65 protein-coding genes (1 of these 65 running past the window's edge) are annotated in these 52,439 nt (G+C 68.6%); 42 read left to right on the top strand and 23 right to left on the bottom strand.

The window, feature by feature from the left end; genetic code table 11:
• Positions 1-419: sigma factor-like helix-turn-helix DNA-binding protein (locus BGP17_RS07765; protein ID WP_286711582.1), on the top strand; the 419-nt coding region annotated here is incomplete at its 5' end.
• 4 nt (positions 420-423) lie between these two features.
• Here the strand turns inward: BGP17_RS07765 and BGP17_RS07770 are convergent.
• From BGP17_RS07770 to BGP17_RS07780, 3 genes are read right to left on the bottom strand one after another with little or no spacing between them, the layout of a single operon-like run.
• On the bottom strand, positions 424-879 hold the full coding sequence (locus BGP17_RS07770) for a GNAT family N-acetyltransferase (protein ID WP_286711583.1): 456 nt from the start codon (positions 877-879) through the stop codon (positions 424-426).
• A gap of 32 nt (positions 880-911) precedes the next feature.
• Positions 912-2,030, bottom strand: coding sequence for a M14 family metallopeptidase (locus BGP17_RS07775; protein WP_286711584.1), 1,119 nt, complete (start codon positions 2,028-2,030; stop codon positions 912-914).
• Positions 2,027-2,626, bottom strand: coding sequence for a DUF4136 domain-containing protein (locus BGP17_RS07780; RefSeq protein WP_167301207.1), 600 nt, complete (start codon positions 2,624-2,626; stop codon positions 2,027-2,029). Before BGP17_RS07780 ends, BGP17_RS07775 begins: the two co-directional genes overlap by 4 nt.
• A gap of 172 nt (positions 2,627-2,798) precedes the next feature.
• On the opposite strand from BGP17_RS07780, the gene ykgO reads away from it, so the two are divergent.
• Positions 2,799-2,924, top strand: a complete 126-nt coding sequence (ykgO, locus tag BGP17_RS07785; RefSeq protein WP_086130464.1) for a type B 50S ribosomal protein L36 — start codon at positions 2,799-2,801, stop codon at positions 2,922-2,924.
• Positions 2,925-2,929: 5 nt separating this feature from the next.
• Positions 2,930-3,541: an HAD family hydrolase gene (locus tag BGP17_RS07790; protein WP_167301208.1), complete on the top strand. Its 612-nt coding sequence runs from the start codon at positions 2,930-2,932 to the stop codon at positions 3,539-3,541.
• Between the two features lie 36 nt (positions 3,542-3,577).
• On the opposite strand, the gene pyk is transcribed toward BGP17_RS07790, so the two are convergent.
• The gene (gene pyk, locus BGP17_RS07795; protein WP_167301209.1) at positions 3,578-5,056 is read right to left on the bottom strand and encodes a pyruvate kinase; all 1,479 of its coding nucleotides are present in this window, start codon (positions 5,054-5,056) and stop codon (positions 3,578-3,580) included.
• A 75-nt stretch (positions 5,057-5,131) separates the two neighbouring features.
• Here pyk and BGP17_RS07800 point away from each other — a divergent pair, with 75 nt between their 5' ends.
• Positions 5,132-5,494: a DUF1244 domain-containing protein gene (locus tag BGP17_RS07800; RefSeq protein ID WP_167301210.1), complete on the top strand. Its 363-nt coding sequence runs from the start codon at positions 5,132-5,134 to the stop codon at positions 5,492-5,494.
• Here the strand turns inward: BGP17_RS07800 and BGP17_RS07805 are convergent.
• Positions 5,457-6,266 (bottom strand): SGNH/GDSL hydrolase family protein, encoded by an 810-nt coding sequence (locus BGP17_RS07805; RefSeq protein ID WP_286711585.1) that lies wholly within the window; start codon positions 6,264-6,266, stop codon positions 5,457-5,459. The genes BGP17_RS07800 and BGP17_RS07805 overlap by 38 nt on opposite strands.
• A 158-nt stretch (positions 6,267-6,424) precedes the next feature.
• Between BGP17_RS07805 and BGP17_RS07810 the strand changes: the two genes are divergently transcribed.
• The 6 genes from BGP17_RS07810 (at position 6,425) to BGP17_RS07835 (ending at position 11,244) form a co-directional block, all read left to right on the top strand.
• A complete protein-coding gene (locus tag BGP17_RS07810; protein ID WP_286711586.1) occupies positions 6,425-8,101 on the top strand; it encodes a serine hydrolase domain-containing protein in 1,677 nt (558 codons plus the stop codon).
• A 64-nt stretch (positions 8,102-8,165) separates the two neighbouring features.
• Complete coding sequence (locus BGP17_RS07815; RefSeq protein WP_167301213.1) at positions 8,166-8,402, top strand: DUF2312 domain-containing protein; 237 nt, start codon at positions 8,166-8,168, stop codon at positions 8,400-8,402.
• Positions 8,403-8,527: 125 nt separating this feature from the next.
• Positions 8,528-9,271 carry a YebC/PmpR family DNA-binding transcriptional regulator gene (locus BGP17_RS07820; protein ID WP_167301214.1) on the top strand — a complete coding sequence of 248 codons (744 nt, stop codon included), beginning with the start codon at positions 8,528-8,530 and terminating at the stop codon, positions 9,269-9,271.
• 247 nt (positions 9,272-9,518) lie between these two features.
• A complete protein-coding gene (gene ruvC / locus BGP17_RS07825) occupies positions 9,519-10,007 on the top strand; it encodes a crossover junction endodeoxyribonuclease RuvC (RefSeq protein ID WP_167301215.1) in 489 nt (162 codons plus the stop codon).
• A 242-nt stretch (positions 10,008-10,249) separates the two neighbouring features.
• Positions 10,250-10,849 (top strand): Holliday junction branch migration protein RuvA, encoded by a 600-nt coding sequence (gene ruvA / locus BGP17_RS07830; protein ID WP_167301216.1) that lies wholly within the window; start codon positions 10,250-10,252, stop codon positions 10,847-10,849.
• A complete protein-coding gene (locus BGP17_RS07835; RefSeq protein WP_286711587.1) occupies positions 10,846-11,244 on the top strand; it encodes a GFA family protein in 399 nt (132 codons plus the stop codon). The genes ruvA and BGP17_RS07835 overlap by 4 nt, the downstream gene beginning before the upstream one ends.
• Here the strand turns inward: BGP17_RS07835 and BGP17_RS07840 are convergent.
• Positions 11,216-12,145, bottom strand: coding sequence for a 2-hydroxyacid dehydrogenase (locus BGP17_RS07840; RefSeq protein ID WP_167301218.1), 930 nt, complete (start codon positions 12,143-12,145; stop codon positions 11,216-11,218). The genes BGP17_RS07835 and BGP17_RS07840 overlap by 29 nt on opposite strands.
• A 46-nt stretch (positions 12,146-12,191) precedes the next feature.
• Here BGP17_RS07840 and BGP17_RS07845 point away from each other — a divergent pair, with 46 nt between their 5' ends.
• The 9 genes from BGP17_RS07845 to pal all read left to right on the top strand — a co-directional run bounded on the left by BGP17_RS07845 (position 12,192) and on the right by pal (position 18,551).
• Positions 12,192-12,746, top strand: a complete 555-nt coding sequence (locus tag BGP17_RS07845; protein WP_286711588.1) for a DUF4337 domain-containing protein — start codon at positions 12,192-12,194, stop codon at positions 12,744-12,746.
• A complete protein-coding gene (locus BGP17_RS07850; RefSeq protein WP_286711589.1) occupies positions 12,743-13,147 on the top strand; it encodes a hypothetical protein in 405 nt (134 codons plus the stop codon). Before BGP17_RS07845 ends, BGP17_RS07850 begins: the two co-directional genes overlap by 4 nt.
• Positions 13,144-14,166 (top strand): Holliday junction branch migration DNA helicase RuvB, encoded by a 1,023-nt coding sequence (gene ruvB / locus BGP17_RS07855; protein ID WP_167301221.1) that lies wholly within the window; start codon positions 13,144-13,146, stop codon positions 14,164-14,166. Before BGP17_RS07850 ends, ruvB begins: the two co-directional genes overlap by 4 nt.
• A gap of 45 nt (positions 14,167-14,211) precedes the next feature.
• Positions 14,212-14,658 (top strand): YbgC/FadM family acyl-CoA thioesterase, encoded by a 447-nt coding sequence (locus BGP17_RS07860; protein WP_286711590.1) that lies wholly within the window; start codon positions 14,212-14,214, stop codon positions 14,656-14,658.
• Between the two features lie 7 nt (positions 14,659-14,665).
• Positions 14,666-15,355, top strand: a complete 690-nt coding sequence (gene tolQ, locus BGP17_RS07865) for a protein TolQ (RefSeq protein WP_167301223.1) — start codon at positions 14,666-14,668, stop codon at positions 15,353-15,355.
• Positions 15,356-15,359: 4 nt separating this feature from the next.
• Entirely contained in the window at positions 15,360-15,803 is a 444-nt protein-coding gene (gene tolR, locus BGP17_RS07870; RefSeq protein WP_167301224.1) for a protein TolR, read from the top strand.
• Positions 15,803-16,594, top strand: a complete 792-nt coding sequence (tolA, locus tag BGP17_RS07875) for a cell envelope integrity protein TolA (RefSeq protein WP_286711591.1) — start codon at positions 15,803-15,805, stop codon at positions 16,592-16,594. The genes tolR and tolA overlap by 1 nt, the downstream gene beginning before the upstream one ends.
• Positions 16,595-16,596: 2 nt before the next feature.
• Positions 16,597-17,970, top strand: coding sequence for a Tol-Pal system beta propeller repeat protein TolB (gene tolB / locus BGP17_RS07880; protein ID WP_167301226.1), 1,374 nt, complete (start codon positions 16,597-16,599; stop codon positions 17,968-17,970).
• A 68-nt stretch (positions 17,971-18,038) separates the two neighbouring features.
• Positions 18,039-18,551, top strand: coding sequence for a peptidoglycan-associated lipoprotein Pal (gene pal / locus BGP17_RS07885; protein WP_167301227.1), 513 nt, complete (start codon positions 18,039-18,041; stop codon positions 18,549-18,551).
• A gap of 63 nt (positions 18,552-18,614) precedes the next feature.
• Here pal and BGP17_RS07890 read toward each other — a convergent pair whose 3' ends face one another.
• A complete protein-coding gene (locus BGP17_RS07890; RefSeq protein WP_286711592.1) occupies positions 18,615-19,982 on the bottom strand; it encodes a serine hydrolase domain-containing protein in 1,368 nt (455 codons plus the stop codon).
• A 131-nt stretch (positions 19,983-20,113) separates the two neighbouring features.
• Here BGP17_RS07890 and BGP17_RS07895 point away from each other — a divergent pair, with 131 nt between their 5' ends.
• The 4 genes from BGP17_RS07895 (at position 20,114) to BGP17_RS07910 (ending at position 22,710) form a co-directional block, all read left to right on the top strand.
• On the top strand, positions 20,114-21,019 hold the full coding sequence (locus BGP17_RS07895; protein ID WP_167301229.1) for an SPFH domain-containing protein: 906 nt from the start codon (positions 20,114-20,116) through the stop codon (positions 21,017-21,019).
• 17 nt (positions 21,020-21,036) lie between these two features.
• Complete coding sequence (locus BGP17_RS07900; protein ID WP_167301230.1) at positions 21,037-21,252, top strand: type II toxin-antitoxin system antitoxin; 216 nt, start codon at positions 21,037-21,039, stop codon at positions 21,250-21,252.
• A 223-nt stretch (positions 21,253-21,475) separates the two neighbouring features.
• Positions 21,476-21,748, top strand: a complete 273-nt coding sequence (locus tag BGP17_RS07905) for a hypothetical protein (RefSeq protein WP_286711593.1) — start codon at positions 21,476-21,478, stop codon at positions 21,746-21,748.
• Positions 21,748-22,710: an alpha/beta hydrolase gene (locus BGP17_RS07910; protein WP_286711594.1), complete on the top strand. Its 963-nt coding sequence runs from the start codon at positions 21,748-21,750 to the stop codon at positions 22,708-22,710. The genes BGP17_RS07905 and BGP17_RS07910 overlap by 1 nt, the downstream gene beginning before the upstream one ends.
• Here the strand turns inward: BGP17_RS07910 and BGP17_RS07915 are convergent.
• Positions 22,707-23,543: a S1/P1 nuclease gene (locus BGP17_RS07915; protein WP_167301232.1), complete on the bottom strand. Its 837-nt coding sequence runs from the start codon at positions 23,541-23,543 to the stop codon at positions 22,707-22,709. The genes BGP17_RS07910 and BGP17_RS07915 overlap by 4 nt on opposite strands.
• Positions 23,543-24,763, bottom strand: coding sequence for an acyltransferase family protein (locus BGP17_RS07920; protein WP_286711595.1), 1,221 nt, complete (start codon positions 24,761-24,763; stop codon positions 23,543-23,545). Before BGP17_RS07920 ends, BGP17_RS07915 begins: the two co-directional genes overlap by 1 nt.
• 112 nt (positions 24,764-24,875) lie before the next feature.
• On the opposite strand from BGP17_RS07920, the gene ispG reads away from it, so the two are divergent.
• Genes ispG through BGP17_RS07950 form a run of 6 tightly spaced genes read left to right on the top strand, consistent with a single transcriptional unit; the run spans position 24,876 to position 28,445 of the window.
• Positions 24,876-26,000, top strand: a complete 1,125-nt coding sequence (gene ispG, locus BGP17_RS07925) for a flavodoxin-dependent (E)-4-hydroxy-3-methylbut-2-enyl-diphosphate synthase (RefSeq protein ID WP_167301234.1) — start codon at positions 24,876-24,878, stop codon at positions 25,998-26,000.
• Positions 26,001-26,036: 36 nt separating this feature from the next.
• Positions 26,037-26,282, top strand: a complete 246-nt coding sequence (locus BGP17_RS07930; protein ID WP_286711596.1) for an AbrB/MazE/SpoVT family DNA-binding domain-containing protein — start codon at positions 26,037-26,039, stop codon at positions 26,280-26,282.
• Entirely contained in the window at positions 26,282-26,659 is a 378-nt protein-coding gene (locus BGP17_RS07935) for a type II toxin-antitoxin system VapC family toxin (protein ID WP_286711597.1), read from the top strand. Before BGP17_RS07930 ends, BGP17_RS07935 begins: the two co-directional genes overlap by 1 nt.
• A gap of 2 nt (positions 26,660-26,661) precedes the next feature.
• A complete protein-coding gene (locus BGP17_RS07940) occupies positions 26,662-27,564 on the top strand; it encodes a DMT family transporter (protein WP_167301236.1) in 903 nt (300 codons plus the stop codon).
• A complete protein-coding gene (locus BGP17_RS07945) occupies positions 27,561-28,034 on the top strand; it encodes a GNAT family N-acetyltransferase (protein WP_167301237.1) in 474 nt (157 codons plus the stop codon). The genes BGP17_RS07940 and BGP17_RS07945 overlap by 4 nt, the downstream gene beginning before the upstream one ends.
• Before the next feature lie 54 nt (positions 28,035-28,088).
• Positions 28,089-28,445 carry a TfoX/Sxy family protein gene (locus BGP17_RS07950; protein WP_167301238.1) on the top strand — a complete coding sequence of 119 codons (357 nt, stop codon included), beginning with the start codon at positions 28,089-28,091 and terminating at the stop codon, positions 28,443-28,445.
• A 60-nt stretch (positions 28,446-28,505) separates the two neighbouring features.
• Here BGP17_RS07950 and BGP17_RS07955 read toward each other — a convergent pair whose 3' ends face one another.
• From BGP17_RS07955 to BGP17_RS07975, 5 genes are all read right to left on the bottom strand, one after another.
• The gene (locus tag BGP17_RS07955; RefSeq protein WP_167301239.1) at positions 28,506-29,057 is read right to left on the bottom strand and encodes a hypothetical protein; all 552 of its coding nucleotides are present in this window, start codon (positions 29,055-29,057) and stop codon (positions 28,506-28,508) included.
• 168 nt (positions 29,058-29,225) lie between these two features.
• Positions 29,226-29,879 carry a DUF1345 domain-containing protein gene (locus BGP17_RS07960; protein ID WP_208413770.1) on the bottom strand — a complete coding sequence of 218 codons (654 nt, stop codon included), beginning with the start codon at positions 29,877-29,879 and terminating at the stop codon, positions 29,226-29,228.
• The gene (locus BGP17_RS07965; RefSeq protein WP_286711598.1) at positions 29,876-30,517 is read right to left on the bottom strand and encodes a hypothetical protein; all 642 of its coding nucleotides are present in this window, start codon (positions 30,515-30,517) and stop codon (positions 29,876-29,878) included. Before BGP17_RS07965 ends, BGP17_RS07960 begins: the two co-directional genes overlap by 4 nt.
• A 29-nt stretch (positions 30,518-30,546) precedes the next feature.
• Positions 30,547-31,095 carry an inorganic diphosphatase gene (gene ppa, locus BGP17_RS07970; protein ID WP_167301241.1) on the bottom strand — a complete coding sequence of 183 codons (549 nt, stop codon included), beginning with the start codon at positions 31,093-31,095 and terminating at the stop codon, positions 30,547-30,549.
• A gap of 42 nt (positions 31,096-31,137) precedes the next feature.
• Positions 31,138-33,045: a M61 family metallopeptidase gene (locus tag BGP17_RS07975; RefSeq protein WP_286711599.1), complete on the bottom strand. Its 1,908-nt coding sequence runs from the start codon at positions 33,043-33,045 to the stop codon at positions 31,138-31,140.
• 208 nt (positions 33,046-33,253) lie between these two features.
• Here BGP17_RS07975 and BGP17_RS07980 point away from each other — a divergent pair, with 208 nt between their 5' ends.
• Positions 33,254-34,555: a methyltransferase family protein gene (locus BGP17_RS07980; RefSeq protein ID WP_167301243.1), complete on the top strand. Its 1,302-nt coding sequence runs from the start codon at positions 33,254-33,256 to the stop codon at positions 34,553-34,555.
• A gap of 12 nt (positions 34,556-34,567) precedes the next feature.
• Here BGP17_RS07980 and BGP17_RS07985 read toward each other — a convergent pair whose 3' ends face one another.
• Both BGP17_RS07985 and BGP17_RS07990 read right to left on the bottom strand, forming a co-directional pair.
• Positions 34,568-35,308 (bottom strand): 16S rRNA (uracil(1498)-N(3))-methyltransferase, encoded by a 741-nt coding sequence (locus tag BGP17_RS07985; protein ID WP_286711600.1) that lies wholly within the window; start codon positions 35,306-35,308, stop codon positions 34,568-34,570.
• Positions 35,309-35,340: 32 nt separating this feature from the next.
• Positions 35,341-36,033 (bottom strand): EF-hand domain-containing protein, encoded by a 693-nt coding sequence (locus BGP17_RS07990; RefSeq protein WP_286711601.1) that lies wholly within the window; start codon positions 36,031-36,033, stop codon positions 35,341-35,343.
• A 113-nt stretch (positions 36,034-36,146) separates the two neighbouring features.
• Between BGP17_RS07990 and ubiA the strand changes: the two genes are divergently transcribed.
• From ubiA to BGP17_RS08005, 3 genes are read left to right on the top strand one after another with little or no spacing between them, the layout of a single operon-like run.
• Positions 36,147-37,064, top strand: a complete 918-nt coding sequence (gene ubiA / locus BGP17_RS07995) for a 4-hydroxybenzoate octaprenyltransferase (protein ID WP_286711602.1) — start codon at positions 36,147-36,149, stop codon at positions 37,062-37,064.
• Positions 37,065-37,095: 31 nt separating this feature from the next.
• Positions 37,096-38,442, top strand: a complete 1,347-nt coding sequence (locus tag BGP17_RS08000) for a TldD/PmbA family protein (RefSeq protein ID WP_286711603.1) — start codon at positions 37,096-37,098, stop codon at positions 38,440-38,442.
• Positions 38,435-39,217, top strand: coding sequence for a 3'(2'),5'-bisphosphate nucleotidase CysQ (locus tag BGP17_RS08005; RefSeq protein WP_286711604.1), 783 nt, complete (start codon positions 38,435-38,437; stop codon positions 39,215-39,217). The genes BGP17_RS08000 and BGP17_RS08005 overlap by 8 nt, the downstream gene beginning before the upstream one ends.
• Here BGP17_RS08005 and BGP17_RS08010 read toward each other — a convergent pair.
• Entirely contained in the window at positions 39,214-40,002 is a 789-nt protein-coding gene (locus tag BGP17_RS08010; protein ID WP_286711605.1) for a class I SAM-dependent methyltransferase, read from the bottom strand. The two genes, BGP17_RS08005 and BGP17_RS08010, sit on opposite strands and share 4 nt — an antisense overlap.
• A gap of 87 nt (positions 40,003-40,089) precedes the next feature.
• On the opposite strand from BGP17_RS08010, the gene BGP17_RS08015 reads away from it, so the two are divergent.
• Positions 40,090-40,560: an Rrf2 family transcriptional regulator gene (locus tag BGP17_RS08015; protein WP_286711606.1), complete on the top strand. Its 471-nt coding sequence runs from the start codon at positions 40,090-40,092 to the stop codon at positions 40,558-40,560.
• Between the two features lie 85 nt (positions 40,561-40,645).
• On the opposite strand, the gene BGP17_RS08020 is transcribed toward BGP17_RS08015, so the two are convergent.
• The 3 genes from BGP17_RS08020 to BGP17_RS08030 all read right to left on the bottom strand — a co-directional run bounded on the left by BGP17_RS08020 (position 40,646) and on the right by BGP17_RS08030 (position 43,019).
• Entirely contained in the window at positions 40,646-41,356 is a 711-nt protein-coding gene (locus BGP17_RS08020; RefSeq protein WP_286711607.1) for a hypothetical protein, read from the bottom strand.
• 3 nt (positions 41,357-41,359) lie between these two features.
• Positions 41,360-42,559, bottom strand: a complete 1,200-nt coding sequence (locus tag BGP17_RS08025; RefSeq protein WP_167301251.1) for a toxic anion resistance protein — start codon at positions 42,557-42,559, stop codon at positions 41,360-41,362.
• A gap of 112 nt (positions 42,560-42,671) precedes the next feature.
• Complete coding sequence (locus BGP17_RS08030; RefSeq protein WP_144034393.1) at positions 42,672-43,019, bottom strand: hypothetical protein; 348 nt, start codon at positions 43,017-43,019, stop codon at positions 42,672-42,674.
• A 139-nt stretch (positions 43,020-43,158) separates the two neighbouring features.
• Between BGP17_RS08030 and BGP17_RS08035 the strand changes: the two genes are divergently transcribed.
• The gene (locus tag BGP17_RS08035) at positions 43,159-44,874 is read left to right on the top strand and encodes a M61 family metallopeptidase (RefSeq protein ID WP_286711608.1); all 1,716 of its coding nucleotides are present in this window, start codon (positions 43,159-43,161) and stop codon (positions 44,872-44,874) included.
• 13 nt (positions 44,875-44,887) lie between these two features.
• On the opposite strand, the gene BGP17_RS08040 is transcribed toward BGP17_RS08035, so the two are convergent.
• A complete protein-coding gene (locus BGP17_RS08040; protein WP_286711609.1) occupies positions 44,888-45,274 on the bottom strand; it encodes a VOC family protein in 387 nt (128 codons plus the stop codon).
• An 81-nt stretch (positions 45,275-45,355) separates the two neighbouring features.
• Here BGP17_RS08040 and BGP17_RS08045 point away from each other — a divergent pair, with 81 nt between their 5' ends.
• A complete protein-coding gene (locus BGP17_RS08045) occupies positions 45,356-46,129 on the top strand; it encodes an AraC family transcriptional regulator (protein ID WP_286711610.1) in 774 nt (257 codons plus the stop codon).
• On the opposite strand, the gene BGP17_RS08050 is transcribed toward BGP17_RS08045, so the two are convergent.
• Entirely contained in the window at positions 46,104-46,679 is a 576-nt protein-coding gene (locus tag BGP17_RS08050; protein WP_286711611.1) for an NADPH-dependent FMN reductase, read from the bottom strand. The two genes, BGP17_RS08045 and BGP17_RS08050, sit on opposite strands and share 26 nt — an antisense overlap.
• Before the next feature lie 312 nt (positions 46,680-46,991).
• On the opposite strand from BGP17_RS08050, the gene typA reads away from it, so the two are divergent.
• From typA to BGP17_RS08070, 4 genes are all read left to right on the top strand, one after another.
• Positions 46,992-48,833: a translational GTPase TypA gene (gene typA / locus BGP17_RS08055; protein ID WP_167301255.1), complete on the top strand. Its 1,842-nt coding sequence runs from the start codon at positions 46,992-46,994 to the stop codon at positions 48,831-48,833.
• A 111-nt stretch (positions 48,834-48,944) separates the two neighbouring features.
• On the top strand, positions 48,945-49,367 hold the full coding sequence (locus BGP17_RS08060; RefSeq protein ID WP_286711612.1) for a DUF805 domain-containing protein: 423 nt from the start codon (positions 48,945-48,947) through the stop codon (positions 49,365-49,367).
• Between the two features lie 79 nt (positions 49,368-49,446).
• Positions 49,447-50,010 carry a hypothetical protein gene (locus tag BGP17_RS08065; RefSeq protein WP_286711613.1) on the top strand — a complete coding sequence of 188 codons (564 nt, stop codon included), beginning with the start codon at positions 49,447-49,449 and terminating at the stop codon, positions 50,008-50,010.
• Between the two features lie 57 nt (positions 50,011-50,067).
• Complete coding sequence (locus BGP17_RS08070) at positions 50,068-50,925, top strand: rhamnogalacturonan acetylesterase (RefSeq protein WP_286711614.1); 858 nt, start codon at positions 50,068-50,070, stop codon at positions 50,923-50,925.
• 19 nt (positions 50,926-50,944) lie between these two features.
• On the opposite strand, the gene BGP17_RS08075 is transcribed toward BGP17_RS08070, so the two are convergent.
• A complete protein-coding gene (locus tag BGP17_RS08075; protein WP_167301259.1) occupies positions 50,945-51,346 on the bottom strand; it encodes an EVE domain-containing protein in 402 nt (133 codons plus the stop codon).
• Positions 51,347-51,489: 143 nt separating this feature from the next.
• Between BGP17_RS08075 and BGP17_RS08080 the strand changes: the two genes are divergently transcribed.
• A complete protein-coding gene (locus tag BGP17_RS08080) occupies positions 51,490-51,861 on the top strand; it encodes a hypothetical protein (RefSeq protein ID WP_167301260.1) in 372 nt (123 codons plus the stop codon).
• A 50-nt stretch (positions 51,862-51,911) separates the two neighbouring features.
• Positions 51,912-52,439: the start of an FAD-dependent oxidoreductase gene (locus BGP17_RS08085; RefSeq protein ID WP_286711615.1), read on the top strand. 1,134 nt of this gene lie beyond the right edge of the window; 528 of the gene's 1,662 nt are visible here — the first part of the coding sequence; it begins with the start codon at positions 51,912-51,914; its stop codon lies beyond the right edge, outside the window.

A 52,439-nucleotide genomic window follows, 5' to 3' on the forward strand; every position in this document is an offset into this window, starting at 1 on the left:
AGGGGCCGCGCCTGCGCTCGGCCACCCATGGCATCGACCCCGCCGAGCTGGAGAAGCTCGAAGCCAAGCTGAGCCGCGACCGCGAGATCGTCGCGCGCCGCGTCTTCGACGGCGCCACGCTCGACGAGGTCTCGCGCGCAACCGGCGTGACCAGGGAACGCATCCGCCAGATTGGCAGGCAGGCGACCAGGCTGCTGACCGAGATCGCTGCCGAAGCGCCGCGCTTCACCCCGATGGCCGAAGACGCCCGCCGCGCGATGCCGCCGGCCCGCCCGCGCCGCGGCGGCGCTGCGAAAGTGCCGCTGCTCCCCGATCCGGGTGCGCTCCACAATCGCCTCGCCCATGTCGAGGCGATCGAGGCGGAGCGGACGGCCTATGTCACGCCGGCCCTGCCGGTCGCCCGGCTGGTGCTGCACTGATCCTTCAGACCACCCGCGACAGGAAGCGGCTGAACGGATCCTCGCGATAGTCGCCGAACGGCCCGCATTCGGTGAAGCCGAACTGGCGGTAGAGCGCATGGGCGGCATCGAAGGAATCGCCCGATCCCGTTTCCAGGCTCACGCGCCGATAGCCCCGCGAGCGGGCGGTGCTCAGGATATGCCCGACCAGCTTGGCGCCGGTGCCGCGGCGCAGATGCTCCGACGCGGTGCGCATCGACTTGATCTCGCCATGCTCCGGATCGAGCTCGCGCAGCGCGCCGCAGCCCAGCAGGTCCTCGCCGTCCCACACGGTCCAGAAGGTCACGTCGGGCGCGGCGAGGCCGGAGAAGTCGAGGAAATGGGTGCTGTCCTTCGGCGAATTGGCCAGCATCCCGGCGAAATGCTGCTCCAGCAGCCCGCGGACCCGCGCATCGTCGAGCCCGCCCTCGCGGATTTCCATGTTCGACCCCTCTTTGTCGTTTTCGTTCCCGGTCAGATCTCGTCGATAAATCCTGCCAAAGTCTCAAGGCAGGCATGCGCCAGCGTCTTGCAGCGCGCGGGCGACCAGGCGAATTCCGGATCGGCGTTGGCCTCGTGATCCTTGAACGGCATTTCCAGCGTCATCGAGACCGCGCCGAAACGCTCGGCGAGCTGGTTGGTCGACATCGAGAGATTGGCCTGGCCCGGCGCCGATTTCTCATAGCCCAGGTCGAGCTGGAAATCGGGCGTCGTCCGGGCGAGGCGGCGGGCATATTCGTAGAATTTCTCGCCATGCGCATCCGTCCAGGAGGCGATGCCTTCGAAGCCGGCGAGGAAATTGGCGGGGATCGCCTCGTCGCCATGCACGTCGATCGCGAAGTCGACGCCGGTCTCGTCCATCGCCGCGCGGACCAGGAACACCTCGGGGCTCTTCTCCATCGTCGGAGCATGCCATTCGCGGTTGAGGTTGATGCCGGCGGCGTTGGTGCGCAGATGCCCGCGGCGCGAACCGTCCGGATTCATGTTGGGCACGATGTGGAACACGGCCTTCTCGCGCAGGTCCCGCGCCGTCGCGTTGGTCGGGTCGGTCAGGAATTCGAGGGCGCCTTCCATCCACCATTCGGCCATGGTCTCGCCCGGATGCTGGCGCGCATAGAGCCACACCGTCTTCGGCCCGGTGCCGAGCGTCAGCAGGTCCATCGGCTGGCCGTCGAGCGTCTTGCCCAGCTCGCGGTGCGACACGCCCGGCATCAGCGCGATGCGGCTGACCAGGTCGTGGTGCCGCTCCATCGAATAGGGCGCGAAATAGGCGAACCAGACCAGGTCGGTGTCGATCGCCTTGGTGAAGCTCAGCACGCCGTCGGCATAGCTCGATTCGGCCGTGCGCCACGCTTCGCGGTCGGTCGACCAGCGGGCCTTGTAGCCCGGCCAGCCGAACGCATAGGCGGCTCCGCCCGCGTTCAGCAGGCGGAAGGTGAGGGTGCGTCCCTTCGCTCCGGCCACGCGGAAGTGAAACCACTGGTAGAAGTCCGAGAGGTGATCGGTGACGATCTCGAGGTCGACGCGGTCGCCCTCGATCCCCACGAGGCGGATGTTGCCGGAATCGAAGCCGGAATTGATCTGGATGGTCATTTCACCGTGATAGTGATGCCGGACTCGCCGGGGAAGTCCTTGAAGAGTGCCTTGGCCATGCGCGCGGCCGCGGCGCCGGGCTGGTCCGGATCGGTGCCGCTCACGCTGCCGCTCTGCGCCCGGCCTTCCCAAACGGTGGTGTTGTCGCTGCGGCGGCGCAGCTGCACCCACAGCTCGGTCTGATACAGCTCGCGCGTCTTGCCGCCGATGCCGAAGCCGACATCGCCGCCGACGCCCACGCCGCCGCGGCGCCCGCCGCTGAAGCTGCCGGCGCCCAGGCCGATGCTGACCGGCGGCGGTTCCTTGAATGCCCCCTTGCTCGTGCGGCGGAAGCCGACCGCCGCGATATAGCCCGAAGGCGTGCTGCTCACCGACTGGACATAGCCCAGCCGCTCCAGCTCGGCGCGCACCGCATCGGCATAGGTCTGATATTCGGGGCCGAACGAATCGGTGTTGGCCATCGGCTCGACCGCGACGGTGGTGCGCTCGATCGGCGCGCCCAGATGATAGCGGGTGACGTCGATCGGCTGGGGGCGATAGCTGGGGGCGCAGGCTCCCAGCGCGGCGAGCAGGGCGATGCTGAGCGGCTTCTTCACGCGAGGAACTCCTGTTTCGCGGACGGAACGTCTCGGTTTTGCCCTCCAACACGAATCAGGTCGAGTCGGTTCCGCAGCGTTGCGGGGCGACTCCTGCCTTGACTTGGCGGGCGTCGGCCACTAGGCGAGCCCCTCTTTCCGGCATTCCTATAGTTTGAGAAGCGAATCGGTCATGAAGATCGTGAATTCATTGAAGTCGCTCAAGGATCGGCATCGCGACAACCGCGTGATCCGCCGTCGTGGGCGCATCTACGTCATCAACAAGACCCAGAAGCGTTTCAAGGCCCGCCAGGGCTGATTCGCGTGGTCCAGCCCCATGCCGTCATCTTCGATGTCGGGAAGGTGCTGTTCGACTGGGAACCTCGGTTCCTCTACGAGCGCCTGATCGAGGACGATCGGGCGCTCGAAGCGTTTCTGGCGAACGTCGTCACCAGGGAATGGCATTTCCAGCACGATGCGGGGCGTCCGTTCGCGGAAACCTCGGCGGAGTTGCGTGCCCGCTTTCCCGAACATGCGGCGCTGATCGCCGCCTGGGCGCCGCGCTTCAACGAAACGCTGGGGCCGGCGATTCCCGGCATGACCGCGCTCGTCGAGGCGCTCGATGCCGCCGGCGTGCCGCTCTTCGCGATCACCAATTTCTCCGGCGAGTTCTGGCCGCCGTTCCGCGCGCGCGAAGCCGCGCTGTTCGATCGCTTCCGCGACATCGTCGTCTCGGGCGACGAGAAGCTGGTGAAGCCCGATCCCGCGATCTACGCGCTCGCGCTGCGCCGATTCGGCCTGGAGGGGCCGGACGCGGTGTTCATCGACGACAGCCTGCCCAATGTCGTCGCGGCGGCGGACGCCGGAATCCACGCCTTGCACTTCACCGGGGCGGCGAAGCTGCGGGCGGATCTCGAAGGCCTGGGGCTGCTCTAGACTCCCCTCCCGCGACGGGAGGGGAATCGGTCTGGATCAGATCGCGTCCGGCCCTTCGCGGCCCGGATGGTTCTTCAACTCGTCGCCGACCAGCGTCACCACGTGCAGCACGTTGGTCGAGCCGGGCGTCCGGAAGGGTACGCCGGCGCACAGCACGACGCGGTCGCCCGCCGCGGCGATGTGGTGGCGCAGCGCCATCCGCTTCGACTTGGCGACCATCTCCTCGAACGAATCGACGTCGCGGGTGTGGACCGCGTGCGTGCCCCAGAGCAGGCCGAGCCGGCGCGCCGTCTCGATCTTGGGGGTGAGCACCAGGATCGGCACCGAGGGGCGCTCGCGCGCGATTCGCCGCGCGGTCGAGCCCGAGCTGGTGAAGCAGGTGATGCCGGAGGCGGAGACGGTGCGCGCGATGTTCTTCGCGGCCTCGGCCAGCGCGTCGGCGGTAGTGGGGTCGGGGCGCGTCACGGTGAAGTGGACGCGGTCGCCATGCGCGGGGTCGCGCTCCACGGCGTCGGCGATCGAGTTCATCATCGAAACCGATTCGACCGGCCATTTGCCGGCGGCGCTCTCGGCCGAGAGCATGATCGCATCGGCACCGTCATAGACTGCCGTGGCGACGTCCGAGACTTCGGCGCGCGTCGGCGACGGGCTCTCGATCATCGATTCGAGCATCTGGGTGGCGACGATCACCGGGCGGCCCAGGCGGCGCGCGGTCTCGACGATGCGCTTCTGGAGCGGCGGCACGGTCTGCGGCGGCAGCTCGACGCCCAGGTCGCCGCGCGCGACCATCACGCCGTCGCACTGCTCCACGATCTCGTCGAGCCGCGCGATGGCCGAAGGCTTCTCGATCTTGGCGAGCAGCGCCGCCTTGCCGCCGATCAGGCGGCGGGCCTCCATCAGGTCCTCGGGGCGCTGGACGAAGCTGAGCGCGATCCAGTCGGCGCCCTGCTCGACGGCGAAGGCGAGGTCGCTGCGGTCCTTCTCGGTGAGCGCGGCGAGCGGCAGCACCATGTCGGGCACGTTCAGGCCCTTGTTGTTCGACAGCGGACCGCCCACCTCGACGATCGTGGTCAGCCGGTCGGGCGCGACCGAGACGACGCGCAGCACCAGCTTGCCGTCGTCGAGCAGCAGGCGGGCATTCTCGTGCGCCGCCTCGAAGATCTCGCGGTGCGGCAGCTCGACGCGGGTGGCGTCGCCGGGCGTCTTGTCGCGATCGAGGATGAACTCGTGGCCGGTGACCAGCTGCACCTTGCCGTCGGCGAACTTGCCGACGCGCAGCTTCGGGCCCTGAAGGTCGGCCAGGATCGTGGTCGGGCGGCCATATTTCTGCTCGAGCCCGCGAATCGCCTCGAACAGCGGCACCTTCGATGCCTGGTCGCCATGGCTCATGTTGATCCGGAACGCGTCGGCGCCGGCTTCGAACAGCTTGGCGATCATCTCGGGCGTCGCGCTGGCGGGGCCGAGCGTGGCGAGGATGCGAACCTTGCGCGTGCGGGGGCTGATTGCCTTTGTCATCGTTGTCATATCCTCGGCTTGTGCCTCGGTGCCTCTAGCCTCATATCCCGGAGGATCAACCGTGGAGGTGTGATAATGGACGAACTCGACCAGCTGGATGACGCTACCGCCGCCAAGGCGTTCCGCAGCCTGGTCCGCCATCTCCGCCATCGCACCGACGTGCAGAACATCGATCTGATGGGCCTGGCGGGCTTTTGCCGCAACTGCCTGGCCGACTGGATCGTCGAGGCCGATCCGTCGATCGCCAGGGACGAGGCGCGCCATATCGTCTACGGCATGCCGTTCCCGGAATGGAAGGCGCGCCACCAGGGCGAAGCCACGCCCGAGCAGATCGCGCGGATGGAAGCGAGCGTGAAGCGGAACGAAGCGCTGGACGAAGCGCTCGACGAGAGCTTCCCGGCTAGCGATCCGCCCGCGATGACCGAGCCGGGGCGCTGACCGCCGGCCGGGCCGGATTCGCGGCCGGGGCCGGAGAGAGCTTCCACTTCATCGCCTTCGCTACCGCCGCGCGCCAGATGTCGTAGCCGGCGCGAGTCATGTGCAGGCCGTCCTCGCGATAGAGTTCGGGGCGCGGCTTGCCGTCCGGTCCCAGCATCGCGGGGAAGATGTCGACATAGCCGAGCCGCCGGTCGGTCGCGACATAGTCGCGCACCAGCGTGTTGGCCTCGCGGATTCCGTCGATCAGCCGCCAGCGCGACGGGCTGGGCTTGATCGCGATGAACAGGATGCGGGTGCCGGGCAGCCTGAAATGCACCTTGGTCACCAGTGCCTGGAAATCGGAGAGAACTTCCTCGGGCGTGTGCCCGGCCTCCAGGTCGTTGTCGCCGGCATAGAAGACGATCGTCTTCGGTGCGTGGGGCGTCACGATCCGATCGGCATAGCGGACGCTGTCGGGAATCGTGGAGCCGCCGAAGCCGCGATTGACCACATTGTGGCCGGGGAACTCGCGCGCGAGGTCGGGCCACATCCGGATGCTCGAGCTGCCGAGGAACAGCACCCCGCCCTTTGCCGGCCTGGTGATGGCGTCGCGCGCCTCGAACGCGGCGATCTCGGCGGCGAAGGGCGCCTTGTCCGCCGGGATCGGCGCGGGGCGGAGATGGGCCGGCACCCGCATGGCGGGCGGAAGCTGGACCGGCGCGGCGGGCTTTGCCGGAACTGGGGCCGGCGGCCGGTTCTGCGCGGGCGCGGTGGCCGGCAGGAGAGCGAGCATGGCGGCGGCGAAAAGCGCGATTCGGCGGGAAAGGGGCATGGCCGGCAGATAACCGCACCGGCCGCCAGGGGCAATTCGCGGGTAATCGACGGAAGCGGACCGTGTCGCGACGGAGCCGGGGCGGGTCGATTGCGAGATCGCGATTACACTTGTAGTCGATGGGTATGCGACGTCTCGCTCGGCTCCTTGCCTGCTCGCTCCTCCTGGTCCCCGGCATCGTATCGGCGCGCGCCGCCGATCCCGCGGGCGAGGTCGACAAGCTGCTCGCTCCGTGGAGCAAGCCGGACGCGCCGGGATGCGCCGTGTCGGTCGCACGCGACGGACTGCTGCTCCATGCCCGCGGCTATGGCGCCGCCAATGTCGAGGCGGGCATCGCCAACACGCCCGACACGGCCTTCCACATCGCCTCGCTCTCCAAGCAGTTCACTGCCTTCGCGGTGCTGCTCCTCCAGGCGGAGGGCAGGCTCGCGCTCGACGACGACGTGCGCAAATATGTCCCCGAGCTGCACCGCTTCGCGCGGCCGATCACGCTCGCCCATCTCATGCACCACAGCAGCGGGCTGCGCGACCAGCTGAGCCTGTTCTGGCTGCAGGGCCGGCGCGGCGAGGACAGCATTGCCCAGCAGGACGCATTGCGGGTGATCTTCGGCCAGCGCGAGCTCAACTTCGCGCCCGGCACCGCCTTCGGCTATTCCAACTCGAACTACACGCTGCTCGCGCTGGTGGTCGAGCGCGTCTCCGGCAAGTCCTTTGCCGACTTCCTCGCGGAGCGCGTGTTCCGGCCGCTCGGCATGGACCATAGCTATGTCGTCGACGACTATCACCGCATGCGCGCCGGCCAGGCGATGCCCTATGCGCCCGGCGGGAAGGAAGGCGCGCCGGAGCGCCGCTTCCTCCCCTATGCCACCTATGGCTCGACCGGTATCCGCTCCACCGCGGCCGACCTCGCCCGCTGGGCGCGCAACTTCGCCGAGCCGGTCGTGGGCACGAAGGCGGTGATCGCGGAGATGCTGAAGGCCGATCCCGTCACCGGCTATGGCGGCGGGCTCCATATCGGGCGCCATCGCGGCGCGCCGATCGTCGGGCACAGCGGCATCGATCCCGGATTCGTCGGCCATTTCCTGATGCTGCCGGAGCGGCGCCTGTCGGTCGCGCTGATCTGCAATGTCGAGGGGGAGGATCCGGCGCCGCTCGCACGCGGGATCGCCGATCTCTATCTGGGCGAGGCTCCCGCCGATCCCGCCCCGCGCCCCGAAGTCGCGCTGGCCCCTGCCGAACTGCTGCGCCTTGCCGGCAATTATCGCGATCGGCTCGGCACCGGCTTCCTGATCGAGGCGCGCGAAGGCAGGCTCTGGATGCAGGGCTTCGACCCGATGATCCCTCACGGCGCGGGCGCCTTCGGCATGAAGGGCGCGCCGGTCGCCATCCGCTTTTCGGGCGAGGTGCCGGCGCGGACGCTGACGATCGACGGCCCCGGCGGCCTCCTGGTGGCGACGCGCTATGTCCGGCAGCCGGCGACGGCACTCACGCCCGCGCGCATGACCGACTATCTCGGCACCTATTACAGCCCCGAGCTCGCCGTTCTGGTGACGGTCGCGCGGCGCAACGGCGCGCTCTGGATCCTGGGGCCGGGCTGGGAGAGCCGGATCAGCCAGCCGCCCGAAAAATATCGCGAGCGCGATTCCTTCGATACCGACACGGTCACCGGCACGGTCCGCTTCCGCCGCGATGCGCGGGGCAGGGTGACGGAGCTGCGCAGCACCAATGGCCGCATCGTCGACCTGCGCTTTCTGCGCGTGACGGGCCTGCCTCGGCTCGGCGCGGTTGGGGGTTGAGCGGAGCCGCCCGCTCCGATAATCGCGCCCCTTTCCGAACCAGATTCTTCCAGGAGCTTCCACCTTGTCCGATTCGATTTCCGCCGAGCAACTGCGCCTTCTCATCGAGCGGATCGAGCGGCTCGAGGAAGAGAAGAAGGGCATCGCCGACGATATCAAGGACGTCTATGCCGAAGCCAAGGCGACCGGCTTCGACGTGAAGACGATGCGCTCGATCGTCCGCCTGCGGAAGATGGAAAAGCATCACCGCGACGAGGCGGAGATGCTGCTCGAAACCTACAAGCAGGCGCTCGGTATCTAGGGTTGTCGTCGTCCCCGGCGTCCCGGCCCGGATCCGGGGCCGCCGGGTGACGATGTTCGGGCAAGCATTGCCCATGGCCCCGCGCCTGGCCTAAAGCCGCGCGATCAGTTTCATACGAGAGCGCAATGGCAGGCCATTCCAAGTTCAAGAACATCATGCACCGCAAGGGCGCGCAGGATAAGAAGCGCTCGAGCATGTTCTCCAAGCTCAGCCGCGAAATCACTGTCGCCGCCAAGATGGGCTTGCCCGATCCCGACATGAACCCGCGCCTGCGCGCCGCGATCGCCGCGGCCAAGGCGCAGTCGATGCCCAAGGACAATATCCAGCGCTCGATCGACAAGGCGAGCAAGGGCGACGGCGAGAATTACGAAGAGATCCGCTACGAGGGCTTCGGTCCGGGCGGCGTCTCGCTGATCATCGAGGCGCTGACCGACAATCGCAACCGCACCGCCACCAATGTGCGCACCGCGGTCTCCAAGAATGGCGGCAATCTCGGCACCGCCGGCTCGGTAAGCCATGGCTTCGACCGGATGGGCCTGATCAACTATCCGGCCAAGGCCGGCGACGCCGAGAAGGTGTTCGAGGCCGCGCTCGAGGCGGGGGCAGAGGACGTGGCCAGCTCCGAGGACGGCCATGAGATCTGGACCGCGCAGGACGCGCTTCACGAAGTCGCCAAGGCGCTGGAGCCGGTGCTGGGCGAGGCCGAGGGCGCCAAGCTCGCCTGGCGGCCCCAGACCATGGTCGATGTCGGCGAGGAGGACGCGGCCAAGCTGTTCAAGCTGATCGATGCGCTCGACGACGACGACGACGTCCAGACGGTGTGGGGGAATTACGAAGTCTCGGACGACGTGATGGAGAAGCTGGGCTGATTCGGGATCGCGCAACGACGCGACGAGGCGACGAGCGAAGCATGTCGTTTGCGCAAGGGCACGAAGGCGCGGGGATTTCGGTCGTTGCGCGCGGCGCGGGAACGCTCTCGCGCAGGCGGCGAATGGCACCGGCTGGCAGATTGCCGCCGTCGCGGCCGGGGAGTCCCTCCGCGCCTCCGCGCCTCTGCGCGAACCGATCTCCTTCCTTCCCCACCGTCGCGCCGGCGCGCCGTTGCGCGCGCCGGAAATGATCATCCTCGGCCTCGACCCCGGCCTCGGCACCACCGGCTGGGGGCTGATCCGTGCGGAGGGTAATCGCCTGTCGCACCTCGCCAACGGGCGGCTGAAGACCGATACCCAGGCGCCGCTCCCGCGCCGCCTCGCGCATCTCGACGCCATGCTGGCCGCGCTGATCGCCGATCACGGCCCCGAGGCGGCGGCGGTGGAAGAGGTATTCGTCAATTCCAACGCCCAGTCGACGCTCAAGCTCGGCCAGGCCCGCGGTGTGGTGCTGTGTGCGGCGGCGCGGACCGGCATCGATGTCGGCGAGTACAAGCCGAGCACGGTCAAGAAGTCGGTGGTCGGCATGGGCAATGCCGAGAAGGCGCAGGTGCACGCGATGGTGCAGGTGCTGCTGCCTGGCGTGAAGATCGCCGGGCCCGACGCCGCCGATGCGCTGGCGGTCGCCATCTGCCACGCCCACCATCTGGCAAGCGCCCGCTTCGGGTTGCGCTAGGCGGCCAGCGCGACGATCATTTCTGCCCCCGTTTCCCCGCTCGAATTGGGGAACCGCGCGGCAACGTGCCAGCGGGGCGGGTGATTTCGCTTTCCTAGGCCTGCTTGTTCTGCTTATGTACCGGGCATGCGCGCGCGCCTCCGCTCCTGTTCCGCCTGGCTGCCATTCGCCCGATGCCGTGCGCGGCGCGGGGAATGGGGAGGGGGCCTCGACGCCATATGCTTCCGCGCGGAGGACCGGGCATGATCGCGCACCTGAAGGGCCGGCTGGAGGCGACGGGGCTCGACCATGTCGTGATCGACGTGAACGGCGTCGGCTATCTCGCCGGCGCGTCGGGCAGGACGATCACCGCACTCGGCGCCACCGGCGGATTGGTCACGCTCCACACCGAGATGCTGGTGAGCGAGGATTCGATCCGGCTGATGGGTTTCGCCACCGCGAGCGAGCGCGACTGGTTCCGCCTGCTCACCAGCGTGCAGGGCGTCGGTGCCAAGGTGGCGCTCGCGATCCTCTCGATCCTGTCGCCCGAGGAAGTGCAGACTGCCGTGGCGCGTGCCGATTCGGCGATGATCGCGCGGGCGAATGGGGTGGGGCCCAAGCTTGCCCAGCGCATCGTCAACGAACTCAAGGACAAGGCCGGCGGCGTGGCGCTCGGCAGCGGCGGCGCCCCGGGCGTGGCAGCGGCGGGTGGCGCTGCGCAGGATGCGATCTCGGCGATGCTCAACCTGGGGTTCAAGCCGGCCGAGGCGAGCGCCGCGGTCAATGCCGCCGCCGACGAACTGGGCGCCGGTGCGACGCTGGATGCGCTGGTGCGGCTGGCGCTGCGCAAGGCGGCGAAATGACGAGCCGAACCGCTGCCTGCCGCTGCGGCCAGCTCCGCGCCGAATGCGTGGGCGAGCCGGTGCGCATCTCGGTCTGCCATTGCCTGAACTGCAAGCGGCGCAGCGGATCGGCCTTCGCGGTGCAGGCGCGCTTTCCGGTGGGGCAGGTGGCGATCACCGGCCGGTCGACCGAATGGATCGCAGCGTCGGAGAGTGGCGGGCTGCCGGCCAGCTTTCACTTCTGCCCGATCTGCGGCGGCAATGTCTGGTATAGCGGCGGCGGCATTCCCGACACGATCGCGATCCCCGTCGGCCATTTCGCGGACCCCGGCTTCCCGGCGCCGACCGTGTCGGTGTGGGAGGAGCGGCAATGCACCTGGCTGGAGATCACCGGCCCGGTCGAGCGTCATGGCTGACCGGTCGGATCAGGGGCGTCGGCAGGGGGCGCCCCGCGAAATGCGCATCGAGATTGGCGAGCACCAGGTCGCGCATCTCGGCGCGGCCTTCCCCGGTCGCGCTGCCCTGGTGCGGGGCGAGCACGACGGTATCGCGCGTGCGCAACGCCTCGGGCACGTTCGGTTCCTGCGCGAACACGTCGAGCCCCGCGCCGGCGATGCGCTGCTCCGCCAGCGCCGCGATCAGCGCGTCCTGGTCGACCAGGCTGCCGCGGGCGATGTTGATCAGCACGCCGTCGGGACCCAGCCGGTCGAGCACCCCGGCATCGACGATGCGATCGGTTTCCGGTCCGCCCGGTGCGGCGAGGATCAGTACCTCGCTCGCTTCGGCCAGCGCGGCGATGTCGGGCACGAAGTGCCACGGCACCGGCTTTTCGGCGCGGGCGCAATAGAGCAGCGCGCCGGCAAAGGGCGCGGCACGCAGCGCAATCGCATGGCCGATCCGGCCCAACCCGAAAATGCCGATGCGGCGCCCGCTGGCCCGGCGGCCGAGCGGCGCGGCCCAGCCCCCGCCGCGCACCAGCGCGTCGTTCGCCGCCACGCGCCGCTGCACCGCCAGCATCAGCGCGATCGCCTGGTCGGCGACGTCCTCGGTCAAGGCGCCCGCCGTGGTGGTGACGCAGATGCCGCGGGCATCGAGAGCGTCCAGATCGAGCCGGTCATGGCCAACGCCGTGGATCGCGACGATCTCCAGCGCGGGCAGGCGGGCGAGCAGGGCGGCATCGATCTTCATTGCGCCGCCGCCCACCACGGCGCGGATACCGGGGGGAGGATCGCCTTCGTGCAGCGTGAAGCGTTCGGCGAGCGCCGCGCGCAGCGGCGCGGGAATGGGCGTTGCGAGCAGCAGGTCCGGGCCGGCCATGTCCCTGCTCTAGCCGCGTCGCCGCGAGAGGAATAGGTCGGGAGCCATGGAAATCGAAGTCAGTGCCGAGGCCAAGGACAAGTCGCTCAACCGGAATGTGGCGATCACGGTGGTGGTGCTTTCGGTGTTCATGGGGGTGTGCGGGATCAAGGACGGCAACATTGTCCAGGCGATGCAGCAGGCCCAGTCCGATTCGGTCGACAAGTGGAACCAGTATCAGGCGGCCAAGACCAAGCTGCACGTCGCCGAGGCGAGCCGCCTCCAGATCGCCCTGCTGGCCGATCCCGGGCGCGCCGCGCCGGTGCTTGCGGGGCTCGACCGCGACATCGCGAAATACAAGGCGGAGGCGCCGGGTCTGGCCGCCGAGGCGAAGGCGCGGAGCGATCTCTACGATGCGCTGAACGTGCATGACGACCAGTTCGATGCGAGCGACGCGTCGGTCGCCACCGCCATCTCGATCGCCGCCGTCGCCGCGCTGGTGGAAAGCGGCTGGCTGCTCTGGGCCGCCTGGGCCTTTGGCGCCTTCGGGCTGTTCATGGGGCTGTGCGGGTTTCTGGGCTGGAGCTTCCATCCGGCGCTGCTGAGCGGGGTATTGGGGTGAACGGGGTCGATCATCCTTTCGTCCCCGGCTGGCAGGGCGATCGCAGCTGGACCGCGCCGGGCGAGCCGCCGTCGGCGTTCGTGACGTTCGAGGCGGGCGACCTGGGCGCGCCCTTCCGCATCGCGCATGGGCGCGACATGATGTTCGATCACGGCGAGCTCGTGCAGGACTATAACTTCCTCGATTATTTCTTCGGCGATCCCGCCGCGCCGGTGCGTGCGCGGCATTATCTGGGCGAGCGCAGCGTGGCCGTCTATCTTCCCGGCTTGCCGGAGGATGCGAACCTGGCGCAGGCGCGCGCAGCTTTCCCCGAAGATGCCCTTCGCTATCTCCGGCGGCGCTTCCACGCAATCGAGGTGTTGACCGGCGAGGGATATTGCGAGCTTTGGACGGCAGCATGACGGATTCCGATCGCCTCCTCTCCTCCGCGCGCCGCATCGACGATGTCGACGCCGCGCTGCGCCCCAAGAGCCTCGACGAGTTTGTCGGCCAGCGGGCGGCGCGCGAGAATCTGCGCGTGTTCATCGATGCCGCCCGCTCGCGCGGCGAGGCGCTGGACCATGTCCTGTTCTTCGGCCCGCCGGGGCTGGGCAAGACCACGCTCGCCCAGATCATCGCGCGCGAGATGGGCGTCGGCTTCCGTGCCACGTCGGGCCCGGTGATCGCCAAGTCGGGCGATCTCGCGGCCCTGCTCACCAATCTCGAGGATGGCGACGTCCTCTTCATCGACGAGATCCACCGGCTCAATCCCGCGGTCGAGGAAGTCCTCTATCCGGCGATGGAGGATCGCGCGCTGGATCTCATGATCGGCGAAGGGCCGTCGGCGCGCAGCGTGCGGATCGACCTGCCGCGCTTCACCCTGGTCGGTGCGACCACCCGCCAGGGGCTGCTCACCCAGCCGCTCCGGGATCGGTTCGGCATCCCGGTACGCCTGAATTTCTACGCGGTCGACGAGCTGGAGCGCGTGGTCGCCCGCGCCGCCCGGCTGCTCGACCTGCATGTCGCGCCCGATGGCGCACACGAGATCGCGCGGCGCTCGCGCGGCACGCCGCGCATCGCCGGGCGGCTGCTCCGCCGGGTGCGCGACTTCGCCAATGTGCTGGGCGAGGAGACCGTGCATGCCCGGGTGGCGGACCAGTCGCTCACCCGGCTCGAAGTCGATGCGCTCGGGCTCGACGCGATGGACCGGCGCTACCTCACCATGATCGCCGACATCTACAAGGGCGGCCCGGTGGGCGTGGAGACGCTGGCGGCCGGGCTCAGCGAGCCGCGCGACACGATCGAGGAAGTGATCGAGCCCTATCTGATCCAGATCGGGATGATCGCGCGCACGGCGCGGGGGCGCTGTCTCAACGCGGCGGGGTGGAAGCATCTGGGCCTCACGCCGCCGTCCACCGCGCAGGAAGGGCTGTTCGACTGAGGTGAGGGGTTCCCCCGGCGGAATCGCTGGGTTAGGTGGCCGGCCATGGACGTATCCTTCGCCCCTGGCCGCTTCGCGGGCCTCGAGCATCATTTCGTCCTGCGTGTCTATTTCGAGGACACCGACCTGAGCGGCGTGGTCTATCACGCCAACTATCTCAGGTTCATGGAGCGGGCCCGCTCGGATATGCTGGCGCTTGCCGGCATCGATCAGCGCGCGGCGCACGAAGCGGGCGAGGGCGCCTATGCGCTGCGCGAGGCGAACATTCGCTACCGGGCGCCGGCGCGCCTGGGCGACGAACTGGTGGTGGTCAGCCGGCTGGTCCGGCTGCGCCCCGCCGCAGTGGACATTCATCAACGAGTCATGCGCGACGTTACCATAGTGGCCGAAGCGGAGATCGATGCGGTGTTCGTCGCCCCGTCCGGCCGTCCGCGCCGCCAGCCGGCGGCGTGGATGGAGCGTTTCACACCGCTGCTCTTCAAGGGGAACTGAACCGATCATGGAATTCATCAGCACCGACGCCGCCACCATGTCGCCGATCGGCCTGTTCCTGCAGGCGGACTGGGTGGTGCGCGCCGTGATGATCGGCCTGCTGCTCGCGTCGCTCTGGACCTGGGCGATCATCCTGTCGTTCGGCTTCAAGGTGAGCGCAGTGAAGAAGGCGATCGACCGGTTCGAGGCGGAATATCGCGAAGCCGACGACATCGACGAGTTCCATCGCCGCGCCGCCGGCCGCGACCAGCCGATCGCCCGCGTCTTCGCCGCCGGCGTCACCGAATGGCGCCGCTCGACCAGCGGCAAGGCGATCGACCGCGAGGGCACGCGCGAGCGCCTGGCCACCGCGATGGGCGCCACGATCGCGCAGGAGATCGACAAGCTCGCCGATCGCCTCAACTTCCTCGCCACGGTCGGTTCGGTCGCGCCGTTCGTCGGCCTGTTCGGCACGGTCTGGGGCATCATGCGCAGCTTCACCGGTATCGCCAAGGAGCAGAGCTCATCGCTCGCCGTGGTCGCGCCGGGCATCGCCGAGGCGCTGTTCGCCACGGCGATCGGCCTGTTCGCCGCCATTCCGGCGGTGATCGCGTACAACCGCTACTCGCACGGCGTGAACCGGGTCGAGGCGCGGCTCAACCGCTTCGCCGACGGCTTCCACGCGACGCTGAGCCGCCGCCTGGAGATGGAGGCCTGAGCCGATGGCGATGCACCTCCCCTCGAACAAGGGCCGCGGCCGCCGCCAGCCCATGGCGGAGATCAACGTCACGCCGCTGGTCGACGTGATGCTGGTGCTGCTGATCATCTTCATGGTGACGGCACCCCTGCTCACCGCCGGCGTGCCGGTGAACCTGCCCGAGAGCCGCGCCAAGGCGCTCGACCAGGATCAGAAGCCCGTCCAGATCGCGATCGACGACAAGGGCCAGATCTTCGTCGACAACGAACTGACGTCGGACGCCGCGCTGCCCGGCAAGCTCGAGGAGATCGCCGGCCGTGCGCCGGGGCCGGACGGCAAGCCGGCGGCGGTGTTCCTGCGCGCCGACCAGGGCCTGGGCTATGGCAAGGTCATGAAGGTGATGGGCGAGCTCAACCATGCCGGGCTCAACCGCGTCTCGCTGATCACCGACGCGAGCGCCAAGCCGTGATGAACCGGGCCGAGGGTGCGGGACTGACGGTTGCGGTGCTGGGGCATGTCGTGCTCTTCGGCCTGTTGTCGGTCGGCTTCCTCGCCACGCCCAATCCCCTGAAGCTGAAGCCGACGCCGATCGAGGTGGCGCTGGTCGATCAGGTCGCGCTGGAAAGCACCTCGCCCAACCCGACCAGCGAGGCGCCGGCCGCCAGGCTCGCGCCGGTGGAAGCACCGATCGAGCCGGATAGCGCCCCGCCCGAGCCGGCGCCCAATCCGCAGCCGATCGCCAAGCCGCAACCGACGCCGCCCAAGCCGGTGCCCGCGCCCGATGCCGTGAAGCCCGCGCCGAAGGCGCCACCCAAGGCCGCCCCGGCCCAGGCGCCGTCGCGCCCGGCCCAGCGCCCCGTCGCGCCGACCGGCCGGCTCGATGGCCTGCTCAACGGCATCAACGACAAGCCGAGCAAGAGCGCATCGGTCACGCCGCCGGCCGCAACTGCCGGGCCCGAGGTCAAGGCTGCGTTGAGCGCCGCGATCATCCGCCAGATCCGCCCGCACTGGGCCCCGCCCAGCGGCGCCGATTCGGACAAGCTGCGCACCAAGGTGACCGTCAGGCTCAACCAGGACGGCTCGCTCGCCAGCGAGCCGCAAGTGACGCAGACGGGCATCACCGACAGCAACCGCGCCCAGGCCGATCTCGCCAAGGATCGGGCGATCCGCGCGGTGAAGCTTGCCGCTCCCTTCAAGCTGCCCGCGCAATTCTATGATGCGTGGAAAGTCATAGCCCCGGTTTTGTACGAGGACCTGTGAAGATGAAATTTGCCCATCTGACGATCGCGGCCCTGCTGGCGAGCACCGCCGCCACCGTCGCGCAGGCGCAGGACGTGCCGGCGCCCGCTCCGCAGCAGCAGCCGCCCCAGGCGCAGGACCAGCCGCTCAGCGTCGACGTGACCAACACTGCCGCCAAGGACCTGGTCATCGCGATTCCGGCGATGCCCACTTCCGAGAACGTGTCCACGCCCGCCGGCCCCACCGACCAGCTCGGGGCGAAGCTCGCCCAGGTGGTCGAGGACGATCTGCGCAACACCGGCCTGTTCAAGACGCGCGGGCCCTCGGCCAGCCGCGGCATCGCCTATAGCGAAGTCACCGCGCCCAATTACGGCAGCTGGAACGGCAACCAGGCGATCATCCAGGGCTATGTCCGCGCCAACGGCAACGGCTCGCTCACCGTGGGCTGCTATCTCTACGACGTGCTGCTGCAGAGCGAGCTGGTCCGCCAGGGCTTCGTCGTCTCGCCGGCCGACTGGCGCCGCGCCGCGCACAAATGCGCCGACGCGGTCTATTCGAAGCTCACCGGCGAAGGGCCGTATTTCGACAGCCAGGTGGTGTACGTCGCGGAGACCGGCCCGAAGAACAAGCGCCGCAAACAGCTGGCGATCATGGACCAGGACGGGGCCAACCACCGCTTCCTGACCAACGGCCAGTCGATCGTGCTCACGCCGCGCATGAGCCCGAAGCAGAACGCGATCGTCTATATGAGCTACACGCAGCGCAAGCCGGCCATCTATGTCTACGACATGGGGACGCGCGAGAACCGGCTGCTCGTCTCCAACGTCAGCCTCAGCTTCGCGCCGCGCTTCTCGCCGGACGGGCGCCATGTGCTGTTCTCGATGGCGCAGGCCGGCAATACCGACATCTACCGCATCGCATCGGCCGGCGGCGAGCCGCAGCGGCTCACCAACTCGCCGGGCATCGATACCGGCGGCAGCTATTCGCCCGACGGCTCGAAGATCGTGTTCGAGAGCGATCGCAGCGGCACGCAGCAGCTCTATGTGATGAACGCGGACGGCTCGAACCAGCACCGGATCAGCTTCGGCGGCGGGCGCTATGCCACGCCGGTGTGGAGCCCGCGCGGCGATCTGATCGCCTTCACCCGCACCGGCGGCGGCGCGTTCCGGATCGGCGTGATGAACCCGGGCGGCGGCGGCGAGAAGCTGCTTACCAACAGCTGGGGCGACGAGGCGCCGAGCTGGTCGCCCAATGGCCGCGTGCTGATGTTCTTCCGCTCGGCCCAGGGCTCGGGCCGGCCGGACCTGTGGTCGGTCGACCTCACCGGCACCAACGCGCGGCGGATTCCCACGCCGCTCGACGGGTCGGATCCCAGTTGGGGACCGATTCGTCCCTGAAACGTAACGGCATTCGTGCTAAGGCCCTGGCAAGCGGACCGGGTGCGATGAGAAAAGGAGAAAAGACCATGTCCAAGATCACGACCGGCCTGGTGCTCGGCGTCGCGCTGCTCGCCACCGCGGGCTGCGCCAAGAAGCGCGATGCGAACACGATTCCGCCCGCGCCGTCGGAGACCGGCCCGGTCAATCCGGGCGAGGGCGACAGCGACACGGTCGCGGCGCCGATCAACGAGCAGTTCCGCCGCGAAGTGTCGAGCGACACCGTGCATTTCGCGTTCGATCAATATGACATCGATCCCGAGGCGCGGGCGATCCTGGACAGCCAGGCACAGTGGCTGAACAGCCACCCGAACACCCGGATCACGATCGAGGGGCATTGCGACGAGCGCGGCACCCGCGAATATAATCTCGCGCTGGGCGATCGCCGTGCCAATGCGGCCAAGAACTATCTTGCCTCGCGCGGCATCTCGCCCGCGCGGATCACCACGATCAGCTATGGCAAGGAGCGCCCGATCGCGCTGGGCTCGGACGATGCCAGCTGGGCGCAGAACCGCCGAGCGGTGACGATCGTCATCAGCTAGGGCGTTCGCGCTTTGGGAAAGGGGCCGCCGGGGGAAGCTCCGGCGGCTTTTTCGTGCCTGGCGCTAGTTCACCCGTTCCAGCGCCAATGCCGGGTCCTCGCCCTTGGCGAAATAATCGAGCCGGATCACCTTGCCGGCCGCGTCGCGGACCGGAGTGAAATAGCTGATCTCGTCGGGCACGAAGCGGATGTCGCCCCGCGCGTCGAGCATGAGGGGGATCGCCGGGCGACCCTCGCGTACGAGGGTGAGGCGGCCTCCCGCGAACGCCAGGGTGCGCGACGTCGCCGGATCGCTGCCATAGGTCCCGGCCAGCGCGGCCGCCTCCGGCGGCAGGGCCCGCCCGGCGCCCGGCAGCGGATAGGGCTTGCCCAGGGCGATCGCCGCCATGCGCCGGGCGAGCGTCTGCGCATCGAACGTGTCGTTGTTCGCGAGCACCACGATCACCGTGTCCGACACGGGCAGATAGAGCAGCGCGGAGGCGAAGCCGTCGATCTGGCCGGTATGCCCGATCGCCGTCTGTCCGCGGATCTGCCAGATATAGAGGCCGAGCCCGTAGCGCTGTTGCAGCGGCACGCCGGCAAGCGCGGGCTGTGCCATCTGGGCGAAGCCGGCCGCGCTCACCACCCGGCCATGCGCCAGTGCCCGCATCCAGCGCATCAGGTCCGCTGCCGAGGATCGCAGCGATCCCGCGGTCTTGGGGAGCGACATGTTGAAGGCGGCGGCGTTGCGGAGCTGCCCTTCGGCCAGCGTGTATCCCGCGACGCGCCGCGCCACGATCGCGTCCCGGCGGTCATAGGCGGTGTCGGCGAGCCCGAGCGGCACGAACAGGCGCGTGCGCATCGCCTCGTCCCAGGACTGGCCGGTCACTTTCTCGATCACGGCGCCGAGCAGCATATAGCCCGAGTTGGAATAGCGCTGCTCGCTGCCCGGAGCGGAGCGCAGCGGACGCGCCGCGATCCGCGCGACCTGTTGCGCCAGCGGGACTTCGCCCGGGCCGAAGGGCGGCTGGGGCGTGGCGTCATTCTCTGCGATCCCGGCAGTATGGCTGAGCAACTGGCGCAGCGTGATGCGCGGATCGAGCGGCAGCTCGGGCAGGTAGCGCGCCGCCGGTGCATCGAGCGCCACTTCGCCACGCTCGGCCATCTGCACGATCAGCGCGGCGGTGAAGCTCTTGGTGATCGAGGCGATCCGGAAGATCTGGTCCGGTGCCATCGGCATGCCGAGCTCGGCCTCCGCCATGCCGCGCGCGCGCCGATAGAGGATCGTGTCGCCGCGCGCGATCAGCACGGTGGCGCCGGAGCCCTTGGGAGAGACGGTGGCGGCCAGCGCCGCATCCGCTTCGTGCGGGATCGCCGCGGTGGCGGGCTGCGCCAGGGCCGGTGCGGCGGGCAGCAGCAGGGCCACGCAAAGGGCGGGCAGGAGCAGTCGCATCGATTTCCCCCGATCGAGATCGGCGGATCGTCGCGTCGCCCGGATGAGCCTTGCCTGAACGGCGCGCGATTCCGTCTTGCGACGCGCTCCGAAACGATATAAATACGATATCATAATTTCGGGAGGTAATGATGACCGACGTTCGTAGCGCCGCTCCGGCACTGCGCCAGAGCAGCGAGAAGACCGCAATCACCATGAGCGGCTATGGCATGCTTCTCGTGCTGCTCGTCGCGCTTGCCGCCACGGTGGGGGCGCTGACCCAGATCGACCGGATGGTGGACTGGATCGTGATTTCCTGGCTGCTGGTCTCGATCCTGGTCGAGCTGTTCGTGCTCTGCGGCTTCTACCTGCTCCAGCCCAACCAGGCGGCGGTGATCACGCTGTTCGGCGACTATCGGGGCACGGACCGCACCACGGGCCTGCGCTGGACCTGGCCCTGGATGAGCAAGAAGAAGGTTTCGGTGCGCGCCAACAACATCATTTCGGAGCGCATCAAGGTGAACGACCTGCGCGGCAATCCGATCGAAATGGCGGCGCAGGTGGTGTGGCGGGTGACCGACACCGCGCAGGCGCTGTTCGACGTGGACGACTACAAGGCGTTCGTGAACGTCCAGATCGAGGCGGCGGTGCGCACGATCGGCTCGCGCTATCCCTATGACGATTTCGAGCATCAGGAAGTCACGTTGCGCGGCAATCACGACCAGGTCGGTTCGGAACTGCGCGAGGAACTGATCGCCCGCCTGCGCGTCGCCGGCATCACCGTCGACGAATGCGGATTCACGCACCTGGCCTATGCGCAGGAGATTGCCGGCGCGATGCTCCGCCGCCAGCAGGCGCAGGCGGTGGTCGCCGCCCGCCAGACCTTGGTCGAGGGCGCGGTGGGCATGGTCGAGATGGCGCTCGCCCAGCTTTCCGCCAAGCAGGTGGTCGATCTCGACGACGAGCGCCGCGCGGCGATGGTCTCGAACCTGATGGTGGTGCTGTGCGGCGAGCGCGATACCCAGCCGGTGGTCAACACGGGCTCGCTCTATCAGTGATGCGCGAGGCGTAACCCGTGTCCCAGCCGCCGCTAAAGAAAGCCTTTCCCTTGCGTCTCGATCCTGCCCTGCACGCGGCGATCGAGCGCTCGGCGGCGAGCGACCTGAGGAGCGTCAACGCCCAGGTCGAATGCCTGTTGCGCGAGGCGCTGGCGCGGCGCGGCGTGAAGCTGGCGGAGCCGGTGCGGCCCAAGCGCGGGCGCCCGCCCAAGGTGCAGGAAGGCGGGGAATGACGAGTCCGTCTCGCCGGCCAATGCCGGTGGGTCCCGGCACCTGGCCGGCATGGACCCTTGCGGGAACGGACAGGTTCGGGCGCGCCCGGCGCGCGGTTCGCGTCGAAGACTGGAGGAGAAAGCAGATGTTCCTTGCCATGCATGTCCGCCGCGCGCGGCTGCCCTTCGTCCTCACGATCGCCGGGGCGGGGCTGCTCGCCGGCATCGCGGTGGTGCTGTTCCAATGATGGGCAGGCTTTTCCGCGACGCGGCGCAGGTCCGCCCGGGCTATTGGTTCCGGCCCAAGCGCTTCGGCTTCGGTGCGAAGCCGGTCACCTGGCAGGGCTGGGCGGCGACCCTGCTCTTCGGTGCGGCCGTCGGGCTGATCGTCAATTTCGCCATGCACCGGGACCGGTTGTGGCTGGTGCTGCTGGTGCCGCTGATCGCCGCCTTCCTCTGGCTCATTGCCGTCAAGACCGACGGCGAGTGGCGCTTCCGCTGGGGCGGTGACGCGTGATGCGCCGGGCGATCCTGGCGTTCGCCGCGTGCGCCGCGGTGCCGTCGGCGCTCGCGCAGGCGCTTCCCGCCGGCACCGAGGTGACTGCGCCTGGGCCGCTGGGGAACCTCGCCGGCACGCTGCTCGATCCCGATCCCGGCGCCCCGCTGGTGCTGCTGGTCCCGGGTTCCGGCCCCACCGATCGAGACGGCAACAACCGCTACGGCGTGGCCGGCGGCCCCTATCGCCAGCTTGCCGAAGCGCTGGCGCGGCGCGGCGTCGCCACGCTGCGGATCGACAAGCGCGGCATGTTCGGCAGTGCCGGCGCGGTCGCCGATGCCAATCGCGTGACGATCACCGACTATGCTGCGGATGTCCGCGCCTGGGTCGATGCCGCGCGCAAGCGCACCGGCCGCGCCTGTATCTGGCTGCTCGGGCATAGCGAGGGCGGGCTGGTGGTCCTGGCCGCCGCCCAGCGGCCCGCGGGGATTTGCGGCGTGGTGCTGGTCAGCGCCGCGGGCCGGCCCCTCGGCACGATCATGCGCGAGCAGTTCCGGGCCAATCCGGCAAATGCGCCGTTGCTTGCGCCGCTGCTTGCGCTGGTCGACACGCTCGAGGCCGGCAAGCATGCGGATGCCGCGGCGATGCCGGCGCCGCTCCCCTCGCTCTTCCCGGATGCGGTGCAGGATTTCCTGATCGACGAGTTCCGCCATGATCCGGCCCGTCTCGCCGCGCGGCTCGCGCTGCCGCTGCTCGTCACCCAGGGCGATCGCGATGTCCAGATCGGCGTTGCCGATGCGCAGGCCCTTGCCGGCGCTAGGCCTGGCGCGAAGCTGGTGATCGTGCCGGGCATGACGCATGTTCTGCGCATGGCGGCCGGCGAGGGCCGCGCGGCGAGCATCGCCACCTATTCGGATGGCGCGCTCCCCGTGGCCCCGGCGCTGGCCGAAGCCATTGCCGGGTTCGTGACCGCGAAGCGCTAGGCCAGCGCCGCGTCGAGCAGCCGGGCCAGGCGCAGGCCGCCCTTGATCACCTGGGTCCGGGCCTCGGGCACCCACTTCTCGATCATCGCCTCGCTGATCGCGACGCGGCCGGTGATCGGCTTGCAGGCGTCGCCGCCGTTGAGATCGGCATAGACGGTCCTGGCCAGTTCCCAGCTGTCCTTGCCCCAGTCCTGGACGGTGCCGCCGCCCAGCGCGGCGCGGTCCTTGCGGCTATAGGTGCGTACGATGTCGGGGCCCGAGGTGATCGCGCGCTCGGCGAGCAGCCCGTCCCACACCGAATGGAGGTTCAGCCGGTCGGTGGTGTAGATGCCGTAGCTCACCATCGCCTTGTTGCCGCCGGCGTCATGGTCGTGCTCGGCGCCGTGGAGCGGCTGGCCGATATCGCCGACGAAATGGACGAGGAAGAGCAGCGCCTTCACGCGCTCGACCTGCGGCGCCTTGCGGTCCTTGAGAATCTTCACGTCGCGCTCGATCTGGGCGGAGACGCAATTGCCGTCCTTGCACTCGGCGGTCACGTCGAACGGCTTGCAGACGTCCGCGTCCTGATAATGCCAGACCGACGCGTAGCGCCAGTCGCTGCCCAGCTTCTTGATGCAATCGGCCCAGACCGAGGCTTCCTCGATATTGGTCGCCGGGCAGCCCTCGGTCTTGAGCAGGTCGGTGTGGCGGAGCAACTGGCCGATCTTCGCGCGGGTGGCCGGAGTCACGTTGCGCCAGGCGATCGCGGCGACGGTCTGATGGCCATATTCCCAATAGGCATTGGCGGGCGCGGCGAACCCGAGCAGGGCCGCGAGGACGAGAAGAAGGCGCATCAGGCAACTCCGCTGGCAGATGCCGCTTCCCTAGCAGAACGGGCGGGCTTGGCCAGCCGGAGGCGCAGCCCGATCAGCGGCCGCAGCCAGGCGATGCGCCGGCCGATCAGATAGGCCGCCGCGCAAGTGGCGCCGGTGCCGCCGAGCAGCAGCGCGAACTCCGCCGGCGCGCTCAACCCCAGGGGCAGCGAATACCAGGCGATCAGCACGATCGCGGGATGGTGGACGATGTAGAAGGGGAACACCGCCTCGGCGAGCGGCTTGCGCAGCCGGTGGTCGTGGTTCCAGCGGGTCTCGGCGATGTGGAACAGCGCGAGGATCATGCCCCAGGCCATGGCGGTGCGCGCGGCCCGGTCGAGCGCCATCACGTCGTGCGGGGGCACGCGCGTGCCCGGCCATAGCAGCTCGACGGTGACGATCACCGCGCCGGCCAGCGCCGCCATCGCGGCCGCCGGTTTCCAGCTGCGCGCCACTGCCGGCCACAGCCGCGGCGCCCCGGCCAGGGCGAAGCCGAACAGGAAGATCGGGACATATTGGGCATGGCCGCCCCAGTCGCGCAGCAATCCCTGGCGTTCGGGCGCGACGAACAGCAGGGCCAGCCGCGCCGCGGCAAGCGCCAGCACGGGCACCCAGAGCAGCCTGTGTCCCCGGACGAGCCAGTCCGCCGCTGCGCCGATCGCGCGCATTGCCCGGTTGCCGCCCAGCGCCAGCACGCCGGCGAGCAGCAGCGTATAGGCGGCGAGATAGGCGACGAACCACAGATGCTCCCAGCTCGGGAATTCGCGGCCCCAGAAGTCGCCCGCGCGCCAATAGTCGAGCGCCCAGAAATGGAGATAGCCATGCGGATAGCCATTCTCCATCACCCGCACCCACATCTCGAGCGGCACCAGCGCCACCATGCCGAAGGCGAGCGGCACCAGCAGCCGCACCGCACGCGAACGGGCGAAGTCGCGCGTGCCGGCCGAGCGGTCGAACAGCTTGCGCGAGGCATAGCCCGAGACCGCGAAGAGCAGGGGCAGGCGCCAGGGCGTCAGCAGCGCCATGGGCGGGATCAGCCACCCAAAGGCATAGTTGGTCTTGATCACCCAGTCCCAGGGCGAGAAGGCCATGGCGATGTGATAGAGGATCAGCAGCGCGAAGGCGGCGATGCGCAGCCAGTCCATGCCGTAATGGCGTTGGCTGGTGCGCGGCGCGGCAGCAAATTGTGGGTCGTGCTGCAACGCGCGAGAGCCTTGATCCGGGAAACGAGCCGGAGAAATAGCACCGCGCCTCTTAGCATCGCGTAAACCGCACCGGGTTGGCGCGGGCGCGGGCCGGGCGTATATGGCGCCCATGTCCGTACGTCCCTGGCGCGATATCGTCCGGCGGCCCAGCCGTCAGATCATGATTGGCAACGTCCCCGTTGGCGGCGATGCGCCGGTGACGGTGCAGACGATGACCAACACCGCCACCTCCGATGCCCGCGCGACCATCGACCAGATCCGCCGCTGCGAGGATGCCGGGGTCGACATCATCCGCGTCTCGTGCCCCGACGTCGAATCGACTGCGGCGCTGAAGCAGATCGTCCGCGCCGCGCGCGTGCCGATCGTCGCGGACATCCATTTCCACTACAAGCGCGCGCTCGAGGCCGCCGATGCCGGCGCCGCCTGCCTGCGCATCAACCCGGGCAATATCGGCAGCGCGGATCGCGTGAACGAAGTGGTCAACGCCGCCAAGGCCAATGGCTGCGCGATCCGCATCGGGGTAAATGCGGGCAGCCTCGAGAAGGACCTGCTCGAGAAATATGGCGAGCCCTGTCCCGAGGCGCTGGTCGAATCGGCGCTCGACCATATCAAGCTGCTCCAGGACCGCGACTTCCACGAATTCAAGGTCGCGGTGAAGGCGTCGGACGTGTTCCTCGCCGTTGCCGCCTATCAGCAGCTCGCCGATGCGGTGGATTGCCCGCTGCACCTGGGCATCACCGAGGCGGGCGGCTTTGTCGGCGGCACGGTGAAGAGCGCGATCGGCATCGGCTCGCTGCTCTGGTTCGGCATCGGCGACACGATTCGGGTCAGCCTTTCGGCCGAGCCCGAGGAGGAAGTGCGCGTCGGCTTCGAGATCCTCAAGGCGCTGGGCATCCGCAACCGCGGCGTCCGCGTCGTTTCCTGCCCCAGCTGCGCACGCCAGGGCTTCGACGTGATCCGCACCGTTCAGGCGCTCGAGGACCGGCTCCAGCACATCCGCACGCCGCTGTCGCTCTCGGTGCTGGGCTGCGTGGTCAACGGCCCGGGCGAGGCGCGCGAGACCGATATCGGCCTGACCGGCGGCGGCAACGGCAAGCACATGGTCTATCTGTCGGGCATCACCGATCACACGGTGAACGATGCCGACATGCTCGATCACATCGTCAAGCTGGTCGAGGCCAAGGCGGCGGAGATCGAGGCGGCAAACGGTGCCGCGGCGGTGGCGGCGGAATAGGTCCCATGCTATGTGTCAGGTCCTGGAGGGCCTGACATGACCTATCACGCCAAGGTGATCGCCGGCGGCAAGATCGTCATCCCCGCGGAGCTGCGCCGCGAGCTTGGGATCAAGGATGGGGATGTGCTGGTGCTCGATCGCGCCGCCGATGGCTCGCTCGCGATCAGGACGCATATGCAGGTCATCCGCGACGGGCAGCAGAAGATCCGCGCGATGATCACGCATCCCGTCACGGTGGACGACTTCATTGCCGACAAGCGTGCGGAGGCCGAGCGCGAATAATGTTCGTCCTCGATGCCTCGGTGCTTCTCGCCTTGCTGCTCGGGGAATCGGGCGCCCAGCAAGTGGCGGCGGTGGTTCGCGGGGCCGAGATGTCGATCGTCAATCTGTGCGAGGTGGTCGCCAGGTTGTCGGAAGGGGGCGCCGATCCGGGCGCAGTATATGGAATCGCGATTTCCTACGGGGTTCGCGTTCAAGCCTTTCGGGAGGCGCATGCGATAGAGGTTGCGAGATTGCGCCCGCTCACCAGGCATCTCGGCCTGTCGCTCGGCGATCGGACATGCCTGGCGCAAGGCAGATTCAGCGCATTGCCGATCCTCACCGCGGACGCCCGGATGGCATCCGCCGATATCGGCCTCGACATCCGCATGATCCGCTGACCATGGCGCGTGCCACTCCGATCCTCGCGGCCCTGCTCGCCGCCTGTGCGGGCATCGCGCTCTATTCGATCATGGACGCGGTGATGAAGGGGCTCAGCCTCGCCATCGGCGCCTATGCCGCGCTGTTCTGGCGGCTCGTCGCCGGCGCCGCGATCATGACGCCGCTGTTCGCCTTCAGCCGGCCGCGCCTGCCCGCGCGGCGCGTGCTGGCGATCCATGCGATCCGCAGCGCGGTGATGGCAGTGATGGCGATCGCCTTCTTCTGGGGCATCGCCCGCGTGCCGCTGGCGGAGGCGATCGCGCTCACCTTCATCGCGCCGCTGATCGCGCTGGCCCTTGCCGCGATCTTCCTGAAGGAGAGGATCGGCCCACGCTCCGTCCTCGGCTCGCTGCTGGGGCTGGCGGGCGTCGGCATCATCCTGGCGGGCCAGCTGGGGGCGCCGCATCGGCCCGATTCGGCACTCGGCATGGCGGCGGTGCTCGTCTCCGCGGTGTTCTACGCAGTCAATCTCGTCATCGCGCGCCACCAGGCGCAGCGGGCCGGGCCGATCGAGATCGCCTTTTTCCAGAACTGGCTCATCCTCGCCCTGTTCGCACTGCCCGCCCCCTGGCTGCTGGCGATGCCCGTAGCGGGGCAATGGCCGCTGGTCGTGCTCGCGGCAGCGCTGGCGATCACGTCGCTGCTGCTTCTCTCCTGGGCCTATGCGCGCGCCGAGGCCCAAGTGCTGCTGAGCGTGGAATATACGGCCTTTGTCTGGGCAGCACTCATGGGCTGGCTGTTCTTCAGGGAGCCGCTGACGATGCTCACGATCGCCGGCACCTTGCTGATCGTCGCGGGATGCTGGATGGCGGCGCGCAGCCGGCCCGGCATCGCCGAGCCCGAAGTGGAGCCCGCCTTGTCATGATCGCCATTCGCACCGCCACTCCGGACGACGTCCCGCTGATCCTCGATCTCGTCCGCGAGCTTGCGCTCTATGAGCGCGAGCCCGATGCCGTGGTGGCGACCGAGGCGATGCTGCACGACGCGCTGTTCGCACGCCGCGTCGCCGAGAGCCTGATCGCGGAGCTGGACGGCAGGCCCGTCGGCTTCGCGCTGTTCTTCCACAATTTCTCCACCTGGACGGGCAAGCCCGGCATCTATCTGGAGGACCTGTACGTCACGCCCGATGCGCGCGGCGCGGGGGCGGGCAAGGCGCTGCTCCGCCATCTCGCCGGCATCGCGCTGGATCGGGATTGCGGCCGTTTCGAATGGGCCGTGCTCGACTGGAACACGCCCGCGATCGATTTCTACCGGGCGATGGGCGCGCAGGCGATGGAGGAATGGACCGTCCAGCGCGTCACCGGCGATGCGCTCGTGGCGCTGGCCGGGCGCTGAGCATCGGGCGAGAAGGGGAGCCGGCCCTTCGCAGTGCGATAACGGGAGACGCTGATGGCGGTGGATCAGGGCCTGGTCGAATGGGTCAAGGAGGCGATGGAGCCGGTCGGCACCGTCACGTCCAAGCGGTTGTTCGGCGGCGCGGCGCTCTATCTCGACGGGCTGGCCTTCGCGATCCTCGCCTTCGATGCGCTATGGCTCAAGGCGGATGCGGAAAGCGCTCTCGAATGGGGCGATGCCGAGCGCTTCTCGGTCACGCGCGAGGACGGCAGGGTCCAGTCGCTCAACTATCGCCGGGCACCCGACGAGACCTATGACGATGCCGACGCGCTGCGCCGCTGGGCGTTGCTGGCGATGGAGGCCGCCCGGCGCGCGCCGCCGAAAAAGCCAAGGGCCCGGAAGCGGGCCTAGGCTGGGGACGCATATTCTCCACCGCCATCCCCGCCTGGGCGGGGATGGCGGGCTGGCCGGCTAGGGCAGCGCGTTCACGTTCGCCGGAGTGCAGGGATCGAGGAACTTGGGCGCCGGCCCGGGATCGCGGGCCAGCAGCACGCTTTCGCCCGAGGCGCTCTTGTAGAGCAGGTTCATCTGGGCCGTCTTGAGCGCCGCGGGGTCGTCGCTCGGCAGGTTGATCACCACGCGCCCCAGCGATCCCGAAGTCGTGCCCTTGGGAACCAGCTTGGGCACGGCAATGCCCGTCAGCAGATAGGTGAACGAAGCGCCGGGCGTGCCCGGCACCGTGTTCCCCTTGGAATCGCCATTGGCGAACAGCTTGGCCGGGTTGAAGTTGAAGTCCTTCGCGCCCGAGGCTTTGTTCTCGATCGAGACGATGTCGTAGAACAGGAACATGCCCGAGCCGGCGGACGTGGTCGTGTGCGGCGATCCGGTGGGGTTGCTGTCGAACAGGTAGCAGTTCGCCGGCTGGCGATAATGCAGGATCACCGTATTCTGGCATCCGCTCAGGAATATGCTGCCGACGGAACCGATCAGTATTGCGCGAATATTGGCATGGAGTTGCAGCATCATCTGCCTCCTTCAAGGGAAGATGGAAAAGCCGACTCGCGCCCGAAGGAAAGATGTTATCTGCGCTCGCAACTGTCTTGCGAAGGTGGATAAGGGACCGATTTGGATACTTGCGGAATTGCCCGGTGGGCGGGCGGCGGGCGTCGAAGCCCTGTCCGGGCCCTCTCCCTAACCCCCGCCCAGCACGTTGATGCTGAAGGCGATGATGCCCAGGTTGAACACGAATGCGGCCAGGCAGTGCACGGTCACCACGCGCCGGATGCGGCGGCTGGTGATGTTCATGTCGCTGGTCTGGAAGGTCATGCCCAGGCAGAAGGAGAAATAGACGAAGTCCCAGTAATCGGGATCGGGAGTCTCGGGAAAGGTCAGGCCGCCGCTGTCGCCGCCGCCTTCGGCCTTCTCCGAATAGAAGAGATGCGCATAGTGCAGCGCATAGATCATGTTGCTGAAGGTCCAGCAGAGCGCCAGCGTGCCGACGATCAGCGCCAGCGCCCAGCTCTGCGTGCGCTCCTTCTCCATCAGCTCGCTGGCGACCGCCGCCAGGATCACCAGGCTCACCAGTCCGGTGATCACCAGCAGCAGGAAGCGGTTGCCGTCGTTGCGCTTGGCGGATTGGCGCATCCCCTCGGCTTCCTGCCGGAAGAGCGGGGCGATCGCGACAAGGAAGGTGAGCGCGCCGATGTCGAACCCGGTCATCAGCCCGAAGCGCAGGCCGAGCGGGGGAATGGCCAGCCAGCCGGCGACCAGGGTGACCGCGAGGAACAGCAGGAAGCGCGGCGGGGCGACGACATTGCCGATGCCCCGATGATGTCGTTTCGTCATGGTCGCCCTACCCAGCGCGGACGGATCGATCCGATGGCGGCAAGCGCGAGCAGCGCCATCCAGGCATAGCGATGGCCCAGCATCATCGCCGGTTCGTGCGGATCGCTGAACAGGAACCAGAGCGAAGCGAGGCCGCCCCCGGCGAGCGGCAGCGCGGCGATCTTCCCGATCGGCGTTCCGCGCCAGGCAAGCGCTGCGAGCAGCAGCGAGCCGATCCCGAGCAGCGCGAATTTGGGGCGCACGGCGAAGAACAAGGCGCCGAACAAGTCGGGCGGGCTCTGCCAGTGATGGGCCAGCTGGAGGAGGATCAGCCCCTCGATCTCGTCGAGCAGCGCCCCGATCAGCAGCACCGCGATCGCGATCCGCGAGAGCGGGCGGGCATTTCCGCCCAGCGCCCAGGCGCCGAGTGCGAGGAACGCGGCATAGGCCGGGATGAAGGCCAATGCGTCCCACCAGCTCGCGCGGATCTGCGCGGCCTGGAAAGCGCCGGAGCAGGAAGACGGGCCGAACAATTCGGCCAGTTGGGCGGGGCTTCGCACCAGTTCGAATGCGATGATCGGCCCCGCGCCCTGGGTAGGCCCGCAGGCAGGAACGGGCGGAAAGCCCGTCGACGCCGCGAGCGTCGCCAGCCCGGCCACTGCGCACAGTCGCCAGGCCAGCGCGCCGGTCAGGCGGCCTCGGCCTCCTTGGCCTTCTTTGCGGCTTCGATCGCCTCGATCACGATCTTGCGTGCCTCTTCCGCATCGCCCCACTGGCCGATGCGCACCCATTTCTCGGACTCCAGGTCCTTGTAGTGCTTGAAGAAATGCTCGATCTGCTGGAGCACGATCGAGGGCAGGTCCTGCCGCTCGCCGATGTCCGAATAATAGGGGAAGGTCGAATCGACCGGCACGCAGACGAGCTTCTCGTCGCCGCCGGCCTCGTCCTCGAGCTTGAGCACGCCGATCGGGCGCGCGCGCACCACGCAGCCCGGCACGAAGGGCGAGCGCGCGATGACGAGCGCATCGAGCGGATCGCCATCGGGCGAGAGGGTGTGCGGCACGAAGCCGTAGTTCGCCGGATAGCGCATCGGCGTGTGCAGGATGCGGTCGACGAACAGCGCGCCGCTGGCCTTGTCGAACTCATATTTCACCGGCTCGCCGCCGACGGGAACCTCGATGATCACGTTGAGGCTGTTCGGCGGATCGTCACCCACCGGAATCAAATCGATACGCACGCTATGCTTTCCTTAAGCTGGGCGGTTGCGCCCCCCAGGCCGTTATTTCGGCTGGAGGAGCTTATCCAGGCCAGCCTCTCCTTCGGTTGTTTTCTCGAGGTGCGGATAGCGCAGGCCGTCATGATAGTCGATGGCCACGTCGCGATAGCGCGCGCCGCGTTTCAGGGTGAGCCGGATCGGGTCCTTCGTGCCCTTCGCCGCCTTCACCGCATCCTTCAGCTTGTCGCCGGTAAAGGCCTGGCCGTTCACCGCGACGACTTCGTCGGCAAGGGTGATGCCCGCGTCGAAGGCCGGGCTGCCCCACATCACGCCGGAAATGCCCTTGGGGCCGATCGACAGGCCCAGCGAATAGGAAAGGTCGGTGGCGGTCTTCGGCGTCGCCTTGTTGGGATGCTCGGTATAGACCAGCTTGTAGCCGTTGCGCTCGAAGCCCTTGAGCGGCGCCCGCTCGGAAACCTGGTTCACCCGCTCGTCGAGGAATTTCTTCCAGTCCCAGGGCACGACCTGGTTGAGCGTCGCGGCCACGTCGTCGAACGTGTAGGTCAGCTCGCCATAGTCGCCGTCGCGACCGCCGAAGAAGATGCGCGCGAAATCGTCGATCGACTTGGTGCCGCCGGATTTCTCCCGGAGGATGGAATCGGCTTCCATCCAGACCAGCAGGCCCTCGTTGTAATAATCCTCGCTGCGCTGCCAGCTCACCCAGCCCTTCGGCGCGCGCGGGCTGATGACGGGGTCGTTGGTGGTATCGACCAGCGGGCGCCAGGTGCGGCCCTGGCGATTGTCGAGCGTGGCGGCGATGTTGGCATAGGCGTCGAGCGTGTCGGCCTTGCTCACCAGCCCCGAGCGCGCCTGGAAGACATAGCCCCAGAACTGGGTCTGCCCCTCATAGACCCACAGCAGCGAGCCGCGCATCGGCACGCGATAGTCGGGGGTCCACAGGTCGGCGCCGCGGCGGAACTTGCCGTCCCAGCTATGGGTGTATTCGTGCGGCAGCAGGTTGCGGCTGGTCGCCTTCTCGTCCCATTTGGTGAAGAAGCCCAGGCCGGTGCCGTTCTCGGAGCTGCGGTGATGCTCCACGCCGATCCCGCCCAGCTCGTCGCTGATCGAGAACAGGAAGCGGTAATGGTCGTAATGCTCGACCCCGAAGGTCTTCACTGCCTGGTCGACCAGGTTCTTGAGCTTGTCGACCTGCTCGGGCGTGGCGGCCAGTTCCTCGGCCGTGTCGGCATAGGTCTCGACCGAGACGCGGTCGGTGAGCTTGAGCTGGCGGTAATAGCGGCCGGCGAGCACCGGCGAATCCATCAGCACGTCATAATTGGTCTTGTCATAGGTGTAGACGTTGCCGTTCACCCTGGCGTCCACCGCCGAGCTGGCGGTCCAGCCCTCGGGATAGGTCACCTTGGCCTGGATGGGCACGCGGCGGACGAAATAGCCGGCCGGATAGAGGCTGAGCGAGAAGAATTGCAGGCTCATCAGGTTGGGCGTCATCACGATGCGGCCCTGGTCCGCCACCGTGGCCGAGACGAAGTTGAAGCTCAGGTCCAGCTTCCTCACGCCCGCCGGCACGTCGATATGGAAGGCGAAGACGTCCACGGGATCGCGCTTCCACGGGATCACCTTGCCGTTGCCGCGGATCACCAGGCCGCCCAGCTTCTCGATCTCGCCGCGCGGGCCGTGCTTGCCGGGAATCCATTTCGGATAGAGCAGCACCATGTGCCCGCTCTTCGCGACCGGGATCGTCTCCTTCACGTTGAAGATGCCGCGCGCCACGTCGGTCGCGTCGATGTCGAGCGTCAGCGTGCCCGGATAGGGGATGTCGCGCGCATCGGGGATGGTGCTGGGATAGGGTGCGGTCTGCGCCGGCGCCGAATTCTGGGCCGTCGCGTTCTGGGCAAGGGCGGGGGCGGAGACGGAAGCGAGCAGGGCAGCTGCGGCGAGCGCACGGATCATGAGTGGAGCGACCTCTCTTCTGGAAGCGACGGGTCATAGGACTGCGCGGGCAGGCATGTAAATCTCCCTCTCTCCTTCAGGGGTGTGGGCCGGGGAGAGGGGCAGCGTCGCACCATCGGATATGCCCCTTTCCCCGACCCTCTCCCCGCCGGCGGGGAATGGGAGGTGCTAACGAGGCGCTAACCATTGTGCGCTAGCTGTTTCCGCCATGTATCACGATCCCCAGCTGGCGGCCGAGGCCAAGGCCGATCCGCGTCCCCGCTCGGCGGTGAGCACCGGCGTCGGCATGGCCGGGCTTGCCGGCATGGCGCTGTGGACCGCGATCGCCACGCTCTACCGGCTCGACGGGCCCTATAGCGCGCTGGTCAACGTCGTTGCCTGCGCGGTGCCGATGGTGCTCTGGTCGCTGCTGGTCGACAAGGTGCATCGGAACCCCTCGACGGGCATCGACTGGTCCTCGAAGCGCACGCTCAAGGACACGCTCGACGTCTCGGTCACCAAGCTCACCGGCCTGTGGCTCACCTGGGGCGGGATCGCGCTGATCTACGCCACCTTCCCCTTCTGGTGGAGCGGGCGCTACGCCAATTTCGCCTGGTCGATCTGGTGCATCGAGATGGCGGCGCCGGCGCTGTTCCTGCTCTCCATCCCCTATGTGCTGTGGCTCGACCGCAAGCTGGTGCAGCCCCGGGACGGGGCCTGGCATCTCGGCGCGTGGCTGATGGGGCTGAAGGAGCCGATCGATCATGGCGCCATCCACAACCATCTGCGCAGCTGGGCGGTGAAGGGCTTCTTCCTGGCCTTCATGCTTTCGATCGTGCCGCCCAATTTCGCCGATTTCGTCGGCTGGAACTTCGATCGCATGTTCGAGAGCCCGGCAGTGATCGCGAACTATTGCATCGCCTTCATGTTCGTGATCGACGTCGCCTTCGCCACGGCCGGCTACATCCTGACGATGCGGCCGCTCGATTCGCACATCCGGACCGCCACGCCTCTTGCCGCGGGCTGGACCGCGGCGCTGATCTGCTATCCGCCGTTCGTGCTGATGAACGAGGGCGGCGTGCTCGATTATCACCAGGGCAGCGCCGACTGGACCTGGTGGTTCGCCGGCCATCCCTGGATCCTGGGCGGCCTCGGCGCGGTGCTGGTGGTGCTGACCGGCATCTATGCCTGGGCGACGATCGCCTTCGGCCTGCGCTTCTCGAACCTGACGCATCGCGGCATCCTGACCCATGGGCCCTATGCCTGGAGCCGCCATCCGGCCTATCTCTCCAAGAACCTGTTCTGGTGGCTCTCGGGCCTGCCCTTCCTGGCCACTACCGGCTGGGCGGAGGGGCTGCGCAACGCCGCGATCATGGCGGTGGTGAGCGGCATCTATTATTGGCGCGCGCGCACCGAGGAAGAGCATCTGGGCTCCGATCCCGCCTATCAGGAATACAGCGCCTGGATGCAGCGCAACGCGCCCGTGCCCAGGTTTTTCGCGTGGGTGGGGGGCAAGCTGCGCGCGGCCTGAGCGCGCCTCTCGTCACCAGTCCCCGGCCGCCCCCATCCATAGCGCCACCGCCGCCGCCGCCGCGGTCTCGGCCCGCAAGATCCGCGGCCCGAGTGAAATCCCGACCGCCCGGGAATGCGCCTTGATCGCCGCGCGCTCGGCATCGTCGAACCCGCCCTCGGGCCCGACCAGGATCGCCGCGGGTCCCGGATGCGCGCGCATCGCTTCGATCGCCGGCACGCCGCCCGCTTCGTCCGCGAAGAACAGCGTGCGCGCCTCGGGCCAGTCGCGGAGCAACGCGGGCAGCTTCACCATTTCGTCGAGCGCCGGCAGCGCGGTGCGGCCGCACTGCTCGGCCGCTTCGATCATGTGCACGCGCAGCCGCTCGAGATTGAGCTTGTCGACCACGCTGCGCCGCGTCAGCACCGGCACCAGCCGGTCGACGCCCAGTTCGCACGCCTTCTCGGCGATCCAGTCGATCCGCCCCTTCTTGATCGGCGCGGCGCATAGCCACAGATCGGGCACCGCCTCGCGCTCGCGCAGCAGGTCGGTGACTTCCAGGATCAGGTCGCGCTTGCCGATCTGCCGCGCCACCCCGGCCCATTCGCCGGTGCGATCGTCGAACAGCTTGATCGCCTCGCCGAGTTTGATCCGCATCACCGCGATCAGATAATGGGCCTGCGCGCCGTCGATGCGGATCTCGCCGGGGGAGAGCGTGGCCTCGACGAACAGGCGCGGAGCGGATTGGGGCGGCCAGGCGGGCGTAGCGGGCATGGACTCGCTCTAGCGCCCGCGCTGCGCTCCCGTCACTCCCCCATGCCGTCCATGCCGCCGCCGGGAGTCATCCCGCCGCCGCCGCCGCCGAAGCCGCCGCCGCCGTGCCGGCCGCCGCCACGCCGGCCCATGCCGCCCCGACCGCCGCCACCGCGCTTGCCCTGCCTGAAGCTGGGCGGGGAGAGCTTGGGCAGTTCGGATTTCTCCAGCTTGCCATCGCCATTCTTGTCGAGCATCGCGAAGCGCTTGTCGGCGGCGATGCGGAATTCGCGCGCATCCACCCCGCGATCGAAATTGGTGTCGGCGACGATCACCGGCTCGGGATAGTTGAAATAGCCGAAGCGCGCCGCGCCCTGCGGCACATAGACGGGCCTCTTCGCCGGTGCGTCCGAATCGCCGGTGCTGGGCGGCGCTTCCTCGGGCCCGGCATTGCCGACGCTGATCATCGGCGCGATCTGCGTCTCGTAGATCTCGATCTCGTCCGGATCGATCTCGCCGTCCTTGTTCTTGTCGAGAATCGCGAAAAAGCGTGCCGCATCGGCTTCCATCTCTTCCACGGTGAGCACGCCGTCATGGTTGGTGTCGGCCTGGTCGAACCAGATATTGGGCGCGTCATGCCCGCGGAACGGCTCGCCCATCGGGCTGATGAAGAAACCGGGCGGATCGTCGGCCAGGGCGGGCGTGGCGATCGCGGCGAGCGTCAGGCTGGCGAAGAGGAGGCGCATCGGATGTTTCCAGGGTGAAATGGTTCCACCATGCCCCTGTACTCCGATTGTCGCAAAATTATGCCAGATTGTTGCGGGCTTGATCTTTGCCGCGCCTGCGCGGAGGACGGGCCATGGCCGAGGCGCAGCAGCAGATCGTTCCCGATACCGAGCATCGCGGGCTGGTGGGCCTGCTTCCCGCCGGCTGGCGGCCCTATGCGCTGCTTGCCCGCTTCGACCGGCCGATCGGCTGGTGGCTGCTCTTCTGGCCCGGCGCCTGGGCGGTCGCGCTTTCGGGCGGCGCGGTCCGCCAATGGGAGCTGATCCTGTGGCTGCTGCTCGGCAGCATCGCGATGCGCGGCGCGGGCTGCGTCTATAACGATATCGTCGATCGCGACCTGGACCGGCAGGTGGCGCGGACCCGCAGCCGTCCGGTGGCGAGCGGCGCGGTGTCGGTGAAGGCGGCTGCGGCATGGCTCGCCATGCTCTGCCTGGTCGGGCTGGTCGTCTGGTTCCAGCTCCACTGGCCCGCCCGGCTGGTCGCGCTCGCCAGCATCGCGCCGGTCGCCGCCTATCCCTTCATGAAGCGGATCACCTGGTGGCCCCAGGCCTGGCTCGGCCTCGTCTTCTCCTGGGCCGCGCTGGTCGGTTGGGTGGAGATCGGCAGCCAGCCGCTGCCGCCGCTCGCGCTGCTCTATGCCGGCTGCATCGCCTGGGTGATCGGCTATGACACGATCTATGCGGTGCAGGACATCGAGGACGATGCGCTGGTCGGGGTGCGTTCCTCGGCCCGCGCGATGGGCAGCCATGTCCGCGGCGGCGTTTCGCTCTTCTACCTTGCCGCGCTCGGTTGCTGGGGCGCGGCGATCTGGCAGCTCCGCCCCGACCCGCTCGCGCTGGCCGCGCTGCTGCCCATGGCGCTCCACCTGGGCTGGCAGGTCGCGACGCTCGATCCGCAGGACGGCGCCAACGCGCTCGCCCGCTTCCGCGCGAACCGCAATGCGGGCCTCCTGATGTTCGCCGCGTGCCTCGTCGTGGGCCAGACGCTTTGACGTTGCGCCCGCGCATACCTAAGTCGGCGCGATGCTGACCATATCCGAAGCCTGTGAACGCGCCGCCGATGCCGTTGCACGGGCGCGCGCCGCGGGCGCCGACGCCGCCGATGCCGTGTTTGCCGCCGACAGTTCGCAATCGGTCTCGGTGCGCATGGGGGCGCTCGAGGACGTCGAGCGCTCGGAGAGCGAGGAGCTCGGCCTGCGCGTCTTCATCGGGCATCGCTCGGCCAGCGTCTCCACCTCCGATCTCAGCGCCGCGGCGATGGACATGCTCGTCGAGCGTGTCGTCGCCATGGCTCGCGAGGCGCCCGAGGACAAATGGGCCGGCCTGGCGCCCGGGGACCGGCTGCTCCACGGCAGCGCGCCGATGCTCGACCTCGACGACGGCGCCCGCGTCGATCCGCCCAGCCTCAGGGAACGTGCCCGCCGCGCCGAGGAAGCGGCGCGCGGCGTGCCGGGCGTCACCAACAGCGAGGGCGCCAGCGCGGGCGCCTCGCGCGCGGTGATGACGCTCGCCACCAGCCACGGCTTCACCGGCGGCTATGCCCAGACCAGCCACGGCCTCTCGGCCAGCGTGCTCGCCGGCGCGGGCGGCGGGATGGAGCGCGACTATGCGCATCATTCCGCCCGGCACGCCGCGCTGCTCGAGGCGCCCGAGGCGATCGGCCGGCTGGCCGGCGAGCGTGCGGTCGCCCGGCTCGATCCGGCCAGGATCCCCAGCGGCACGATGCCGGTGGTGTTCGATCGCCGCGTCTCGGCGGGGCTGATCGGCCATTTCCTCGGCGCGATCGGCGGCGCGGCGATCACGCGCAAGACCAGCTTCCTGCTCGACCGGCTCGGCCAGCAGGTCTTCGCCAAGGGCGTGACGATCTGCGACGATCCCCATCGCCCGCGCGGCTTGCGCTCGCGCCCGTTCGATGGCGAGGGCCTGCCCGTCCAACCGGTGAAGCTGGTCGATGCCGGCATGCTGGAGACCTGGCTGCTCGACAGCGCCTCGGCGCGCCAGCTGGGCCTGGAGCCCACCGGCCATGCCGCGCGCGGCATCGGTGGCGCACCGGGCGTCGCGCCTTCCAACCTCTATATGGAGGCTGGCCATATCCCTGCCGAGACGCTGGTCGGCGAGATCGATCATGGCATCCTCGTCACCGAACTGATCGGCCAGGGCGTCAACGGCGTGACCGGCGACTATAGCCGCGGCGCCGCCGGCTTCCTGATCGAGAAGGGCGAGATCACGCGTCCGGTCTCCGAGATCACCATCGCGGGCAATCTGAAGGACATGTTCCTCGCGCTCACGCCGGCCAGCGACCTCGAGTTCCGCTACGGGATCAACGCGCCGACCCTTCGCATCGACGGGATGACGATCGCCGGTGCCTGAGCCCGGCCTCGCCTCCCGGGTCGCGGCGATCGCCGCCGAGGCGGGGCGCCTCGCCATGGCGCGCTGGGAGACGGAGTTCCGGCGCTGGGAGAAAGTGCCCGGCAGCCCGGTCTGCGACGTCGACCTGGAAGTCGACGCGCTGCTGCGCCAGCGGCTGGGCGCGCTGCTGCCCGATGCCGGCTGGCTTTCCGAGGAGACGGCGGACGATCGCGCGCGCCTCTCGGCCCGCCGCGTCTGGGTGGTCGATCCGATCGACGGCACCCGCGACTATCTGCGCCACCGTCCTGGCTGGGCCGTTTCGGTCGCGCTGGTGGAGGACGGGGCGCCGGTGATCGGCGTGCTCGACGCGCCGGCGCGCAGCGAGCGCTGGACCGCGGAAGCCGGCAAGGGCGCGTGGCGCGGCGACGCGCGGCTCCATGTCGCCGCGCGCGACAGGCTGGCCGGCGCACGCGTCCCCGCCGATCAGCTGCCCAAGGTCGACAGCGACCTGGTCATGGTCGCCAAGCCCAATTCGATCGCGCTGCGTATCGCGATGGTCGCGGCGGGCGAGGCCGACCTGCTCGCCACGATCCGCTGGGGCAATGAATGGGACGTCGCCGCCGCCGTCCTCATCGCGCGCGAGGCGGGGGCGGCGATCACCGATGCGCTCGGCCGCCCGCTCGCCTTCAACACGCCGAGCGGCCAGGCATTCGGCGTCCTGGCCAGTGCGCCGGGCATCCATGCCGCCGCGGTGGAGCGGCTCGCCGATCGCGCGCGGGACGTGCTGAAGGCCTAGCGCTTCGCCACTGCGATCAGCGCCGTCGACGGGATCGGCAGCACCGCGCGTTCCCCCGCCATCCGCCGTACCTCGGCGACCACTTCCGTCCGCTGCGCGTCGTCGAGCGCCACCCAGTCCGGGCTCATCCCGAACAGCGCCTCCGGCGTGTCGAGCTGGCGCACGTCCAGTTCGAAATCATGCACCACCGTGTCGATCGCCGGCGCCTGGAACCCGGCATCGGCCATCGCCGCCGACAGCCATTCGGGATCGCCCAGCGCCACCGCGCCCTCGGGCAGCTTCGTCTTGCCGTCGAGCTTCGGGAACAGCCGCCTGCGGATCTGCGAGAGCAGCAGGAAAGTCGCCGCGCCTTCGCTGCGCCAGGTGGCGAGCACACCCAGGCCGCCGGGCCGAGTGACGCGGGCCATCTCGGCCAGCCCCTTGCGCCAGTCGGGGAACATGATGACGCCGAATATCGAGAAGGCGGCGTCGAACCCCGCGTCGGGCAGGTCGAGCGCCTGCCCGTCCATCACCTTCGCCTCGACATTGGCCGGGGCCGACGCGGCGATCCGCGCGACCATGCCGGGCGAGAAATCGGTGGCGAGGACCTGCGCGCCCGTCCGCGCCGCGGCAAGCGCCAGCGCGCCGGCCCCCGCAGCCACGTCGAGCACGCGCATGTCCGGCGTCAGCGTCACTCGCGCCAGCGCCTCCTCGGCGAAACGCGACGTGAAGGGGTGGGCAGTGCGCTCGTAATGGGTGGCGGCTTCGTCCCAATGCGCGGGGTTCTCGTGCTTCTGCTCGGTCATTATCTGCCTTTCGCGAATCATGTAACATGATAAGTATCGTGAAATGGCGCGCTTGCCAATCGCGTGCGGCGGCCCGAGGAAAGCAGGATGCGAAAGGACAGCCGCCTCTCCCGGATGCTCCATGTGCTGCTCCACATGGCGCGGCATGACGGGCCGATGACGTCGGAGCACATCGCGAAGATGCTCCAGACCAATCCGGTGGTGGTGCGCCGGACGATGGCGGGCTTGCGCGACGCCGGTTACGTCAGCTCGGAAAAGGGCCATGGCGGCGGCTGGGTGATCGCCGCCGACCTGGAGAAGGTCTCGCTGCTCGACATCCACCGCGCGGTGGGCGGCCCGAGCCTGTTCGCGATCGGGGCCGAGCACGACAACCCCGCCTGCGCGGTCGAGCGGGCAGTCAACGGGGCGCTGGAGGACGCATTGCGCGAAGCGGAAGCGCTGCTGGTCGCGCGGCTCGGCGCGGTGAATCTCGCCGCGCTGGCGCGCAGCTTCGATGCGCAGTGCGTCGCTGGCGGCTGGAACGCCGGGACCGGTGACGCATATGGGCCCCCGACCTAGGATCGAGACTCGTTCAGCAAACCTCGTCATCCCCGCCCGCGCGGGGATGACGAAGGAAAATCAAATACTTGTTTGGGTCCTCGGCCTAGCCTTCGTCGCCCTGATATTTGATCTGCAGATAGCGTCCCCGCGTCGCCAGCGCGTCGAGGTCGCCCTGCGCCAGCTGCGAGGTCATCTCGGCGATCTCGTCGTCGATCAGCTGCAGGCCCTGGGCCAGCTGCTGGTCCGGCGTCAGCCCGTTGCGCTCCACGCGGCGCAGCGGCTCGGGCACGCGCTGATAGCCCTTGACCAGCTCGGGCAGCTGCTCGCCCACCAGCTTGCGCACTTCGACTGCCGCTGGACTATGTTCGTCCAGCGCGGCGAGCTGGGGTGTCAGCGTCTCCAGCTTCACCCCGATCGAATCGACCAGGCCGCGCACCGGCGAGGGCAGGGCCGGGCGCTGCGTCTCGAGCCAGCGCTCGGTGCTGCGCGGCAGGGCCTTGAGCGGGATCTCGGCCAGCTTCTCGACATTCACGGGCGCGCTTGCCGGCATCAGCGCGAACAGCAGCGTGGCCGCGACCAGCAGCAGCGCCACCAGCATCGCGCCCATCATGCCGAGCGGCGCCACTGCCAGCCCGAAGACGATCGCGCCGGCCAGGATCAGCCCGTCCGCCGCCGCGATCCGCCCGATCCGGCGGACCACTTCGGTTTCCCGGTGCTGGCGGTTGCGGCCGGACACGGCCAGATCGGTGCGCGCGCGCACGCGATCGAGCGTGCCTCCGATCCGGTTCAGTTCGCGATCGACATCGGTGGGCACGGCCTACATCGCCTCCAGCTTGAACGTCTCCGCCCCGCCCGCGACCTGGTTCTGCGCCGCCCCTTCGGCCCGGGCGATATAGCCCTTCGACTTCTCGACTTCGTTCGACAGCGTGTTGACCGTGGTCTTCATGCTGTCGAGCGCCTTGAGCTTGAACGTGTCGATCGCGTCCATCGTGTCATAGATGTTCTGGAACGCGCGCTGCAGCGTCTCCACCGGGATCGTCGAGTTCGCCGCCTGTTCGTGGATCGCGGCCGACTGGCTCTTGAGCAGCGCGCCGGTCGAATCGATCAGCCCCGCGGTGGTGCTGTTCAGCGCGGTGATCTGGTCGAGCACCAGCTTCTGGTTGGTCAGCGCCTGTGCCACGGTGACGGCGGTGCGCAATGCCGAGACCGTGGTGGTGGAAGCGCGGTCGACGCCCTTCACCAGCTCGACATTGTTCTTCTTGACCAGGTCGAGCGCCAGATAGCCCTGCACCGTCACCGCCATCTGGGTGAGCAGATCCTGGGTGCGCTGGCGGACATAGAAGAGCGCGGTCTCGCGCAGCGCCTTGGCCTTGGCGGGATCGGTATGGTCCAGCTCGTTGGCCTTGTCCTCGATCTTCGCGTCCATCGCCTTGGACAGATAGATCATCTGTTCCAGCCGGCCCATCGCGGCCCACAGGTTGGTCCGCTCGGTATCGATCGCGGCATTGTCCATCAGCAGCTCGTCCTTGCCGTTGGACAGGCTCTTGAGGATGCCGTTGATATGGGTCTGCGACGACTGGTACTTGCGGAAATATTGCTGCATCCCGCCGCCGAACAGCTTCGACAGGAAGCCCTGGCTCCCGCCGATCAGCTTGCCGTTCTGGCTGGGGTCGAGCTCCTCCACCTTCTTGCGCAGCGCGAGCAGGTCGGCGCCGACGCCGTCATTGCCCATCGCCTTGACCGGGCGATCGAGGAAGCGGTTGGACTGGCCCGCCGCGTCGCGGATCTCCTTCTGCCCCATCGCCGCGATCGCATCGACGCGCTTGCCGAACTCGGGCGAGTTGACGTCCTGCGCGACGAGATCGTCGATGAAGCTGTCGACCCGCGCCTCCAGCTCGGACTTCTTGCCGTCGTCCACCGGCACCAGTCCCGCCGCCTTTTCGGGCGCGACGGCCTTTACCGGCTCGGGCGGGGTGAGCACCAGATCCTGTTCGGCCACCGCAGTCTCGCTCGCCATTCCCACGTCTCCAAACTGTCCGGCCCCCAGCATAGGATCATCCGGACGGCAAACCAACTGTGTGATTTATGTAATACACCTGGGCGCCTGCGCCAAGGGCCAAGCCCCTGGCTCAGCGGCTTTCGCTCTTCACCAGGCTCGAGCGATAGATCTGCTCGCCATTGCGCAGCACGGTGAGCTGGCAGCCATTTTGCGGCTCGCTCTCGCCCGCGCAGAAGCGCGCGCCCTCGGCCGCGCCGCTGGCGGCCGTGGCGGTGGCGCCCTTGGCGGCGGAGAGGCGCACCGGTTCGCCCGATCCGGCCACCAGCACATGGCAGGTGCCGCTGCTCGAATCGCGGCAGTTGAGCAGCAGCTTGCCGGTGGCGAAGTCGGCATCGAGCACCAGGCTGATATTGCGCTTCTCGGTCTTGCCCGAACAGCCCGCGAGCAGCACCAGCGCCAGCAGCACACCCTTGTTCATCATGATCTCCTTCGCCGCCAGCATAGCGCGGTTTCGCGCCCGAAATAGCCGGCACGACGATCGCCGGGCGGCATTCCGTTCATCCGCCGGTCAGCCTTTGCGGCGATACATCGGGGCGGGCACGGAAAAGGGGATCTTCATGCACCATTGGTTGCGCATCGCGGCGCTGCCCGTCCTGCTCGCGCTCGGCGCGGCCTCGGCGGCGCCCGCGCCCGCGATATCCTATGAACTCGCGCCGGTGCTGCAGGGCGATGCGATCGCCGCGCTCGAAGTCACGATCCGGCTGCGCGCCGACAAATCGGGCGTCACTACGCTCGATTGGGCCGATGGCTGGGCCGGCGAGGACAAGCTCGGCCAATGGGCGCGCGACATCCGCATCCAGGGCGGCACGTCCGCCACCCCGGCGCCGCATGGCGGGCGCATCGTCCGTTCCGCCCCGGGCGCGCCGCTGGTCATGCGCTATCGGATCGTCTCTGCCTATGACGCGGATCCCAGCGTGGCGGACAGCGAGCAGGCCCGTCCGGTCGTGCGCCCCGGCTGGTTCTATTCGGTGGGCGAGATCCTCTATGCCCGCCCCGTCGGGCGCGACGATGCGCCGGCCCGCTTCGCCTGGAAGGGGCCCGCCGGCATCGGCTTCGCCTCGGATACCGAGCATTCGACCGGCCTTGGCGGCCGCCCCCGCAGCGTGGGCGACATCCTCGAGAGCATCGCGATCGGCGGGCGCGATCTCTCCGTCACCACCATCATGGTGAAGGGCGCGCCCGTCCGCGTCGCGCATGTCGGCCGCTTCGGCTTCGACGTCCGGGCGTTCGACCGGCTGGCCGGCGAAGTGGTGGCGGTCGAGCGCGACTTCTGGCGCGAGACCGGCGCCGGCCCCTTCCTGATCACGGCGATCCCGCTGGCGTCGATGCCCGGGCGGCTAAGCTATGGCGGCACCGGCCGCAGCGACGCCTTCGCCACCTGGATCGACCGCGACGCGCCGCTCTCCGGCCTGGGCTGGCTGCTCGCGCACGAATATTTCCACAGCTGGAATGCGCGCCAGCTCGGCCGCTTCCCCGAAACGGCCGAGGCCGAGGCCTATTGGCTGAGCGAGGGCTTCACCGATTTCTATGCGCGCCGGCTGATGCTGCGCGCCGGCCTGTGGACGCCGGAGAAGTTCGCCGCCGACTGGAACGAGATGCTGCGCGCCTATGCCGCCTCGTCCTTCCGGACCGCCGGCAATGTCGAGGCCGCCGCCAAGTTCTGGACCGGCGGCCAGGATGCGGAGAAGATCCCCTATCAGCGCGGATCGATGCTCGCCGCGCTATGGGACCGGCAGCTCCAGGCGAAGGGACTGGGGGATCTCGACACGGTGCTGCGCGCCCAGCGCGACCGGTTGCGCGGCGCGGCGGAACTGCCCCGGCTTACCGACGCGTTCGCTGCGGAGATGGACCGTGCGGGGCTCGATATCCGCCCCGACGTCGATCGCTATCTGGCGCGCGGCGAGCCGCTGTTCCTGCCCGAGGACGCCTTCGGCGCCTGCGCCCGGCTGGTCACCGCCGATGTGCCGGTGTTCGATCGCGGCTGGGACAATGCCGCCACGCAAAGGGCCGGCAACGTGCTCACCGGCGTCGATCCCGCTTCCAACGCCTATGCCGCCGGGCTGCGCGACGGGATGAAGATCCTGCGGCGCACCGCCGGCGAGCCGGGCAATTCGACGGTGGATTTCGTGGTGGAAGTGCAGGACGGCGCGACGAAGCGCAGCGTCACCTTCCGCCCGGCCGGCGGGAAGACGCTGCGCACCCAGCAGATCGTCCTCGATTCGGCGCGCTTCGCTGCCGAGCCGGAGACGTGCAAGGCGGCGCTGGCCGGATAGGACGGCCCCGGGGCTATCCGCGCGGCCGCGCCTCATAGCGCATCGCGCCGATGTCGTTGCCTTCGGTGTCGAGGAAGCGGATCAGCGTGCCGACCGTCGGAATCACGGCGCGCGGCAGGGTGATCGTGCCGCCATGCGCGACGACGCGCTCGGCCACCGCGTCGACATCGTCGACCGCGAAGGTCGGCTCGATCCCGTTCAGTCCCTCGCCGCTGCGCGGAACATGCCGCTTGTGCATCAGCCCCTGCACGCCCGGCGCATCCGCGTCGCCGGTATGGATCAGGTAGAAGCCCGGCGGGCCCCAGGGCTCGAATTCCCAGCCGAACACCGCTTCGTAGAAGCTGCGGGCGCGATCGACATCGTCGACATGGAGGGCGAAGGAAGCAAGGTTGGCGGGCATCGGCATCGCTCCGGCATCGGGGAGGGCATGGCGGGATTGTGTCGCGCTCGCGCCTTCGCCGCAATCCCGCTATAACGGCGCATGATGTCGCGAATCCGGCGCAGCGTGGCCGACGAGCCCTTTCTGCTGATCCGCACGGCGGCGAGCGACCATCATGCCGGCGAGGCGATCCCGCCGCATGCGCATGACTGGCACCAGCTGGTCCATGCCGCTGCCGGGATGATGGAGATCTGGACCGAGCGGGGTTCGTGGATCGCGCCCAGCGGCCGGGCGGTGTGGGTGCCGGCGGGCGTGCGGCACGGCATCCGCTTTGCCGCGGCGAGCACGCTCCGCACCCTCTATCTCCAGCCGGAATGGGCGCAGGGGCTGCCGCGCGACTGCGTGGCCGTCACGGTGTCGCCGCTGCTGCGCGAGCTGGTGCTGCGGGCCGTGGCCTGGGGGATGCTCGACGGCCGCCGCCCCGCCGAAGCGGCAGTGGCGCTGCTGGTCCGCGAGGAATTCCGGCGCTCCGATACGCCGCCCTTCGATCTGCCCGAGCCGGCCAGCCAGGCGATGCGGCGCGCCGCCGATCTGGCCCGCAGGGGCAGGCGCGGGCCGGAGATCGCGACGGCGACCGGCATGAGCCTGCGCGCGCTCGAGCGCCGCTTCCGATCGGAAACCGGCCTGAGCCTGGGCCGCTGGCGCCGCCATGCGCTGCTGCTGGCCGCGATGGAACGGCTTGGCGCGGGCGAGCCGGTCAAGTCGGTTGCCGCCCATGCCGGTTTCGCCACGCCCAGCGCCTTCGTCGCCGCCTTCCGCGCCGCATTCGGCGAGACGCCGGGATGCTATTTCAGCCTGCCGCCCGCGCGTTCCTGAGCGCCGTGCCCCACCAGGCCAGCTCGTCGAACAGATGGTTCAGCCGTGCGCCTTCGCGCGTGTCCGCGGCGAAGCGGCCGCCCTCGCGCCGGTTCCACACGCCCTGCAGGTGGAGCGCCCCTTCCAGCGGCGCCATCTGCAGCTCGCGCGAGACCATGGTGAGCTGCTCCACCGCACGCGCGCCGCCCATGCCGCCATAGGCGACGAAGGCCACCGGCTTGCGGTTCCATTCGGCATAGACGGTGTCGAGCGCGTTCTTGAGCACCGCGGGGATGCCGTGATTATATTCGGGCGCGATCAGGATGAAGCCGTCGGCGCTCGCCACCTTCTCGCCCCAGGCGATCTGCTTGGCGTCGGCATAGTCGCCCGCCGCGGGCGGCTTGGGATGAGGATAGAAGGGCAGGTCCCATTGCTTCAGGTCGATCAGCTCGCAGTCGAGATCGTCGCGATCCGCATCCGCCGCGCCCATCACCCAGTTGCCGATCGGCTCCGCCACCCGTCCCTCGCGGACAGATCCGAGGATGACGAGGATCTTCAGCTTTTGCGTCATTGTCTTCCCTTCGTGCATGCCGCGCTGCCCGGCGCGGCGCCTTTGCGGTTCAGGATGGCCGATGCGCGCGCGTGCTCCAACCACCCATTTGGCGCCCCCTTCCGGCGATCGCCGCCCGCGCCCGGCGCGCCGCCGCCGTCGCGCGCGATGGGGCAGGGGGCCTTGCGACCCTCCGCTGCCGGTCGCTCCCGCCCGGGCGCGGGGAGAGGCAACGGAGTCAATGCCTTCGTCCGGCGGGCTGCCGAATCACCGGGCTTCCCGCAACGCACAAATTGCTGTACGGGCCCGCCAACTTCTTTCCAGGAAAGCACCATGAACCTCCGCAACGTGGCGATCATCGCCCACGTCGACCACGGCAAGACCACGCTCGTCGACCAGCTCTTCCGCCAGTCCGGCACCTTCCGCGACAACCAGCGCGTCGAAGAGCGCGCGATGGATTCGAACGACCTCGAAAAGGAGCGCGGCATCACCATCCTGGCGAAGCCGACCTCGGTCGAGTGGGCGCCTCCGGGCGGCGGCGAGCCGGTTCGCATCAACATCGTCGACACCCCGGGTCACGCGGACTTCGGCGGCGAGGTGGAGCGCATCCTCTCGATGGTCGACGGCGTGATCCTGCTGGTCGATTCGTCGGAAGGCGCGATGCCGCAGACCAAGTTCGTCACCGGCAAGGCGCTCAAGCTCGGCCTGCGCCCGATCGTGGTCGTCAACAAGATCGACCGTTCGGACGCGCGCGTGCAGGAAGTGCTCGACGAGGTGTTCGACCTGTTCGTCACGCTCGAGGCCAATGACGAGCAGCTCGACTTCCCGGTGCTCTACGCCTCGGGCCGCAACGGCTATGCCTCGGACGACGCCGATGCGCGCGAAGGCACGCTGCAGCCGCTGTTCGAGAAGATCGTCGAGCATGTGCCGCCGCCCGCGCTCGACCAGGACGCGCCGTTCAGCTTCCTCGTGACGCTGCTCGACCGCGACAATTTCCTCGGCCGCATCCTCACCGGCCGCGTCCAGTCGGGCACGGTCAAGCTCAACCAGCCGATCCATGCGCTCGATGCCGAGGGCAAGGTGATCGAGACCGGCCGTGCCTCGAAGATCATGACCTTCCAGGGCCTGGAGCGCGTGCCGACCGACGAAGCCAGGGCGGGCGACATCATCTCGCTGGCCGGCCTGACGGTGGCCACCGTGTCGAACACCATCGCGGACACGTCGGTCAGCACGCCGATCCAGGCGCAGCCGATCGACCCGCCGACGCTGTCGATGCGCTTCGCCGTCAACGATTCGCCGATGGCGGGCCGCGAGGGCAGCAAGGTGACGTCGCGCATGATCCGCGACCGCCTCGAGCGCGAAGCCGAGAGCAATGTCGCGATCAAGGTCACCGAGAGCGAGGACAAGGACTCGTTCGAAGTCGCCGGCCGCGGCGAACTCCAGCTCGGCGTGCTGATCGAGACGATGCGCCGCGAGGGCTTCGAGCTCGGCATCAGCCGCCCGCGCGTGCTGTTCGGCGAGGACGAGAGCGGCAAGAAGACCGAGCCGTACGAAACCGTCGTGATCGACGTGGACGACGAATTCTCGGGCACGGTCGTCGACAAGATGAACCAGCGCAAGGCCGAGATGACCGATATGCGCCCCTCGGGTGGCGGCAAGACCCGCATCACCTTCTCGGCGCCCTCGCGCGGCCTGATCGGCTATCATGGCGAGTTCCTGTCGGACACCCGCGGCACCGGCATCATGAACCGCCTGTTCGAGAAATACGGCCCCCACAAGGGCAATATCGAAGGCCGCAAGAACGGCGTGCTGATCTCGAACGGCAATGGCGAGGCGCAGAGCTATGCCCTGGGCCCGCTCGAGGAGCGCGGCATCCTGTTCGTCGGCCATGGCGAGGCCCTGTATGAGGGCATGATCGTCGGCGAGAACGCCAAGACGGAAGACCTTGAGGTCAATCCGATGAAGGCGAAGCAGCTCACCAACTTCCGCGCCTCGGGCGGCAAGGACGACGCCGTCCGCCTGACCCCGCCGAAGAAGATGACGCTGGAGCAGGCGATCGCGTACATCGACGATGACGAGATGGTCGAGGTGACGCCCACCAAGATCCGCCTGCGCAAGCGCCACCTCGATCCGCACGAGCGCAAGCGCGCCTCGCGGGCGAAGCACGCCGCTTAAGACCTTTCCTGCAGGCACCGATCTGTGTTTAGCTCCGTCCGGTCCCCAATGGATCGGGCGGAGTTTTCATGGGCCTCGTTCGCGGGGCGACATCGTGGGATCGGGGGCGTGATGGAGTTGTTGCTTCGGCCGTGGAAACTCTACGCCGATTCCAACGGGCGTTCGCGCCGTGCGGAATTCTGGCTCTTCTATCTGGTGAAATACGGCCCGCTGCTCCTGGCCGGGATGCTCATGGCCGCTTTCGATTCGCGCGTGGGCGACAATCGTGCCGATGTCGATGCACTGGTTGGAACGGCCGGGATCATCATACTCGTCTGGCTGCTTGCGACGTTCGTGCCCTCGATCGTCCTGCTCGCCCGCCGGCTGCATGATTTCGACGCCAGCGGCAAATGGGCTTGGACGACTTTCGTCCCGTATCTCGGGTTCCTCGCCGTGATCGTGATCGGCCTGATTCCGGGAACCAAGGGCGAGAATGAGAAGGGCGAGGATCCGCGCGACCTGGATGCGAACGCGATGGCCGAGGTCTTCGAGTGATTTGGGGGGCGGGGCTTTCCAACGGACGGATATCTATGATTAGCTCCGTCTCGTCCCAGTAGGTCGGACGGAGTTCTCTATGCTGCTCACGGTGCTGGCCCTGATCGCCGCGCAGGAAGCGCCGGGCACGGTCAACCAGCCGAAACAGGGTGCGGACGGCAAGCAGAGCTGGTCGATCCTCAACGATCCCTGCTCCAGCGGCCCGCCGCGCAAGCCGGACGAGATCGTGGTCTGCGGCCAGGGCGTCGATTCCGTTCCCCGCCTGCCGCTCCCCGGCGAGCGCGGTCCGCCCGACCGGCCGATGCCGAGCAATCCGGACGTGAGCGGCATCGGCGCGCTCAACGCCTCGATCGCGCCCTGCGCCACCCGGTCCGAAGGCTGCACGACGGGCATCAATATCCTCGGCATGGGCACGGCCCTGATCCGCGGCGTGGGCAAGCTGGTCGACCCGAACAGCTGCTGCGAGGAGCCGGGCGAGGCGACCAACCCGGTCAAGCTGATCGGCGATGCAATTGGCGGGGTGGGGCGCAGCTTCAAGAAGAAACCCGACAAGGCCGGCCGCGTCGCCATCCCGCTCGACGACCTGCCGCCGCCCGAGCCGCGCCGGCTGCGCGATCTCGAGGTCCGCCTGCCGCTGCCTTGACCTTTGCTACCGGTGTCATCTAGCGTCCACTCCTGAGCGACATCGGGGGAGGATTGGATGCGAGGGGCTATGTTCGCCGGTTTGGCACTGGCGCTGTCGGCCGGCGCGGCACAGGCGCAGACTGCCCCGCAGGACCGCCCCCCGGCGGTGCCGATCAAGGCGTCGAAGATCATCCTGGTCGGCGATTCCACCACTCAGGTGCTGTCGGGCTGGGGCGGCAGCTTCTGCGCCTATCACGTCATCAGTTTCGCCGCCTGCGTGAACCTCGCCCGGGGCGGGCGCAGCACCTATAGCTACCGGGCCGAGGGCAGCTGGGACCTGGCACTGGCCGAGATGAAGACGCGCGGCTTCGCGAAGACCTGGGTGCTCATCCAGTTCGGCCATAACGACCAGCCGGGCAAGCCGGGCCGCTCGACCGATCTCGCCACCGAATTCCCGGCGAACCTGCGCCTCTATGTCCAGGAGGCCCGCGCCGCCGGCGCCGAACCGGTCCTTCTCACGCCGCTCACCCGGCGCCAGTTCAAGGCGGGCAAGCTCGAGCGCGATCTCGATCCCTGGGCGGAGGCGATCCGCAAGGTGGCGGCGGAGCTGAAGGTGCCGCTGGTCGATCTCAACCGGCGCAGCGCCGATGCGGTGGAGGCGCTGGGGCCGTCGATGGCCAACCGCTTCGCGCAGGTGCCGCCGGCCCGCGAGGTCGCCGCCGCGGCGCTTGCCGGCACCACGATCGCCAACCCGGTCGCGGCCGTCGCCCAGGCCCTGCCGCAGGACAATGCTGCGGTCGAGCCGCTGGGCGATGCCAGGCTCGCCTTCGACTATACGCATCTCGGCCCGGTAGGCGCCGATTTCTTCTCGAAGATGGTGGCCGACGCGCTGGCGGTCGCCGCGCCGGGGATGCGCCCGCTGCTGGTACCCTGAGACTAGCGGCGCCGCCCGATCAGGCGTCGCCCAGCGCGAGCAGCACGGCCCATTCGTCGTCGCGGACGGGCGTGACCGAGAGGCGGGACTGGCGGAGCACTTCGAGCTTCGCCAGCCGCGGTTCGGCCTTGAGCATGGCGAGCGTCACGGGCCTGGCGAGCTTGCGCACCGGCTTCACCGCGACGCTGGCCCATTTGCCGTCATCGCCGTCCGGCTGCCAGGCGCGGGTGATCTCCATGATTCCCACCGCTGCCTTCTCGGTGTTCGAATGATAGAACAGGGCCTGGTCGCCCGGCGCCATGTCCTTCAGGAAGTTGCGGGCAGTGTAGTTGCGCACGCCGTTCCATTCGGTCGCCCCGTCGCGGACCAGGTCGTCCCAGGAATAGGCGTCGGGTTCGGAGCGGAGGAGCCAGTAGCGCATGCCGCCGCCTTAACCGCCTAAACGGCTGCTTAACAACCGATTCCGAACCAGTTCAGCCGCCGGGCGTTATCTCCATAGCCTCAGCGCCGCGACTCGTCCCTCCTCGGACGGCCGGCAGGCGCCCGCAAATGAGGAGGAAAGTGATGACCAATTTCGTTAAGAAGGCCGTGCTCGGCACCGTCCTGGGCGCGACCGTGCTGGTCGCCGTCGCGCCGGCGGCCGAGGCGCAGCGCTATCGCGGCCATTATCGCGGCCATGACAATACCGGCACCGCAATCGTCGCGGGTATCGCCGGCCTCGCCATCGGTGCCGCGATCGCCAGCGACGGCCGCCGCTACGACCATTATGACCGCCGCTATGACTATGATCGCAGCTATTATCGCGACCATGGCTATTACCCGACCGACGGCTATTATTATCGCGACTATTACCGCTCCTATCGCGGCTATTGCGAGGTCCGCCGGGTGTGGGATCCCTATCTCGATCGCCCGGTGCGGGTCCGCTACTGCCGCTGACGTTTCCGGGGAGGGGTAGCCTGGCGCTGCCCCTCCGCTACGCTGCGGGCATGGGCACCGATTCGCACCTGCAGCCGCGGCAGCACGCCGCCGATCCTTCCGATCCCTATCGCCGGGAAGCCCAGACCTTCCCCGAACTCGACGACGACATGGCCGGGCGCGCCGCCGCCTTTGGCAGCGTCGAGGAATGGCCGGAGGGCGGCGCCCTGTTCGAGCGCGGGCAGCGCAGCGTCGATTTCTTCCTGGTGCTGGCCGGCGCGGTCGAAGTGCTCGACGTCGATGCCAAGGGCCGCGAGCATGTCGTGCATGTCCATGGGGCTCGCCAGTTCACCGGCGAGCTCGATCTGTTCAACGACCGCAAGATCCTCGTCTCCGCCCGGGCGCTGCCCGGCACGCGCCTCGTCCGGGTCGAGCGGCTGGCGTTTCGCCGCCTGATCGCCGCCGAGCCGGACATCGGCGAGGTCGTGATGCGCGCCTTCATCCTGCGCCGGGTGGGCATGATGCTGCACGGCGAGGCAGGCATCGCGCTGATCGGTCCCGCGCACGGCGCGGCCACTGTCCGGATCGAGAGCTTCCTG

The organism is Sphingomonas sp. 67-41 (assembly GCF_001899725.1).
In the GTDB taxonomy this organism is placed as follows: Bacteria; Pseudomonadota; Alphaproteobacteria; order Sphingomonadales; family Sphingomonadaceae; genus Sphingomonas; species Sphingomonas leidyi.

Excerpts from the sequence above, each read along its gene's own strand:
- BGP17_RS08060 (WP_286711612.1), top strand. The coding sequence starts at position 48,945 with ATGGAGTTGTTGCTTCGGCCGTGGAAACTCTACGCCGATTCCAACGGG.
- BGP17_RS08040 (WP_286711609.1), bottom strand. The coding sequence starts at position 45,274 with ATGCCCGCCAACCTTGCTTCCTTCGCCCTCCATGTCGACGATGTCGAT.
- BGP17_RS08035 (WP_286711608.1), top strand. The coding sequence starts at position 43,159 with ATGCACCATTGGTTGCGCATCGCGGCGCTGCCCGTCCTGCTCGCGCTC.
- ykgO (WP_086130464.1), top strand. The coding sequence starts at position 2,799 with ATGAAGATCGTGAATTCATTGAAGTCGCTCAAGGATCGGCATCGCGAC.
- BGP17_RS07960 (WP_208413770.1), bottom strand. The coding sequence starts at position 29,879 with ATGACGAAACGACATCATCGGGGCATCGGCAATGTCGTCGCCCCGCCG.
- BGP17_RS07975 (WP_286711599.1), bottom strand. The coding sequence starts at position 33,045 with ATGATCCGTGCGCTCGCCGCAGCTGCCCTGCTCGCTTCCGTCTCCGCC.
- pal (WP_167301227.1), top strand. The coding sequence starts at position 18,039 with ATGTCCAAGATCACGACCGGCCTGGTGCTCGGCGTCGCGCTGCTCGCC.
- BGP17_RS08050 (WP_286711611.1), bottom strand. The coding sequence starts at position 46,679 with ATGACGCAAAAGCTGAAGATCCTCGTCATCCTCGGATCTGTCCGCGAG.
- BGP17_RS08080 (WP_167301260.1), top strand. The coding sequence starts at position 51,490 with ATGACCAATTTCGTTAAGAAGGCCGTGCTCGGCACCGTCCTGGGCGCG.
- BGP17_RS08000 (WP_286711603.1), top strand. The coding sequence starts at position 37,096 with ATGCTGACCATATCCGAAGCCTGTGAACGCGCCGCCGATGCCGTTGCA.
- BGP17_RS07905 (WP_286711593.1), top strand. The coding sequence starts at position 21,476 with ATGATGGGCAGGCTTTTCCGCGACGCGGCGCAGGTCCGCCCGGGCTAT.
- BGP17_RS07935 (WP_286711597.1), top strand. The coding sequence starts at position 26,282 with ATGTTCGTCCTCGATGCCTCGGTGCTTCTCGCCTTGCTGCTCGGGGAA.
- BGP17_RS07980 (WP_167301243.1), top strand. The coding sequence starts at position 33,254 with ATGTATCACGATCCCCAGCTGGCGGCCGAGGCCAAGGCCGATCCGCGT.
- BGP17_RS07840 (WP_167301218.1), bottom strand. The coding sequence starts at position 12,145 with ATGGCCGGCCCGGACCTGCTGCTCGCAACGCCCATTCCCGCGCCGCTG.
- BGP17_RS07930 (WP_286711596.1), top strand. The coding sequence starts at position 26,037 with ATGACCTATCACGCCAAGGTGATCGCCGGCGGCAAGATCGTCATCCCC.
- BGP17_RS08025 (WP_167301251.1), bottom strand. The coding sequence starts at position 42,559 with ATGGCGAGCGAGACTGCGGTGGCCGAACAGGATCTGGTGCTCACCCCG.
- BGP17_RS08010 (WP_286711605.1), bottom strand. The coding sequence starts at position 40,002 with ATGACCGAGCAGAAGCACGAGAACCCCGCGCATTGGGACGAAGCCGCC.
- tolQ (WP_167301223.1), top strand. The coding sequence starts at position 14,666 with ATGGAATTCATCAGCACCGACGCCGCCACCATGTCGCCGATCGGCCTG.
- BGP17_RS07890 (WP_286711592.1), bottom strand. The coding sequence starts at position 19,982 with ATGCGACTGCTCCTGCCCGCCCTTTGCGTGGCCCTGCTGCTGCCCGCC.
- BGP17_RS08075 (WP_167301259.1), bottom strand. The coding sequence starts at position 51,346 with ATGCGCTACTGGCTCCTCCGCTCCGAACCCGACGCCTATTCCTGGGAC.
- BGP17_RS07770 (WP_286711583.1), bottom strand. The coding sequence starts at position 879 with ATGGAAATCCGCGAGGGCGGGCTCGACGATGCGCGGGTCCGCGGGCTG.
- BGP17_RS07860 (WP_286711590.1), top strand. The coding sequence starts at position 14,212 with ATGGACGTATCCTTCGCCCCTGGCCGCTTCGCGGGCCTCGAGCATCAT.
- pyk (WP_167301209.1), bottom strand. The coding sequence starts at position 5,056 with ATGACAAAGGCAATCAGCCCCCGCACGCGCAAGGTTCGCATCCTCGCC.
- BGP17_RS07915 (WP_167301232.1), bottom strand. The coding sequence starts at position 23,543 with ATGCGCCTTCTTCTCGTCCTCGCGGCCCTGCTCGGGTTCGCCGCGCCC.
- tolB (WP_167301226.1), top strand. The coding sequence starts at position 16,597 with ATGAAATTTGCCCATCTGACGATCGCGGCCCTGCTGGCGAGCACCGCC.
- BGP17_RS07985 (WP_286711600.1), bottom strand. The coding sequence starts at position 35,308 with ATGCCCGCTACGCCCGCCTGGCCGCCCCAATCCGCTCCGCGCCTGTTC.
- BGP17_RS08070 (WP_286711614.1), top strand. The coding sequence starts at position 50,068 with ATGCGAGGGGCTATGTTCGCCGGTTTGGCACTGGCGCTGTCGGCCGGC.
- BGP17_RS07945 (WP_167301237.1), top strand. The coding sequence starts at position 27,561 with ATGATCGCCATTCGCACCGCCACTCCGGACGACGTCCCGCTGATCCTC.
- BGP17_RS07940 (WP_167301236.1), top strand. The coding sequence starts at position 26,662 with ATGGCGCGTGCCACTCCGATCCTCGCGGCCCTGCTCGCCGCCTGTGCG.
- BGP17_RS07810 (WP_286711586.1), top strand. The coding sequence starts at position 6,425 with ATGGGTATGCGACGTCTCGCTCGGCTCCTTGCCTGCTCGCTCCTCCTG.
- ruvC (WP_167301215.1), top strand. The coding sequence starts at position 9,519 with ATGATCATCCTCGGCCTCGACCCCGGCCTCGGCACCACCGGCTGGGGG.
- BGP17_RS07820 (WP_167301214.1), top strand. The coding sequence starts at position 8,528 with ATGGCAGGCCATTCCAAGTTCAAGAACATCATGCACCGCAAGGGCGCG.
- BGP17_RS07800 (WP_167301210.1), top strand. The coding sequence starts at position 5,132 with ATGGACGAACTCGACCAGCTGGATGACGCTACCGCCGCCAAGGCGTTC.
- ruvA (WP_167301216.1), top strand. The coding sequence starts at position 10,250 with ATGATCGCGCACCTGAAGGGCCGGCTGGAGGCGACGGGGCTCGACCAT.
- BGP17_RS07955 (WP_167301239.1), bottom strand. The coding sequence starts at position 29,057 with ATGCTGCAACTCCATGCCAATATTCGCGCAATACTGATCGGTTCCGTC.
- BGP17_RS08045 (WP_286711610.1), top strand. The coding sequence starts at position 45,356 with ATGATGTCGCGAATCCGGCGCAGCGTGGCCGACGAGCCCTTTCTGCTG.
- BGP17_RS08015 (WP_286711606.1), top strand. The coding sequence starts at position 40,090 with ATGCGAAAGGACAGCCGCCTCTCCCGGATGCTCCATGTGCTGCTCCAC.
- BGP17_RS08030 (WP_144034393.1), bottom strand. The coding sequence starts at position 43,019 with ATGAACAAGGGTGTGCTGCTGGCGCTGGTGCTGCTCGCGGGCTGTTCG.
- BGP17_RS07910 (WP_286711594.1), top strand. The coding sequence starts at position 21,748 with ATGCGCCGGGCGATCCTGGCGTTCGCCGCGTGCGCCGCGGTGCCGTCG.
- BGP17_RS07775 (WP_286711584.1), bottom strand. The coding sequence starts at position 2,030 with ATGACCATCCAGATCAATTCCGGCTTCGATTCCGGCAACATCCGCCTC.
- typA (WP_167301255.1), top strand. The coding sequence starts at position 46,992 with ATGAACCTCCGCAACGTGGCGATCATCGCCCACGTCGACCACGGCAAG.
- BGP17_RS07950 (WP_167301238.1), top strand. The coding sequence starts at position 28,089 with ATGGCGGTGGATCAGGGCCTGGTCGAATGGGTCAAGGAGGCGATGGAG.
- BGP17_RS07805 (WP_286711585.1), bottom strand. The coding sequence starts at position 6,266 with ATGCTCGCTCTCCTGCCGGCCACCGCGCCCGCGCAGAACCGGCCGCCG.
- BGP17_RS07835 (WP_286711587.1), top strand. The coding sequence starts at position 10,846 with ATGACGAGCCGAACCGCTGCCTGCCGCTGCGGCCAGCTCCGCGCCGAA.
- BGP17_RS07895 (WP_167301229.1), top strand. The coding sequence starts at position 20,114 with ATGACCGACGTTCGTAGCGCCGCTCCGGCACTGCGCCAGAGCAGCGAG.
- BGP17_RS07845 (WP_286711588.1), top strand. The coding sequence starts at position 12,192 with ATGGAAATCGAAGTCAGTGCCGAGGCCAAGGACAAGTCGCTCAACCGG.
- tolA (WP_286711591.1), top strand. The coding sequence starts at position 15,803 with ATGAACCGGGCCGAGGGTGCGGGACTGACGGTTGCGGTGCTGGGGCAT.
- ruvB (WP_167301221.1), top strand. The coding sequence starts at position 13,144 with ATGACGGATTCCGATCGCCTCCTCTCCTCCGCGCGCCGCATCGACGAT.
- BGP17_RS08065 (WP_286711613.1), top strand. The coding sequence starts at position 49,447 with ATGCTGCTCACGGTGCTGGCCCTGATCGCCGCGCAGGAAGCGCCGGGC.
- BGP17_RS07990 (WP_286711601.1), bottom strand. The coding sequence starts at position 36,033 with ATGCGCCTCCTCTTCGCCAGCCTGACGCTCGCCGCGATCGCCACGCCC.
- ispG (WP_167301234.1), top strand. The coding sequence starts at position 24,876 with ATGTCCGTACGTCCCTGGCGCGATATCGTCCGGCGGCCCAGCCGTCAG.
- ubiA (WP_286711602.1), top strand. The coding sequence starts at position 36,147 with ATGGCCGAGGCGCAGCAGCAGATCGTTCCCGATACCGAGCATCGCGGG.
- tolR (WP_167301224.1), top strand. The coding sequence starts at position 15,360 with ATGGCGATGCACCTCCCCTCGAACAAGGGCCGCGGCCGCCGCCAGCCC.